The following is a 57,671-nucleotide window of genomic DNA, read 5'->3' as shown; positions in this document are numbered from 1 at the left end:
TATATCGGTTATCATTACTTAATTTTTGATTTTAATGTAACAATCTCATCAATTAATTGGGGGATGACATTTCGTGCCATAGCAATAAAATCTTGATCTTCTGGTTTGATCTTTATAAATTCTATATCATAATCTCTATTTTCATTTTCTCCTGTCATTATAAAACTTGAACCTGAATCAAAATCTCTTCCTTCAATATAGGAAGTCCAAGGAGAAACGGTTGCTTTATTACATATTTCGAGAATATTTTCTAATTCTGATTGTGTCATAACTATTTATTTTAAAGGGTTTTTTATTGTAGGGTTAAATAATTTTTCTGCTTGTTGTGCTGTTATACCAGATAATGTAGAATGAAAAGGATTATTTTTAGTTGGAGAGGATGTAATTTTTCCTCCTAGTGCTTCAATTTGACTAACAGTTGTAGTTCCAATTTTCCCATTAGGTATTCCAACAGATAAATCACTTATACTTAATCCTTTAGTACTATTTACTGAAACACCATTAAGTAATCCCTTTGCATCAACTGTTACACCTGATCCTTATCATATTATATTTTGTTTTATTCATAAAAATTTAATTATTCCTCCAAAACCATATTATTAATTTCTACACTATTAACCTTTATAGGTAATTCATCAATTTTCCATCCATTTACAGGAACTGAGGAAAGATTATTTATAGGATAAATATCTAAAAGAACATTATTTTCAGGTACTATTGAATCAAAAACTAAAAGATATTTTTGTTCCTTTTTTAAATCTAAATTTATTGTGTTAGAATATTTTCTACTATCTACAAAATATTCATAGTCTACACCAATTCCATTTGTGTCTTTATGATGCCAATCACTTGTTACCAATGCTATTGTATATTTTTTTCTTTTTGATACATTTTTAAGACCATTTAATGAACTTAAATACCAATAGCCAATTACAATGACGAGTATGGAAATTAGAATCAAATAGAAATTTTTATCAATTATATTTTTCATGTTTTTATTTGATCTTAAAAATAAATCTTGTAAATCTTCGTTAATTTTTCGTTACTACTTTCCGTAGTTAGGATAAATTTGTCATTTATTTCACCAACATAGGTACTTCCATCTAATATCCCAATCATAACTGCACTTTGTCCCACGTGATGTGCGTCCAGTCCAATTTCAATACCTCTTAACTTATTATAATCCCTTACTTTCCATAAATTACTCTCTATTACCTCATCTGTAGCCTTTCCTTTGGTAGCGATTATAGCTAATATACCAATCCCCATTGCAAGATACTGGTATTCCGGCTCCCAATTGCTTAAAACCTGTGCGCCTACATCAAAGCTATCTACCGGGGCACCAGCACCACTGACCACTTTTATCGGCCATTATGTTTATCCCTGAAAATTTCAACTTTCAGTTAATTTCTAAAAATATAGCGTTGAAAATCAACGCTATATTTTATTACCAACATATCTAGAACATTACCGAATAATTAACCTATTTAGTTTGAAATACTATTTCATCATGTACTAAATTAGATTGATAATCAAAAATTCTATCTTGATTTTCCCATTTGTTTTTCCCTATCAAAAGTCCACCAGCTATTATATGATACTTCTCTTTTTTTGATTTTATTTCAAATATTTTCATATTGTACATCAATAGATCCTGATTAATATCTTTTGACAAATCCTTTACTGCAATTTCTTTTATATCTAATTCGTAAAGATTGGTTGGAATATCAATATAACTTACTGCCCAAAACTCCAAATCAATATTATATGCCTCATCTTCTGAATAATCATCTTGATCAGGATATTTCATTTCACTGCGTAATAGTAATGAAGAGTGGCTTACTACATAAGCCCATATCTTAAATTTCCTGTTTGAATAAAACGTCATAAATTCTAATTATTTAATAAATAGTGAGTAATTAAGCTTTATCCGTAATTTTTCAAAATTTTATCTTCTATATTACGATCAGATAGATCCCAGTACCACCATTTATCAGGATTATTTTTTTCCTCTATAAACCGTCTTTTATATCCAATTTTAAATAAGCTCATCAATAAAACCAATGTCTTTTCTAATTCAAAATCAGGTAAATTAATTAACTTTATTAAATTATGATTTGCAACACCTTTTTTCAATAGAACGCAAGGTGTAAAAGTCGGCCTTAAACCACTGGCTTTTATAGCTGGTTCTATATCTTCATTCTGCGGTTTAGATTGTATTATAAGAGATATTATTCCTTCTAAATAATCTCTTTTGTTTTCTATATTAAAATTTGAAAACAGTATTTTAAAAGGATCAATATTTACAAGATCTTGTCCATACTTATTAATAAAAATTTGATCAATAATTCCTAACATATTTATAAATTTAACGAGGATGAATAGTAAGATATGGCCTTGATAAATCAAGCTTTTTAAAAATATCAATATTTCTTGGAGTGTTATCTATTGTAGATCTAGCGCCAGGGATTGAGTTTTTTATTTTTGACCATTCCTTACTATTTAGATTTTCAATAACATAATCCCAATCAGAATATGCCTTAGCTTTTCCGCTTGCCCTACTCCCAACTACTGTAATTGGTTTATTTATTCTCGTTGCTGCATTTTCAATTCTTAAAAGATCTCCTAAATTTAATTAATCATTGGCATCGACTATTTCAAGAGTACCAGCTCTGTTCATCCCAGAACTTATTTAAAACAGAGCACCAAATTTCAATGCTCTGCTATTTTTTAACTTATTTCATTCAAGAGATAATATTTTTAATATTTCTATTTCTCCAACAGGGGTAATCCCTTCTGTAAAAATTACATTTTCTCCAACCTTAAACCGATCTCCTAAAAATTCTTTATATAAAAAATTAATTTCCACTTCTTCCTTTTCACCTGGCGAAAAATCTTTTTTATCATTTAATAATAAAATTCTTCCAGAAGTTAAACCCTTTCCCAAATCAAATGTAGGTCTATAACCACTTCTAAAAGAACTTTCTCTTACATTTTCATATAAGTACAAGATTGCTCTAATTGTTATCATATAATAATTGTTAATTTATTTTTAATATAATTAAGGTAGTGGACTTTTGAAATAAACTTGAAGGTATTGATATAGATTTAATACCATCGGCTTCAAACCTTATAGCTTGCTGCATAACACTTTTGGGAACATCAACTTTTATAATAGTGTTTCCTGTTCCATCCCATTTCCATCCCATATTTTTTGGATACATTCTTAAGACCATTTAATGAACTTAAATACCAATAGCCAATTACAATGACGAGTATGGAAATTAGAATCAAATGGAAATTCTTATCAATTATATTTTTCATTTTTTTATTTGATTTTGAAAATAAGGCATTGATTTTCAATGCACTATTTTATAATAAATACACTTGAAAAAAATATTTTTTATTTTTCTTCAATTAATTCTAAAAATAAAGCTTGCAAATCTTCGTTAATTTTTTCGTTACTACTTTCCGTAGTTAGGATAAATTCGTCATTTATTTCATCAACATAGGTACTTCCATCTAATATCCCCAATACATGTGATAAAGTATTAATTTCAACAATTCTCAAAAATTTAAAAAAAAACGGTTCTTTCTTCTTTCGAAAAATCGATATACATAGGAAGAATTCCTTTCCATACTGGATCTCGCGCTTCTTTTGTAGTATTCAATAAATTTTCATACAACTCTATGCTTCCTTCGATGACATCTCTTTTGAGAATTTTTACTAATTCTGATGGTTTCATATGTGATATAATTATAGTTACTTTTATTCTATTATTTTTATAAATGAATCTGGATATTTTGTTTTGTTAAGTTGAATTAATTCCTATAATGCACTATGTGGTACGCCTTGTACTCCATAAACACATCTTAATTTAAGATTATTTAATTTAAAAATAAGATCTTTGATTTAAATAAAGCTTAGAAAATGGTTAATACATTTATGAAGGTGATATTTTTAGCCTAGAAGGAGTTTCTAATTTTGCACATGGTTGTAACTGCGCAGGTGCTATGGGAAAAGGAATAGCATTACAATTCAAAACGAAATACCCTAAAATGTATAAAGAATATAAAGCATTATGCCAAGAAGGTTTGTTTTTATTAGGAGATGTTTTTATTTATAAATACGAAACTGGAACTATTTTTAATTTAGGGACTCAAGCTACTTGGAGAACTAAAGCTGACCTTAATTCTATTGAGACTGCTTTGGGAAAAATGTTGTCCTATTCAAATTTAAATAAAATTAATAAAATAGCATTACCTAAAATTTGTGCCGGATTGGGTGGATTAGATTGGCATAATGTAAAAAGAATAATTGAAAATTTATCTGAAAATTATCCACAAATAGATTTATTGATAGTTGAAAATTATAAGAGTAAATAAAGCCCCATTTGGGGCTTTATTGTTATTGGTCATTCCAAGTATCTTCAAACTCTTCCTTTGTAATAAAGTCAGGATCTTGTAAATCAATCTCTTCAATAGATTGGTCATATAACATAGATTCTCCCCGGTGTGGGTTTTCTAATGTTAAAAACACTTTTCCTTTAGAACTAATCTCAATTTGTCTGATTGCTTCTTCATTTTGAAAATGTATATAAAACCATATACTTTCTTCTTTCCAAAATTTTTTTACAAATAATTCTTGCATAAGTTTATAACTAAATCAATTGAATTCATATTTCCAGTTTTTAACTTTATCAGAATAATAATTGCGATTTTCTTTAAAATCGTCATATGACAATTCACTCAAGTATAAGTCTTTAAAAAAGAACTTATAAGCAGAATCATTATTTAGATTGATAGTAAAATAAAAAGGATCTACCCATTGTTCAGTAGTACCATTTTCTCCCCAGATCATAATACCTTCAATAGATATAATATTATCGACTTGGTTAATATTAGTAATAAGGCTATCATCTATCCAAACTTTCTGATCTATTTGAGGTTCTTTTTTAATCATCGTATGTAGTAAACCAGCTAATAAAAAAGAAGTATCTCCTAGTATTTCATTATAATAATTTGAATTTTTAAAATTATTGATATTATTAATATTCTTTAATAATTCTTCTAATAGCATTTTAGCAATTTCATTTGTTGATTTCATATGTTTATTTACCTAAATATTTTTCGATGTATTTTATCAAATTTTGTTCAGCACCTTGTCTCTCTCCATGAGTTAAATCTCGTCCAAGTCTAGAAGTAACTTTTATTCTCTGTTGAGAGCTTATTTAAAGTTCATTAAGTAATATCATTAATTCATCCTTTGAAAAATTCACTAAATCAATAACTCTGGGTAAAGCACCATGAACCTTTTTAGTTGCATCTATAGATGGTAAACCTTTTAAAAGCCCTGGTCCCTTAGTAGACTGACTGTTAGAGTTCCAATAATCCATATACTCATTTACATGGCTACGGATCTCAATTCCCCAGAAAAAGCTGCTTTTTGAAAGCTCAATAGGAGGAATATTAATATGAACACCGCCGTCACCATCTGTTGTAGTTCCTATTGTAATACCAATATTGGAAAGCAGCATGTTGGTATTAGGTTGGCTCCAATTAATACCATTCCCGTCGTAGTCCATTGAAATACCATCAGTACTGGTAAATCCTACACCGGTATTATACCAAGTCGTACCATCCTGAGAATTATTCCAAAAACCTGCGCCCAAGTCCATACTCATTCTTCTATCCGGATCATACATCATCACCGGATTGTTTATTACATAAGAATACGGAGAAGAAGATGATAACGGTTGCTTCTATTTCAAAACTATATTTTCGCTTTTCTTTAAGGCAAATATTCCTTTACTAATTAGTAAAGGAATATTTGTTTATATTTATTCTTTTTTACTAAATAAATGATATTCTCTAAAGAAAACATCAATAGAATTTAAATTTTCATTTTGACTTATTATCTCTATAAAATCAGCCCAAGTAGATTGATTTTCGAAGTTAAATTTATTTTTTAACCACTCATAGAAATTAGATCTAAAATCATTTTTAGAACTCTTATCTTTAAAATATTCATTTACAAAAAACCCTCTTAAAAAGTTTCCAAAAAAAAGACATTTTTTTCACGAAAATACATTTGAGGTCTTTTTTCAATATGAGGCAAAATTTCGTGTATAGTCATAATTTAAACATTTAAATCTTTTATAAATAATTTAATTTGTTTAAACAATTCAGAATACGCTATCTCTGCATCATTTTTTGCAATTATAGAAAAAATATATTCATTCCAAATCAAAGATGTTTTTTCTCCATTGCCGTTCAGCCATTCAGAAAACATTAAATTTAAAGGAAGATTTTCAGTATCATTAATTGCACAAAAATATCCGGATATAAGTGACGATATTGTCATAAAATCCGGTTTACTCACATACATTTTAGGTCTGCTTTCAATATGATTAATAAAATTATTTAAAATTATTTTTGTTTTCATTTTATTTTATTCTATTTGAAAATTAAATCATCGCCGTACTCAAACAATGCTTTATAATCATTAATATGCATACCAGAAGGTCCTGTTATTCTATCAAAAACAACATCACCGACTTTTACAGCTTTATGATAAAACCATCCTGATACTTCCTCGCTTCCATATTTTACAGGTCCTAATTGTAATCCTTTCATCGGATTAGAAACAGTCATAATATCTCCACCTACTACTTTTTGAATAGCTAATGCATCTGCATCACAACTTGCATTTTGCAGAACTTTGACACTTACTTTTTCTAAAAATGGCCAAGCACAATCATTATGCACCAGAATGCCTTTCTCAGAAACATAATAATTATGGTTACCCTCAACTTCAAAGTTATAGACTTTTACTTTCTCATCCAAAAACTTTATAAATTCTACAGGAGAAGTTTTTCCGTCTAAAGTGGTTAGAAGCATTCCTTTGGTTAGGTTTTTGGCTTCTATCCAGCTTCCGCTTACATAGAATGGATGCTCTGGTGTACATGTAATTTCTGTTCCGTTTAAAATAAAAAAAGAGTAGCTCTCGACTACTCTTTTTTACTTATGATTCTATTAATGGAATATCTTTATAGCTATCTACATCGAGATTAAGAATATATTCTATAATTTTATCAATATCTGTCTTAGGACATATTTTTTCTTCGTTCCAAGCCGGCTCTTCTGGATAAAAAGAAAATCTACAGGAGCCATCATTATTAAAAATAATTAGACCGTTGTATTTTACTTTTTTATCCATTATACTCAAGTCTCCGAAATCACAACGAATACTTAGATTATCCTCAGAATAATTCGGATAACTCCCAGCCAAACCAAATGAGAAATAATTATAATTAATTCCTACATCTTTTAATTTAAATAAAAAATAATGATATAATGTATACCTAATATCAGAAGTTACTGATGAAAGGTAGTTCATATAATCAATTGCAGAAGGAATATCATTGAAAGATTTTATCGTATTATTCCTATCAAGATATTTTAGCCCTTTTGTAACAAAATGTTCTTCTGAATCATAAAAAACAGAAACTTCATGATTTGTTGCATTAACAATAACATTTTTATAATAAATTGTTATGTCATCTTTAGTTTGGAAATATTTTCGATAAATATCATAGTCAGGAATACTGAATAAGGCATATTTAAGCTTTTCTATCATCTTATTTAACTTTACTTATTACAACTTTACCATCTCTAATTATCTGAAAACCACCATCAAGAAATACTTCTGTATAATTCTTAGCACCTTCTTTTCCTGCCTGAAAAATCATTTTTGAACCATTAAGACCAGGATATACATTTTTAGCACCTTCTCCGACTAATTTAATTATTCTATCATCTGTTCTTGTTTTATCTAGGATTTTAAATACACTTTCTAAGTGATTTATAGTTGCTTCTTGCGAGGTAAGAGATTTAGTTTCAATATTTGCTGCATATTCCATAAACATTCCAAGTCTTTCTGTCCAACATGTATTATGCACCAAAACCCCTTTCTCAGAAACATAATAATTATGGTTGTCTTTTACTTCAAAGTTATAGACTTTTACTTTCCCGTCCAAAAACTTTATAGATTCTATAGGAGAATTTTTTTGATCTAAAGTGGTAAGAAGCATTCCTTTGGTTAAGTGTTTAGCTTCTATCCAGCTTCCCTGTACATAGAATGGATGTTCTGGTGTACAAGTAATTTCTGTTCCGTTTACGGAGATTTTCACCAATGAAGAAGAAGTATTGTGGGATAATTCAACTACTTTTTTCAATTCTTTTTTGCCCGTTTCCTCATTGTAGCTCCATACAAAATCACCTTCTTTAACGTCTTCAATCTTTTTGTTTCCGTTTTCAGTTGCTACCAAAGTTCCTTCTGTAAAGCAGATCTTGATCAGCCCGTTGGAAATTCTGCCCAGTGGCCCACAGACAATACGGCTTAATCCTGCAGCTCTCCATCCAATAGCTAAAACCTCACCACCTAACATAGATGCAGGTAATTCAAGGAATAGAAAATTCTCAACTGAGGCTACACTCTGTGATGCTTTGGAATTAAGAATATAAGAACCCATATTACTGCTGTTCATATCATAGGTAGCTTGTCCTAAGGCGCCTGTAAACTTGCTATACATCAGAAGGCTGTTAAACCCAAGATTATCAGAATTATTCCAAGTACTGGCTGTTCCTCTTGCGTTGATAATGACTGGCGCTAGGGTATATGTTCCATCACCCATCGTAAATGCTCCATCAAAACCTACGGAAGAACTATAAGCCAGACCACTGCCTCCGTAATTACTTTGTCCGCCTCCGCCATCATAACTTACAAAACCTCCACCATCATTTGCCCAAAAAGAGTTAGTTCCATTTGGAGTATTTTGCCAAAATGAATCAAAGAAGTCCATACTCACCCTGCCATCCGGATCATATTTCATCACCGGATTATTCATAACATAAGCATAAGGAGAAGCAAAGTGATAGCTTTCTGAAAGCTGGTCCATACCATTCCATCTGCCCAATTCCGGCATATATTGTCTCCATCCGTAATCCAGCATACCACTTTCCTGAAGCTCTTTGCCGTTATATTTTTTGCGGTAAGCATTAGTTACCAAAGAAGAAGGACTGTGCCTTAACCCGAAGGGATAATAGTGATTTTCATCAATAATCTCTGCGCTTCCACTGGCATTCCTGGCATAACTTACTCTTATATTTCCAAGATGGTCAATATAGTTATAAACATATCTTTTTTGAATATAATCATAATACCCCTCTTCATTGGACAAAAACTGGAGTCCATCATCCTCGTACTGAAAACCACCCAGATACTCTGTAATTCTCTTGATCTCCATTTGTGTTCTGTTGGCAAAATAGGTGTATTCTGCTTTCAGTTTTGTTCCGTCTGCACTATAGGTGTATTGGGTGTTGTAATTTCTTTTTGCAGAAACACCGTTCTCTTCCTGGATGATATAGGACCTATTATAAATGACAGAAGAAGGAAGGTTAAGATGATTATATTTCATCTGTAATATTCCCTTGTCCTTCTGACTGGTCATATTGCCATTACTATCATAATCTATAGGGTTTCCGGATACAGAAGGATACCCCGCATAGTTTTGTGAACTGTCCGATACATTGCTTAACCTGTTGCCATCATACGTATAAGTAAGGTCATCTATAGCTATTGCAGTACCGGAAGGAGAGTTTGCGGTCCTTTTTAGAGTGGTAATATTTCCGTTTTTGTCATAATCCACAATCTCATTATATTCTTTGAGATAAGGGTTGGTTTCATTCTGGTAAAAACCGGCTCGCAACCTTTCTGCCCCATCATAACTGTAACCATATCTTTTCAATACATTTTCACCTGAAATTTTCCAGTCTACTTCTGAAATACTTCCATTATTTTTGGGTTTTACTTTCAGTCCTGGGTAGTCATTGTTAGGGGTTTCTGCTCCTTCTACCGTATTATACTTTATTTTGTAGGAGAAAAGCTTGCTTCCCATATTATTTATATCGGCAGAGTTGATTCCAGTAAGCCATCCCCTAATGTTATAAGTATAATCTATACTCTGCAGATTATTGCCCACTTTCTTATTAATAACCTGCCCTAAGTCATTATATGAATAATCGGAAAGCAGCTCTTCCAACGCACCATCAACCTGTTGATAGTGTTTAAGTAAATATCCCTGCGGACTGTAAGTATACCTGTCTTTAACCGTTACTTCTGTATTGGCCGTATTTTTTGAATGGTATGTATAAGCCAACTGAGTCTTACCTGTAAAGTCTAATAAAGCCTCAGTTTTTGTAAAGCCACCCAAATGATTTTTACTGTAGGTTCCAATAGGTCTTCCCAATTGATCATACCATACAACTGCCGAAGACCAGCTGTCATTTTCAATATTTTTTACGTAGCTTGCTGTAGGAAAAGTTTTGATGTCCCTTTTAGACGACAAGCCATTTGAAATAATAAGAGAGGGAACTGAACCCAGGACTGGGTGGTTTTGTATCTGATCAGGGCGTTGAGGTGTACCTTCAGGGTATTCATCATAATAATTTACAGACAAAAGCTTTACCCATCCAACACCAGGATAAGTACCATTAGGGTCATAATAGACGTCCATTCCTTCCCTGTTAAAGAAAGCATCTGAAGTTCTAGTTACATTATTAGTTCCGTAAGCTTCTGCAATGCCCTGCTCAGTATTTCTGCTTCCACCTGAATTAATTCCGGTAAATGCAATTCTTCCAAAACTGTCAAATTTCGTGTACAACCATTGTTCATTTTTCTGAAGATTGGCATCCTGTACCGCTACTATCCTGTTTTGCTTATCATACACAAAATATTCCCAGCCTTTTCCAGGCAGCTTCTTTTCTGCAAGCCTGTTGTATTTATCATATAGATACACGTAACATAGGCTGCTCAGCACCGGCTGAATTTCTGCATCCGTAGTGATGACAGCTGCCTTAGGAGGAATTATAAAAGAAAGATTCCCAAAATCATCATATACATAATAAGTATCAAGATTTTCAATAGTCCCGGTTTCTTTAATATTGATTGTTCTCACTAAAATAGTCTGTCCTAATGAATTGGTAAAAGAAAGAGACTCATTTCCGTCTTCATCTTTAACCACTGATTTATATAACGTATTGGCATTGTAATATCCATTGGTTGTATATGTGTCATTGGCTGCAAAACTCAGTCCTGCATCATTGAGCTGTGAAGAAGCGTTCCATGTAATTGTAGCTTTGAATCTTTTCACTTCATTGGCTGAATTGGATAAGAACTCAGCTTTTTGTGTATGACCTCCGCTAAGCTGCCATTCTGTTCCTGGTGCTGCATTTTTCTCAATTCTTCCCAATGGCGAATTTTCGTAAGCTACTTCAGAAAAGGCGTTGGAAACATTGTAGTAAGTATTGACTGAATTTTCTCCCACATTAGGCATATAGGCGCCATTTTGTGAATCAACAGGAAGAGGTAGATAGCTTTTTGATGGCTTTCCCAGATGATCATAGGATACAGGGACTACAACATCTTTTCCTGTTGGAGACCCCTTTACTGAAATGTTCTGAATATTTCTTCCCAATCCATCAAAGTACTGAACCGTCTGCATCTGCTTAGCACCAGTTTGTTCGCTGGTAACCGGCTCTAGATAGGTCCTGCTGTAGGTATAGTTTTCCGTATTGGTCAAACTCTGTGCATAAAACAAAGCTGACATAAGAAAGTATATAAGTATTGATGTTTTTTTCATGATCTCTGTTTTTATGGCTGTTTCATATTGTATTTGTACTCCTTAATAATATTTCCGTTGACATTAACAATGGCTTGTAGCTTATTGTTTCGGTCATACTTATAGATCTCTCTCATGCCATTAGGCGGGGTAACCGTTGTAACTCCGATCAAAGGATCATAAGTATAAGTGGTAATCAGGAATTTTTTTAATGCAGTATTAGTTCTGAAAATATCTAAAGTATTAATAAGATCAGTCTCGGAAGCCTCATCTTTATCAAGATTGGATTTTGATATGATTTCATCTGCAAGACCTGCTATATCAGTTAATGAGGCACCTTCTATCTTAGCAATAGGCATTGTATCGTTATATCCCCATATGATTGTTGTCGTGATGCCCTTTCCTGTACTTTCATCTGATACGGCTGTATACTGACGAATATTATCCTTTGTGTCGTATTGATCATACTTTAATGCTGTTTTTGTACTATTATCATTTGGATTTATAGAGTTCACAGATGTTGGTAGAAGATTGTTATTCTCAAATTTAACCTGTGAGGACGAGATAACTTTTCCATTTTTTTTCTCAACAGTCTGAACGGAATTCGAAATAATATGGGCATTTTCAAGTTGGGTATAGCCAGAAGTTCCCGTTGGATAGGCAAACTGTTTTTCTATGATATCTCCATCTGCTGTTGTTTCTATTGTTTTTTCAGGCTGAAAATTAGAAACATTGATTACAGATTCTCTTTTATTTACAACCAATCCCCCATTTTTCATAAAGTCTTTATTGTCTGTAGAAACTTTTTTTACGTAAGCGGGTTTTGAAGTATATGGACTACTTTTGATATAAAACTGGTATGTATTGTCACTATACTCTCCAAAATCATAAGTAAAATTCTGAGAATTTAACAGCTGGTTCTGCTCATTATAGATTTCTTTTTTTGAGATCAGTCCTCCTTTGGTAATATTATAGTAAGGATAATACCATTTGGGGTATAACTGAGTTCCCCCATTCATATATTTAGGATAATCAGTGGGAATAATGTAAGTTGATCTTATGTATCCATTTTCAGGTTCAGATACTTTTACATTCTTATACATGATATAAGGCTCGTTAGCAATGTCAGTATCTGTTTCGTCATAAAAAACAAAACCGCTAGAACCTGTTCCGTCTTCATTATCATAATTGTACATATATGTTTTTGCAGGAGTGCTTTCATTAATTCCTGTATATGATTTCACACTTTTAAGACGAGGCCCCATAAGAAGTGTTTTTCTAACATTCCGATATGGAGGGGGAGAAGAAACATGCATTTCATTCAGTATATAACTTCCGTAACCTTTTCCTGTTCCCGTTATTTCTATGGTGTAAGTTCCGGGGTAGCCTTTATATGTTTTATCTGTTTCACCTGCTCCAAAAGTACAGCTGGCACCGTTTAGAACTTCTCCATTACTGTTTTTAATTTTAAAGTTGGTATAAAATGGTTCGGAGCCGGGTATAGGATTATTCGGATCTGGGCTCTCTGTTGATGGCTCCATCTCTTCATGATAGCCAATATCAACAAAGTTTAACCTAAAAGTTACCATTTTCCCAAGAGGTCCAGTAACCGTAAAGGTGTAAATGTTAGATTGTGTCGTATCATAAGGTTTAATTTGGGAACTGACACTCTGTAGATCGGGATTTACAAAATTGGTCAATAACAAATCTTTGTATTCAGAAGTATTATGATCTTCAAAATATTCATGATATCCGTAATCATAACTTGTCACACCCCCTGACGGAGTAATAATCTTTTCTAATACGTTAACGAATTTATAGTTGTTATAATAATAGGAATCTTGATAAATAATGGAATAGTACTCACAGAGGTTGTTTCCATAGTCATTAAAAGAAGGAGCAAGTGTAGATTCTTGATTATATATAAAAGAAGTCTGTTCAATTTTTTGTTCATTTTTATTATTCTTTATAATAGAAGCAAGTAACCTTTTTTTATCTTTAACATCATAAGGATGTCCTGACTTTATATAGTTAAAAGTGTAGGTGTTGATAATTTGATCTAGTGAATTTTTCAAGGTAATTTTCTGTAAACTATATAAATCATTTGGAGTTTCCGCCAGACTTTCATCAAACTGGTAATCAAGAATAACCTTGCCCAAATCAGTTTCTATAGTTTTCAGTTTACAATATTGATACAACAGCACTTCTGTTGAAGGAATTTTTTTAGATCTTTTGTCATAAATATAGGATGCAAGTATCCTTCCTTTTGGGCTTGTTATTTTACTTAAAAAGTAAGCTGATTTATATCTGCTTCCGCCGTCTAGACCTCCATAATCTCTTGTTTCAGAGTCGAAATCATTAAAAATAAATTGATAACCTTTGCCGTCTGTAATGGTAAAGTTCTTAATTTTTAAAGTGGCATTATTGCTTTCTTTTTCATATTCGAATTTCAAACTGTTTGGAGACAGATTAATGAGGCTGAATGTATTATTGATCGTATCCCTTTTTATTTGAAACTTCCCTGATGCTCCTGGCAAATTATAGTAGTAATAATCGTCAAAAATATTTTTTTTATAATTTGGTTTATTGATGTCATCATAGGTTTCATCCAAGAGATCAACTACTTTTTTATATATTACACTTCCTCCGAATAAAGTCCATCCTGCTCCTACATCACTTGCTGGATAATAAATATTTTCAACATGCATGGGATTATAACTTAGGCTAAAACCACTTTTAACGTTTTCATCCTGCATTGGGACGTCTATTAACGGGATATTAATGTTAGGAAGGCCAGTTATCTGATTAACAGGGCTGTCTGCATAAGCAGCCATAGAAGCCATAGCAGGTGAAGCTATTGGAGATGAAGTTCCTTCACCTAAACTCTGCTGGCTATATAAATTTGTAACTAAAAATATCAGAAAGAAAAATATGTATTCTATCTTCCAATTAAATGTATTCATGATTTGAGTTTTTATTTCTTAATTAATTTTGCATTTGCCGTTTTATTCGTATCCGTTTTTATCATCACCAGATAAGCCCCCTGAATCAAATTCTGAGTATTGATCTTCGTCACTTTATTCTTCGTCTTCAAGCTCTGAAGCTGTCTTCCACCCATATCATACAGCATAATATCTGCTTCTTTAAATTCAAAGCCTATTTCTACGTAAGCATAGTCTGAAACCGGATTCGGGTAGATCTTGATGTCTTGTTTTTCAATTAATTTATTGATCTGGCTGTCTCCAAGCTTTACAATCTTCCAGTTCTCTTTTCCAAGCTCTTCAGCGCTGGTTCCTGCCAGAATGATAGAACCATCCTTATTTAATTTAATATCTGAAAGTCTTTCTTCTTTCTTCCTGGATTCTCCTTTCACATATTTTCTCCACTCTTCATTTCCGTCCTGATTCAGGTACAGCATCCAGAATGTTTCATCATCTGTTTCTATCCTTCCTTCTGCCTGCGTATAACCGCCTAAAAGAATCCCTTTTGAAGATTTGTCATCTGCTGAATGAAGGACACTCATTCCCATCAGGATATCCCGGTTCTTGAAATTGAAAGATTTCTGCCATATCTCATCACCTCTTTCATTTAAAGAAATAAGCCAAAGGTCTGTTCCTTCTTCAATACCTACCGTTTTGTTTCCTGACCTTTCAGATCTGGATTCTCCACCAATTATATATCCTGCTGATGTTAGGGCTAAAGTTCTGATGTGATCATCACCTTTTCCTCCAAAGTTCTTTTCCCATTCTACTTTTCCGTTTTTGTCAAGCTTGACGATCCAGTAATCTCCCTCTCCGAAATTATCCGTAGACTTAGCGGTTCGGGATACAGGATATGAGGATGCCGAAGACGACTTATCTGTGGAACCCGAAGCGCGGATCTCGGAACTTCTCGAGTAAATTCCCAACAATGCGCCTCCATCTTTCGTAGTAATCATCTTCTCCACTTCGTCCAGACCTTTTCCTCCCAAAACAGTTTCAGATAGGATTTTTCCGTTTTTGTCCAGTCTTGAAACCCAGACATCTTTTGAACCGTACCCTTTAGATGAGTTTTGAACATTTCCGGCGACAAAAAATCCAAGATCCGTAGTTTGAATAACTGACCTGGCTTCCTCATCAGAAGAACCTCCCAATGTTTTCTGCCAAAGCTCATCTCCGAATTCATTAATTCTGATCAGCCAGATATCAGATCCACCTTTTGAATCTTCTTTTTTATCCAGTCCTTTCCCGGAATAAGAAGTTCCGGACAGAAGGAAACCTCCTTCTTGAGTGGCTACAGAAGCTGACAGATAATCGTGATTCTGTCCTGAGAAATATTTTTCCCAAACCTGCTCACCCTGCTGATTGAGTTTAATTAAGTGGAAATCGTAGCCGTTATTTTGCTTACTACCTTCAGTCTGAAGCTTACTCATTTGAATCGAGCTTCCCGAAATAAGATATTGCTGATCAATAGTTGTGGTAATCTGACTTAGAAAATTCTGCGTAGAAGACTTAATCTCTTTTTGCCAGGCAACATCCTGTGCTGACACACCTAAAACTGTACATAAAGTATATGCACCGAAGTAAAGTTTTTTCATTCTATGTTTTCTTTTGAGTAAGTATTAATTTTAATTTTGCGAATTTAACATTTTTTAACATATATCTTGTTTCATATTAAGGTGATTTAATATGAATTTTATCACTCATCTGTGTGTTTTCTTTTTAATTTTTTGACTCTTTTATGCAAATCTACTAGTGCAAAGCGACAAATCATGTCGCATTTGCTTCAATTAGAGAATTAAATACAGAAAAGCAGAGGAAAGTTTTTATACAAAAAAAAAGACACAAAAATTATTTGGAATGCCTTGAGAATTATATAGAAGAAAAAAATAATTTAAACTAAAAATCTACGCGAATGCTTCCCACAAATAGAAAAACTTAATGATGGTTATAGGGTGTCAGAAAATTTTAAAACAAAAATTTCATGTCTAAAGTACCAACCCAAAAAGTCTCACAGAGCGAAGCAGCAACTTTGTTAGGACGTCAGGACTTTCAAAGTTGCGAATGAGCTCCTAACTTCTTCATGTAGTTTATTTTTTCCGCAACTATTCCAGCTTACGCTACTAATAAACACTGATTTAAAGTTGAATATGATTATGTCCTATTGGTAGTATGAGGAATCAATTCTAGAAATATTTAAATTCCTTAAATATAGATTTGTTTTTTTTCAATGCATTAATCTCTCTAATTTCGTAGTGATGTTGCATTTTAACAAGCAGGCCGTAATTTTTAATTCATAATTATTTATAGAGTGAAAATAGTTGCAAATCATTAAGAATGCTTTGACATTTTTTTGATCATAATTAAAAAATTAGCTACGTGAAAATTAAGAAATCTTTACTTTTCAAATTCAATTCTTATTTTAATAAGTTTATTTATTTAAGCTTATTTTTAAGACTTCACTAATTACTGCAAACTCTTTTTCTGCCTGCTTTTCATTTTTAGGAATTTCTTTTCTGAACTCTAAATCCGGAGAAACTGGGATTATATAATCTCCCTGTTCAATATATAAATTTACTTCATAATCATTTGAAACTTTATATACAAAATTAGTTTCATCTACTTTTTCAAAGCCTTTTTGAAAAATATAGTTTTTAAATTCAAAATTTTCCTTTTCCATAACCGTTTTTGTTTATAATCCAAATGTAAGTTAAAAACTTTTACTATAAAACAAGAAATATCTTATTTCATAATCCTCTATTAAGTTTAGTTGTGTAGACATGTTTCTAAGTAATTACATATTTGTACTAATTTTCTGCTTTAAGGATTAAAATAAAGAGATTTTGTATATTTTTTTCATAAACAGTGCTTATATTTATAATTCTAATAACTAAACAAATGTCTTGTATTGGAATGAAAAAACATAACTCATAAAATGCGCATTGTACATTTATCGGATATACATTTATCTAGGGAAAATCTAGACGATTTACAGAATTACTATATTGATGCATTAATTAAGGATCTTAAATCATATCAACCGATTGATCTAATTGTGATATCAGGTGATATGGTTGATAAAGCGGGAGATTCTTTAATTAATGACGGCCATACAGATCCTTATCAAGTTTTTGAAGAAGAGTTTATAGATAAAATCGCTTCGGATCTACCTTTTGATAAAAGAAACGTACTATTCATAGCAGGTAATCATGATATCGAAAGAAAAAAAATTAATAGAATTTTAGAAGCAGGGCTTTTACAATATTCCAAGAGTACAGAAACACTAACAAAGATTTGTAGGGAATTTAGTAAAAACCATACTTTTCTCAATCTTGACAGAATGGAAAGATATTTAGCATTTGAAAAGAGATATCATGCAGAATCAATTGCTAGCGGTAAGTATACATATTCTGAATTTGAGTCTACATTTGTATATGAATATGGAGATATTAAAATTGGAATTGGTTTAATAAATGATTCATGGCGTTGTGGTGAAGGATTAGTTAAAGATCACTTTTTCGATTTAGACCAAATTGATAGATGTTTATTAGAGTTTAAGAAAGCTAAAACGCATTTTAATTTTCTTGTATGTCACCATGATTTAGAACATTTACACAAATCTGAAAGAAGTAAGTTCGAGGACCTTTTATATAATACTGATATCCATTTTATATTAATGGGACATGAACATAGTACACGTATAAACAAATCTGAACGAGTAACAGGCAAAGAAATTGTATATTTTAGAGGAAGGTCAACTTTTGACAAACCAGAAGAAAGAGAATCAGAGTACCAACCAGGATACGGAATAATTGATATAAATATTGATTCAAAAAATATTTCTGGTACCTTCAGAAAATTCATGAAGAAAAGAAGAGAGTTTGATTCAGATCTTGAAGATGGGCACGGTATTGTTATTTATACTTTTTCTGGCGACGAACATACTAATAAATTAAATAAAATAAATAAATCAGACCTAAAGTTTGAATAATCATGAGTAAGAATTATTATGAACAAAGGTATGTCTTAGAAACACCAGACAGTTTTGAAGACTTTTTCTCATATGTAAATGAAAGTGAAAGGAGAATCCTTGTTGATTTTCTTGACGATACTGATAGAATTATTCTTTTGGGCAATCCTGGTATTGGCAAGAGTGAAGAATTATTGCAGCTTGTTGATTTATTATGGGAGAGAAAAGATAATACGGGTTGCTATCCAATTTTTATTAGTATAAAAAGTTTTAGAACCTCTGTAACTATTGAACAATTGATTAATAATTTAGACTTAAATCAATTTCCAAAATTCATATTAATATTTGATGGGCTTGATGAAATTTCAAATATCCAGGATTTCATTTCAGAACTCGATCTTTTTTCACGAAGAATAAAGAACTTAGATTATAAAATTCTTCTAAGTTGTAGAACCAACATCTATGAAAAATATATCACGAGGCTTCCAGATTTTAAGGCAGTTTACTTAGATAGCCTGAATGACAAACAAATTAAAAGCATACTTTTAAATAAATATGGTCTAGAGATTGATTTCGATAACATTCATAAATTACAAATTTATTTAGAGAATCCATTTAATTTAGATCTTTTCGCCGAGTATTACAATGAGAAAAATGACTTTCCTAAAACCCAGCAAGAGATATGGGATTTATTTATTTTGAATGAATTAAAAAAGACAAAAGAAAATTTAAGAAAAAGATATATTATAGATATTTTTCATACAATAAATTGTTTAGAAATAGTATCTATAGCTAATGAATTAATGCAACAGAACTTTATTGAAGAACAAAATTTACTTGATTTATTAGGATATAATGATAAACAATTTTTTGAAGAATTGTCACTTATTCAAAAAAACTCCAATTCTAACACACTCCAATTTCGTCATAAAAATTTCCAAGAGTTTTTTGCCGCAAAATATCTTTCTAAATTGACATTTGAAGAAATTTTGGATTATATTAAAATTCCAAAAATAGATAGAATCAAACCAACTCTTTTTAATACACTGACCTTTCTTTTAAATATCATAGAAAATAGCAAGTATGAATTATTAAAAGATTGGCTTCTTAATAATGAACCTGAACAACTTTTTTATGCGGAAGATAATAGAATTTCTTCAGAACTTAAAAATGAAATCTTTGAAAACTATTTCAAAGAAGTATGTATAGAAAAGGGTTTTTGGCTGGGTATATCGTCAAAAATTCCAATAAGTAGATTAGCAAATTTTGCGCAATTAGACTTCCTAATAGCTCAATATACCAATGAGCAAATTATTGACAGGGCAAGATTGTCAGCGCTCAACATCTTAGCATACAAAAAGATTCCTCAAGAACGTATTAATGAGGTGAAAGACATGTTAATTTCAGAACTATACAAACACAATGATCACTTTAAATCAGAAATATTAAGTACCATCAGAATGCTTAAATTTCACGAAAATGATCATGAATATTTCGAGAAAATTAAAAACGATTTCAAAGGAATCCAGTCTAGAGAAGTTTTACATGAACTTATAGTTATGTGTAGTGATAAAAATGATGTAGACAGTGATTTTACGACAATCTTAGAAATTATAAAGAATTATTTCAACCAAACTAACGATAATGTTCTTAGAGGAACAGGCATGTATGTAGAGAAAATCCTTTTAAATCTTAATGATTTAGAGTCTATCGCTAAATTATTTATGGTTTCGTTAAATCCTTTAAACGATTTTGATTTTGATACTCTAAGAAAAAAAGATGTAGAAGAGAAAATTATTGATAAGATCAAATTGTCGGATAATTCAGATGATTTTGTAATCAAAATAATTGACTTTGTATTAGATAATGAATTATACTACAATGAGGAAAACTTATTAACAAAATTTGTCAATGTAATTAAAAATAGAGAAAGGGTTCTAAAACATATCATTGACATACATGGTTTACAAACCAAGAATTTTTTTCTTATTGCAACTTTAATACAAGAAAGTAGTATTGAATACTTAATTGAAAAATATCAAAACAAAGAATTAAACATAGAAAATAATCGTGATATCTCCTATCTAAGGAATTGGATATTCAGTGACAATAGAGAATTAGCACGTGAATTCGAACAAAAATTCACCGAGATTGGCTACATCTTCGAAATGCAATTGAAAACAGATAATGAAATCGCAATAAGTAAAATTGAAATTGAAAGCCTTATTGAAAATAATGCAAAGATTATTTTTGATAAAGAAAAACTTAAAGTTGCAATTGATGATCTTTTTAACCAAAATAATATTGAATTGTTAAGTTGGGAAAAGTATTCACAAATAAGTACTAAATGGTATAAAGAAACAAACTATCATTGGTTTCGAAATTCTGTACATGACTTAATAGCAAAAGCATTAAGATATAACAGAAAACATGATCTCTCAAGAGATCAAATATATTCCCTGATTGAAAATAACCTATTTATGCTTTCATTCATAAAAGATGCAGTAAAAGGGGACCCCAAAAAAAATGAAGAATTAAAAAATCACCTAAGCATAGTTAATGAACTAGTTAGTAATTTAACTTCAGAAACAAATTTATTAGATATTATAAAATTTAATGAAAATAATACGTATACATTAACTTCCAATTATACAGCTTTAGAAAATATCTATTATTTTGATTTCAATTTTGGAATACAAAACTCAAAAGAATTCTATTTAAAAACCATTCAATTTTCAGACATTCGTAATTGGAGTAATGAAAACATGTTAGATTTTATAAGATTGAGAGTAGATGATGATCAGGCATTTAATAATAAAATAATATACAATATAAAAAATGAAAAACTTCTTTTTTCACCGTTACAAAAACATATTGAACATGCAATTGATTATAGATTATCAGATGTATATTCTAAAATTGGAGAGCTATTATTAAATAATCCGAGTCTACTTTCTAAAAGAGCATTACAAGCTTATTTTGAATTAATTGACAATAATTTAGATTTCTTGAAGAATTGTTGTGCTGATATAAATTCAAATTTGTGTTGGAATGTAATTGATATAATTAAAGAAAAACATTTAGATACTGAATTTATATTATCAATTGCAAGGAAATACTTAACGTCAGAAAAAAGTGATTATTTATCAAAAGCATTAAATATATTATTTTATTGTAATCAAGATGATGCTATTAGAATATATTTTAATAATATTAAAGAAATAGAAAAAAACCTGAACGTTAGAGATGATGGCTTTCCAATTGAAGATGTTCTTTACTATAATAATTTAAATGAAATTCCAATTTTAAAAGACTTTTTTTACTTGATTTATGAAAAAGAGAATCAGGATCCATTTTATCTACATTATGCACGTAGATTTTTTGAAGATATAGTAGCTGTTTTATCTTCTTTTGAAGAAGGATATGATAAAATTCAAAATGTCTTTAAGGAAATCAGAGATTTACTTTCACCAGAACAACTTGTATTCTTCTATGTAAATTCTATTTTAGAAATTTCAAATAATTCAAAGATTAATAATTCAGCAAAAAATATAGACTTTGAAAAAGCAAAGAAGATGTTAAAAGGCTAAATATTTTTATTATTCTTAGTGATAGAAAAATCTGTACAAGGCTTAAAATAACGATGTAAAGTAGAAAAACTCTGTAAATCATTAATAAAATGATTCGATATTTGTTGCTCTGGGTCTACAAACCATTCTTTTTTAAGGATGGTTTTTTTGTTTTTAAATGATACAGAGAATACGGTCCGAAAAAGTTGAAATCATTAGGACAGAAAATGTAAAAGCTGGTCATCTTTGTCGCACAACTTCATATTCCGATCATATAAAAACCCCTCTATAAAAATATATTCATTCTTAGGGAGGGGGTGTTTTCAATTATAAAATTCTACTTCAACAGACTTCCGGCAGGCTGCTGCTGCGTCACACAATGGATCATTCCGCCATTTTCATATAAGTTTCTCACATCGATTCCAATGACTTTTCTGTCAGGATACTGCTCCTGAATCATTTTATTGGCTACTTTATCGTTGGGATCACCATAGTTCGGAACCAAAACCACTTTATTGGCTACATAGAAATTGATATAAGAGCCTTTTTCTTCCAGCTGCTTTCCGTAAGCGGTTTTCACTTTATTTTTTGTAGCCGGCAGGTATACTTTTTTGTACTCTTTTCCATCCACATTGGTTGCTGAGTAAAGGGTATTGATATCTTTATCGGTAAGACCCATTTCAAAAAGACCGTCCTCGTCCATCGTGATCATGGTATTGTGGTTGATGAATTTCATAAAACCGTCGATGTGCATATCGGTCACATCCAGTCCGGTAACCCCATCAAGCCAGATAACCTTGGAAACGCCGTAATACTTTTCAAACATTTCTTCAGCTTCCTGTTGCGTAATTCCTTTCGTTCGGGTAGCTCCTCTTTTCTGACTGATCACAGAACTTTTACAGGCCATCAGAACACCATTTCCATCGGTTTCTACGGATCCGCCTTCATTCACCATTTCTTCGTTCAGATCAATCACTTTAATGCCCAGATCCGCTCCTATTCGCTGAGGGATTTCATCACAGTTTTCGGAATCATATTTTCCTCCCCAGCCATTGAACCCCCAATCTTCGATGAGTACACGTCCGTTATTATCTTTCACGAAAATAGGTCCGTTATCTCTTACCCAGACATCATCGGTAGGATATACTTTGAAATCAACATTTTTTAAAGGGATTTTATTTTTTTCCAGCAGATCGGAAATTCTTTTCTTTTCCGTATCATCATAAGCAATGATGTGAACTTTTTCCCCGGACTGAAGCTCTCTGGTCATGTCGATCCACGTCTGCTCTATTCGTTTCCGGTATTCAGCGCCGTGCTGATGATGGTGTGGCCATTGCAGCCAGGTTCCTTCGTGAGGTGAAGATTCTTCAGGGAAGTGATACGTCTGTGCCATACAAAATGTTACATTAAATAAAAGGGTGAGTGCGAATAATTGATTCATATCATTAAAATTTTTTTCCAATAAATAATCCGAAATTGATATCGGTTTCGAAAGTACTTCCGGTCTGGGAAATATTGCTCCCTATCCCGAACTGCATTTTTTTGCTGTTTTCCAATCCCAAGCGTATGATCTGGCTGCTGGCCTGATGTTCCTGAAAACTGAAATCAGATTCCACCATCAGCATGCTGTAGAAATTAAGCTTTTCATTCAGCTTAGGCGTGTATTCCAGTAAGGTGTAAAGTCCCAATCCTGCTTTTCCGGTATCCAAAGAATAGGTAACAGCTGGAAATAAGTTGATTCCTAAAGTTCTGGTTTCTTTTACAAAAGCCAATCCCAGTGAAGGCATTACATCTTCGTCTGAAATATAAACCCCGGCGGAAGCACCCCAGTTGCTGCCTACATAATAATTAAGGCTCTGATACACTGCCGGACTTACTTTTCGTGTTTCATAATCATAGGAAGCTGTTCCGGAAGCGAAATAATTCCATCTGTTCTTAAAATCTTTATCATAAATTCCCAACACCTCAGCTTCTTTATTTCCGCCATAAGCCTGGATGGAGATCTGAGATTGTGCATAAGATGAAATCAATACAATAAAGAGTAATACATTTTTTTTCATTCTGTCCTGTTTTTCTAAAATTTTACGCGATAAATCCCATCAGTAGGGTTATTTATCTGGGGCAAAATTAGATCATCAAAAAAACAAAACTTGTCCTAAAAGGACATCCTTACAAATGCAGCGGAAAATAAATATGGGTCATCATTTCTCCCTTTTCAGACTGCATATGTTCTTCTATAACATCTGAATTATCCAGCAAAAGTTCTGGTTTAGTGAGCCAAAAGCGGTAAAAGGCCCGGTAGGTTTCTAAAATATTTTCAAAAGATCCGTAATGCGTAAACCGGATGTATTTCCCTCCAAAAATTTCTGTTTGCTGAAATCCTGAAGCTCCCGGCGCAGTATTTAGTATCGCTGCTCCATATCTGCAGTGGGAACGGTTGGTGATCAGCGGCTGATCCCGTATAATTCCGTAAGCAGGAAAAGAATCACCGTTTTCCTGTTCAATGGTAGTCCACAAATCGTCAATCTCCTGATTGTTGTAATCTTTAGCCTTGATGAATAGACAATACACAGAGACAGCATCCTTGTATTTGATCTCATACTGCAGGTCAATAGCATCACTGTCCAGAAACTCTTTAAAAATCTCCTGCTTCTGACTTCTGGCTTCTGCGGGCGAAATATGATATTGTTTTTTAAACGCTTTTGAAAAAGACTGGATATTGAAATAGCCGACTTCCCATGCAATATCAGAAATCTTATCAGCAGTATAGATCAGTTTTTTATAGGATTTTTCCAGCCGGAGTCGTTTTTGAAATCCGGAAATGGTTTCTTTAAAGATCTTAAAAAAAATCCTTTGAAAATTACGGTAAGAATATTGGGAAAGATGCTCTATTTCATCAGCAGTGATCTCCCTGTCGAAGTTTTCTTCGATATGATCAACAATCTTCTGTATTTCATTAAAACTGATCTGCACGGCTACATATTTTACCAATTAATCCGACTTAATTCCAGCTGGGTTTATGATTTAAAGATAAGGCATTTAAACTTAGTTTCTGTTTTATCCGGATACAAAAAAAGGACAGATAAAATCCATCCTTTTATATTATTGTAACAGGTTTGTTCTGTGAATTATTTTGCTTTATATATTTTAAACATTAAAAACAGGAATGCCAGCCATATCGGAATTAAAATCACCTGAATTTCCATACCTGTGATACTCATTAATACCAAAATAGTCAGTAAAAATACGATGCAGATATAGTTCGAAACCGGATAGAAAATAGAAGGGAATGAAGTTTTCACCCCTGCTCTGTCTTGCTCTTTTCTGAATTTCAAATGCGTATAACAGATCATCAGCCAGTTGATAATTAATGTAGAAACTACCAGAGCCATTAAGTATTCAAATGCTTTTTCAGGAACCAGTTTATTGATGATAATACAGATTCCTGCAAAACAGGAAGAGATCAGAATTGCATTGGTAGGAACACTATTTTTATTAAGCTTCTTTAAAAATTTCGGTGCATTTCCTTGCTGAGCCAATCCGAAAAGCATTCTGCTGTTGCTGTAAACACTGCTGTTGTACACGGATAAAGCTGCTGTCAAAACGATCAGATTAAGAATATTGGCAATTAAAACATTGAACTGGATCACCTTTCCGAATATGTTGAATTCAAATCCATTTAAGTTTTGGAAAACCATCACAAACGGGCTTGTCCCTTCTGTAATTTCTCTCCATGGGCTCAATGCAAATAAAATAACCAGAGCTCCTACATAGAAAATCAAAATCCTGTAAATAACCTGATTAGTGGCTTTGGGAATCGTCTTTTCAGGATTTTTAGCTTCTGCAGCAGTAATCCCAATCAATTCCAGCCCTCCGAAAGAGAACATGATCATTGCCATAGCAGCAAAGAGTCCTGAGAATCCGCCTTCTCCTTTATTAAAGAATCCTTTGGGGAAAAATCCGCCGTCGTTCCACAGATTGGAAATACTCGCTTTATCGCCTCCGGTACCGCTCAACAATAAGTAAATTCCGAAAACAATCATCCCGATAATCGCGACCACCTTGATGATGGAGAACCAGAATTCAGTCTCTCCGTAGACTTTCACGGAAGCCAGGTTTAAAGCATTAATGACGATAAAAAAGAATAAACTGGAAACCCAGAGGGGAATTTCGGGCCACCAGAAGTGAATATAATGTCCGATAGCCGTCAGTTCGGCCATACTTACCAGAATGTAAAGAATCCAGTAATTCCAGCCGGAAGCAAAACCGGGAAAATTCCCCCAATATTTATAGGCAAAATGACTAAAACTTCCTGAAACAGGCTCATGAACCACCATTTCGCCAAGCTGACGCATAATAAAGAAGGCGATAATTCCTGCTAAAGCATATCCAAGAATAACGGATGGTCCCGCCAAAACTGCTGCCGGACCGATCCCTAGAAACAGTCCCGTTCCTATGGCTCCTCCGAGGGCAATTAATTGAATATGTCTGTTGGTTAATCCTCTGACAAGAGACCCATCATTGGACTCCGTTTTCTGTTCGCTGCTCATAAAATCAATTATGCCCTAAATATATAAAACTTTAGAGAAATTTGCCTTCTGTGAAGCGGTAAGAACCTTCAAAAGATTCAGTTTTAAAGAATTAAAAAGTAAAAACGAAGTATTTCTTTATAAATATTCCTCCGGAATTGAAATATTATTCTTTTTCATGTACTCTAAAAGCGACTGATACCGGTCTTCAGTCCCGTCATTTCCGCATTTGTGTGAAATGCTGCAGATATCGGAAGGCTTAATTTCCAGAATATCTGAAATCTTCGTGAGGATATCGAGATTGATCTTCACTTTAGAATTTTCAATATCCGAATAGGCCTTTTGGGAAATGCCCATTTCAAAAGCCATATACTCCTGCGTAAAGTCTTTGCTTCTACGGATTTTCCTGATATTTTGGCCACATACTTTCATCGTTTTTGTTTTAGTAGTTTTCGGTATAGTTTAGAAGGATACCTACTAGACTTACACAAAGTTAATAAATACCTTTGGCAAAACATTATACACGTTACATGATATTTATTTTTTCATCCAGATCAAAGTCACTGCCTTCTGATTTCAGAGGATAAATATCACTTCCGTACAACAACAATTGGAATTATGGAGACGCAAAAATTCAATTATGACAATAATATTGTCAGAGCATTCTTGTATGCTACTATCGTATTCGGGCTGGTCGGCTTTCTGCTGGGACTTTCGGCCGCACTAATGCTTTTCTACCCTGAGTTGCCTGAATTTTTATTCGGGACAGATGATACCACGATTCAGAGTCTGAGAAGCGGAAATATCCAGGGACTGATCAACACGCAGGGTGCCATGGGATTCGGAAGGATCAGAATGCTGCATACGAGTGCCGTTATTTTTGCTTTTGTATGTAATTCTTTCTTCTGCGGTGCGTATTACAGCATGCAGAGACTTTTAAAAACAAGAATGTACAGTGATATACTTTCATGGATTCATTTCTGGAGCTGGCAGCTGATGATTGTTGCTGTAGTGATCACATTCTTAATGGGAATCAATACCTCTAAAGAATATGCAGAACACGAATGGCCGATTGACATCCTGATTACCTTCTCATGGGTTATTTTCGGAATCAATATGTTCGGAACCATTGCGAAAAGAAGGGTAAGACATCTGTATGTAGCCATCTGGTTCTATATCGCAACCTGGATTGCTGTGGCGATGCTGCATATCTTTAATAATCTTGAAGTTCCCTTATCATTCACAAGCTGGAAATCCTATTCTGTATATGCCGGTGTAAAAGATGCACTTGTACAGTGGTGGTACGGTCACAATGCCGTAGCATTTGTACTCACAACACCGGTACTGGGTCTGATGTACTATTTCATGCCGAAAGCGGCACAGCGTCCTGTATTCTCCTATAAATTATCCATTATTCACTTTTGGTCGCTGATATTCGTATACCTGTGGGCTGGTCCTCACCACCTTCAGTATACGGCGCTTCCGGCATGGGCTCAGGCCGTAGGTACGGGATTCTCAATTATGCTGATCGCTCCGTCATGGGGAGGAATGCTGAACGGACTTCTTACCTTAAGAGGAGCCTGGGATAAAGTAAGAGAAAATCCTATCCTTAAATTCTTCGTCGTAGCAATTACCTGTTATGGTATGGCTACTTTCGAAGGACCTTTATTAGCTACTAAATCTTTAAATAAAATCGGGCATTACACCGACTGGGTCATTGGGCACGTACATTTGGGTGCGCTTGGATGGAATGGTTTCATGGCCTTCGGGGTAGTGTATTATCTGATTCCGATCATGTGGAGAACCCCATTATGGTCTAAAAAATTAGCCAACTGGCACTTCTGGCTGGGAACATTGGGAATTATCTTTTATGCGGTTCCGATGTATATCTCAGGATTCACCCAAGGATTGATGTGGAAACAGTTCAATCCGGACGGAACCCTATTGTGGAAAAACTGGCTGGATACAGTGACTGCGATCATTCCTTACTTTAAAATGAGATTCTTAGGAGGTCTTCTTTACCTTTCCGGAGCTATTTTAATGGTAATCAATGTGATTAAAACCGTAAGATCAGGTTCATTCCAGAAAAACGTTCCGGCAGAAGCTCCCGCATTGGCAGATATCGGGACTGCAAGAAAAGAAGGTGAAGGCGTACACCTTTGGCTGGAAAGAACACCAAAACTATTATCTATCCTAGCTTTCATTACCGTAGCAATAGGTGGATTAATAGAAATCGTTCCGACCTTATCATTAAAACAAAGTGTTCCGACGATCACGGCTGTAAAACCTTACACACCGCTTGAACTGGAAGGAAGAGATTTATATGTCCGTGAAGGATGTAACTCCTGTCACTCCCAGATGATCCGACCTTTCCGTGATGAAATCGTGAGGTTTGAAGGTAAAAACGGACAGTATTCCAAAGCGGGAGAATTTATTTATGACCGACCGTTCTTATGGGGATCCAAGAGAACCGGACCGGATCTTCACAGAGAAGGTGGCAGAAACCCGGATTCATGGCACTTTAAACATATGTACAACCCGAGAATTACCTCTGCAGGTTCCATTATGCCGCGTTTCCCATGGCTGATCACGAATCAGCTGGACCGTACTCAAATGGTGGCCAAGATGAGGTTAATGAAAAATGTTTTCGATGTTCCTTATTCAAAAGCGGAAATAGATTCTGCCGGACAATGGGCCGACAACCAGTCCAAAGCGATTGTACAGAGAATTTATTCTGAAGCTACCGATGTGAAAGATCAGATGGAAAAAGAAAAAATGGCAAAAGGAGCATCGTATGTTCCGCTTGAACAGAGAGAAATTGTAGCCATGATCGCTTACCTGCAAAGATTGGGTACCGATATTAAAACGACACAGATCCAGACCGCAAGTGCTGAGTAACCTATAAAATTGTACTGCAATGAAAAAGAGAACCCCCATTTCAATATATATCGGAACAACGATAGGCTTAACGATCATGGCGTTTGAAATGTTCGCCGGAGATTCAGGTTATTTTTCCTCGCCGTTTTTCTGGGCGCTTATTCTCATCGCTGTCATTCTTCTCCTGATCATGAACTCGATTGGAGATCTGGTGGAAAATGAGAGTTTCAACAGGCTGACAGATGAGGAAAAGAAAGAATATTTAGCAGAAAAAAATATTCCATATTACCAGAAGCTTTGGAATTCTGCATTCAAGAAACAGTCTGCTACGGAAGAAAAAGACATCCTTATCGATCATGGTTTTGACGGAATCACGGAGCTTGACAATTCATTACCGAAATGGTGGATCGGTCTGTTCTGGTTCGGATGTATATTCTGTGTGGTGTATCTGATGGCTTTTGCCTTCACGGAATACGCTCATCCGGAAGCTGAATATGACAAAGAAGTGAAAACCATGCTGGCTTCCATCGAAGAATACGAAAAAAACGCCCCTCAGATCAATCTGGAAAATGCAAAATACAGTGCGGACCATATCGCTGAAGGTCAGGAATTATTTAAAACCAACTGCGTAACCTGCCATGGTGACGGTGGAAAAGGAGGTATCGGACCAAACCTTACGGATACCCACTGGATCAATATCAAGGAAAAAAGTCTGTTTAAAAATGTCTTCTGGATGCTTGAAAACGGCTCTCCGAATAATCCTACGATGCGTCCCTTTATCAAAGACGGAACTATTACAGGAAGAGATGCTGAGAAGATTGCAGCGTATATCTATCACATCAACCAGGAAACCGCTCCTATCACTCCGGCTCAGGGCGGTGCCACTGCTCAGGGTGAAGAAGTGAAATGGGAAAACGGAAACAATTAGTTTTAATAGTCTGGAAGTTTGAAGCAGGAAGAGGGAAGTTTTTGAGGTTGAAAAGCAGATCTACAGCACAACTTTATTAATTTTTTTTTAGCCAAATCATCAAATTTTAAAACAACTGCACAATATGAACTTCCAGCCTCCCTCTTCCAGCTTCCAACCCTTATTAATAATTAACAAAAATTTATTATCTCCATATATTCCTTGCCCCCTTTGAAACCTATCTAACATTTGAATTTTCATTTTTGCTAAACCTTTTCAACGTTAAAAAATGATATAAAGGGGGCTTTTATTAAAAAAAATCCAAACCTTGGTTGTCTTTATCAACATATTCACTTGACAACTACTCAACTAAATTCCATATCCGGACAGCCAAGGCAGGATTTTTGTACTTGTACTAGGATACCACAACAAAGAACTAATAAAATAGTATTCATATATTTGTTAAAAACCTAGTCACATTTGAAACTAAAAATCAACAAAAAAAAAATTTTAAAGCGTATTGCAATAACTTTTATTTCGATATTGGTTTTTGTTACCCTTCTGATCTTAAGTCTGAGGCTTCCTGCCGTTCAAAATTTCATCAAAGACAAACTCGTCGTCTATCTTGAGAAAAAAATCAAGACCAAAGTAAGTCTGGAAAGGGTTTATATAGGATTCCCAAACAGTCTTGTGATGGAAAACCTTTATCTCAAAGGACAGGATGTAGACACGCTTCTGGCTGTTAAAAAGCTGGATGTAGGTCTGAATATGATGAAGCTTATCAGTTCCACCGCCGATATTACTTCGGTGGATCTTGAGGGAGCACGCGCCAATGTAGTCCGTAAGCCAAACGGGACATTCAATTTCGATTATATCATCAATGCTTTTGCGACCAGCGACAAAGAGGAAAGTCCTTCCAAGCCTTTTATTATTTCTCTTGATAAGATTAATTTAAAGGATATTGGGGTGACCTTCAACGATCAGCAGTCAAGAAATGATATTAAATTATATTTCAAATCATTTGATACCAGGGTTAAAACCTTTGACCTCAATAAAAATACCTATGCCGTTAATGATATCAACCTTGACGGACTGAAATTAAAATTAAAACAGGACCTTATTGAAGAGGTTTCTAAAAAAGTAGAGAAAAAGGTAGATTCACTCAATGACAAAAAGCCGATGAATATAGGCCTTAGAGGAATCAAACTGACCAACTTCGATATAGATTACGGCGATGATAATACCAAAACGTTTGCTAAGGTTCTGTTCAAAGAATTAAGTACGAAAGTCAATAAACTGGATCTCGAAAATAATTCCTACAACATTTCCAATGTTTTTCTTTCCGGAGCTGATATTAATGCCAACCTGTACCTTCCTGCACAAAATGCCAATCCGAAGGACTCAAAAGAACCTGAGGTTTCTAAAGTTTCAGACAAGGATAAAGCGATGAAATTGCTTCTTGGAAAACTGGTCCTAAATGATGTAAAAGTTGTGTACAACAACACTGCGATTGCTCCCACCAAGCAGGGAATGGATTTCAACCACATGAATTTCTCCAAAATGAACGTGGAAGTAAGAAGCTTCAAAATGGAGAATAATACGTTTGCAGGAACCGTGAATTCAGCAGAAATTCAGGAAGGAAGAGGGCTGGATATCCAGAAATTCAATACCGATTTTGTCTATGCTGAAAAACAGGCTTACCTGAAGGATCTTTATCTGCAAACCCCGAAAACGCTGATCCGTGATGAGGTGATTTTAAATTATGAATCCCTTGATCAGCTGACTTCCAATCCGGGTGCTGTAAAAATTTCAGCCAATATCAAAGATTCCAAAATAGGTTTCGCCGATATCCTGAATATTGTTCCTACTTTACGAAATACCGCTCCATTCAATAAATACCCGAACGCTATTCTGAATGTGAATGCCAATGTTCAGGGAATCGTCAATGATTTACTGATTAAAGATCTTAAAGTTTCAGGTCTGGATCAGTTGAGAGTAGCTGCATCAGGAAGAATCAAAAATGCAATGAAACCTGAAAATCTTTACTATGATCTTAGGATTGCAGAATTTTCAGCAGAAGCTAAAACGGTTTACAATCTGGTTCCGAAAAACACCATTCCATCCAATATTTCCCTGCCTTCCCATTTCAGTATCAAAGGAAGTGCAAAAGGAACCACAAAGGTGGTGAAGGCAGACCTGAACCTCTACTCTACCCTTGGAAACGCTGCTATCGTGGCAGATGTGGACATGAGCAGAAAAAACCGCGAACTGTATGATGTAAAAGCTAATCTTCAGGCGATCCAGGTTGGAAAGATTATCAAGAATAAGGATGTCGGAGCCGTTACCGCTCAGATTTCTGCAAAAGGTGAAAGCTTTGACTTCAAAAATGCAAAAGCAGATCTTAAAGGTCATGTAGCATCGGCTGTTTACAAAGGATACCGCTACCAGAATATGGATCTGACGGGTAAAATTAATAAAGGAGTTTACAATATCGTTCTCAACTCGAAAGATCCGAATGCAAATCTGAATTTAATAGCTTCCGGAGTTTACAGTGAAAAAAATCCTACAGTGAAAATCAACGGTGAAGTGATCAAACTTGATGTGAATAAACTTGGATTCTATGAAAAACCCATGATTATCGCAGGAAAGATCGACGGAGATTTTTCAAGCCTTGATCCGGATGCGCTGAACGGGTATTTAAACTTAAAAGATTTTGCATTCTCAGATACCAAAGAAGTTTATCCGGTGCAGGAAGTGAATCTGAAAGCATCTTCTACACAGGATTCCACGCAGATTATTTTCAATTCTCAGATTGCTGATGTTTCATTAAAGGGAAAATATAAACTGACCCAGATTTTCGGTGCTTTAACGCAGACGATCAATCAGTATTATCAGTTCCAGAAACCTGCCAAAGGACAAAAAATTGATCCGGGGCAGTTTTTCACCTTCAATGCCAAGATTAAAAATGATGATCTGATCAGGAAATTTGTTCCGGAGCTGAAAACTTTTGAAACCATCAATTTAGCAGGAAATTATGATGCTGATTCTCAAAAAATTGAAATAGGCGGACAGATTCCGCAATTATTATATGGTGAAAATTCGCTGGAAAATGTAGCGTTAAAAGTAACCAATGAAAATCAGGCGTTACAGTACAGTCTCAATGCAGGTTCTTTAAAAAGTTCCAGCTTCACCCTGAAAAAAATAGCGGTGACCGGAGATGTGGCTGATAATACCATCAATTATAATGTTACGACCAAAGACGACAAAGATGCTACGCAGTTCCTTATTGCAGGAAAGGCCAAATCGCTGAATGATATCACAGAAATATCTCTGAACCCGGATGGTTTAAAACTTAATTATTCGGACTGGAATGTTGCTGAAAACAATAAGATCCAGATCAGCAGCAAAGGGATTTTAGCAGATAATTTCGTTTTATCAAACGGAGGAAGTCAGATCTCACTTCAGTCTGAAACCGAAAGTCCGGCCAGTCCTTTGAATGTTGCCCTTAAAGATTTTAAAATAGAAACCATTACCGAACTGATTAAAAAAGATACGGTTCTGGCCAAAGGAACAATCAACGGAACAGCTCAGCTTCGTGATGTCACGAAAAATATGACTTTCACTTCAGACCTTAACATCACAGATCTGATCGTGTACGGAAATGCAGTTGGAAATCTGGCGGTAAAAGTGAATAATGCTTCACCGAATATTTTAAATGCTGATGTTGCGTTATCCGGCAATGATAACGATGTGAAAATCCTTGGAGATTACAATACTTCTTCAAGCACATTTGATCTGAATATGGCGATCAATAAGCTTCAGATGAAAAGTGTTCAGGGATTCTCCATGAATGCGATAACGAATACGGAAGGCTATATTTCAGGAAATTTAAAGATTACCGGAAATACAGAAAAACCGAATATTTTAGGTAAGGTAAAGTTCAATGATGCAGGCCTGGAAATTGCCAAAACCGGCAGTGATTTCAGAAAACTGAATGATGAAATTGACTTTACGAACCGTGGTATAGAATTTAATAAGTTTAAAATCAACGATAAGGACGGAAATTCCCTTGTCATCAACGGGCAGGTTCTTACGCAGACTTACAGGGATTTCGCATTTAATCTTGATGTGAATGCCAAAGATTTCAAAGTGGTGAATTCAGAAAAATCCAATGACGCGATGATGTATGGAATTCTTGCCATTGATGCAGGACTTCATATCCGTGGAAACCTGGATCTTCCGAAAGTGGACGGCAGACTGGCTGTTTCTGATGATACCGACTTCACTTTTGTCCTTCCGCAATCGAGTCCTTCTGTACAGGAGAGAGACGGAATTGTTGAATTCATTGATCAGGATCAGGTAGTTTTAAACAAAACCGTTAAAGCCGATTCTCTGAAAGCCCAGAGCCGCATCAAAGGAATGGACGTGAGTGTGAATATCGAAGTCAGCAAGGAAGCTAAAATGTCCATTGTAATTGATAAAGCGAACGGAGATTTTGTAAAACTTCAGGGTGAAGCAGAACTGACGGGCGGAATTGATCCTTCAGGAAAAACAACGCTTGTAGGGGTTTATGAAGTAGAAAAAGGTTCGTATGAACTTTCCGTAAGTCTTCTGAAACGTAAATTTGATATCCAGAAAGGAAGTACCATTACGTGGACCGGTGAACCGACTGCCGCGATTATGGACATCACCGCTGTATATAAAACGGAAGCCCCACCTATTGATCTCGTTGAACAACAAGTGAGTGGTGAAGATGCTTCCATACTGAACCAGTTTAAACAGAGAATCCCTTTCAATACTTTACTAAAAATGAAAGGTGAGCTTCTGAAACCACAGATCAGTTTTGACATCACGACAGACGAAAAAAATAATGCAATCTCGTCTACGGTAAAAGACATTGTTGATCAAAAGCTCACACAGCTGAGAACTCAGGAATCTGAAATGAATAAACAGGTTTTTGCGCTTCTTCTACTGAACCGTTTTATTGGGGAAAATCCTTTTGAATCCGGCGCGGGAATGTCTGCTGAAATGATGGCCAGACAAAGTGTGAGTAAAATTCTTTCGCAACAGCTGAACAATCTTGCTTCGGGCTTAATTAAAGGAGTGGATATAGATTTAGGCCTTGATTCTTCCGAAGATTATTCAAGCGGGAAGAAAAATACAAGAACGGATCTGAATGTTGGGGTAAGTAAAAAATTACTGAATGACCGTCTGAAAGTTTCCGTGGGAAGTAATTTTGCCCTGGAAGGTGAAGCACGCCAAAACGAAAGCACAACGAATATTGCAGGAAACGTTACGGTAGATTACAGCCTTTCAAAAGACGGAAGGTATATGCTTAGAGCGTATCGTAAGGATGAATATCAGGTGGCTCTTCAGGGACAGATCATAGAAACGGGAGTAGGTTTTATCATTACTTTAGACTATGATAAATTCCGTGAAATTTTCCAGAAAAAACAAAAAGAGAGACGCAAAAAAGAAAACAAAAATAACCAAGTGGTAGAATTTAAATAATGAAAAGCAGACTTAATCTATATTGTAAATATCTGTTCGCTTCGGGCCTTACCGCAGCTAGTCTTTCCTGCAGCAATACGAAATACCTGAAGCAGGGACAGATGCTGTATACGGGTGGTGAAGTGAAAATAGAAAACGACAGTCTTTCGAAGAAGGAGAAAAAAGAACTAAAGGCTGCTTTGGAGGAGAATTTAGTTCCTAAACCCAATTCCACTTTATTAGGTCTCCGTCCGAAATTATACTTCTACAATATCGCCAAAGAACCTAAAAAAGATAAAGGTTTTAATTACTGGCTAAAATATAAAGTAGGTGAAAAACCTGTATTACTGGGAGATGTAGACCGTGAGTTCAACAGAAAGATTATTGAAAACTATTCTGAAAACAAGGGGTATTTTAATGCAAAAGCGACCTATGATACGGTTTCTAAAAATAAAAAAGCACAGGTTATTTACACCTTAAGACCCGGTGCAAGATATCTGGTGAGCAATGTTAAGTTTCAGCAGGATTCTTCGCTGGTCAATAAGGAAATTCAAAGTTTAGCCAATAAAACGCTTCTTAAAACCGGAAAACCTTTTGATCTTGATGTAATTAAAAATGAAAGAGAAAGGATCGATAATGGCTTAAAAGAAAGAGGGTTCTATTATTTCAGTCCGGACAATATTATTGTTCAGGCGGACAGTACCGTAAGCAAAAATCATCAGGTTGAGCTTAACGTAAAATTAAAAGAAGACACTCCGGATCTGGCGACTGATCAGTTCAGCATTGACAAGGTGATTGTTTTCCCGAATTATAATATTCAGGATGTAAAAAGAGGAAAGTATAATGTTCCTATGAATCCTGACTCACTTTCCAAATATGCTTATGATGACATTTATGTGATTGATCCGCAGCATAAATTTAAACCAAAGATTTTCGACAGAGCTTTGTACTTTAAAAAAGGAGATCTGTATAACCGCTCCAATCATAATCTTACGCTTAACCGCCTGATCAGTCTGGGCGTTTTCAAATTCGTAAAAAATGAATTTATAGTTTCAGATTCATTAAAACATCAGTTTGATGCGTATTATTTACTGACCCCGAGACAAATTCAGTCGCTAAGGCTTGAAGCTTTGGGAAGAACCAATTCTGCCAACTATGCCGGTAGCGAATTGAATTTAAACTGGACGCACAGAAACTTTTTCAGAGGAGCCGAACAGTTTAAAGCAGCTGTTTATGGTGCATTTGATTTCCAGATGGGAGGTCAGGAAAATGCAAAAAACCTGTTTCGTGCAGGATCAACCGTACAGCTTTCCATTCCAAGGATCGTGGCGCCTTTCCGCTTCAATTCTTCAAGTGCATTTGTTCCGAGAACGAATATCAATTTAGGATTTGAATTCCAGAACCGTACCGAGTATTATACGTTGAATACATTCAGTGCATCATTTGGGTATTTATGGAAGGAAAATGTAAGAAAGGAGCATGATCTGAAGGTATTGGATGTGACATTGGTTTCACCTGCCAAGGTTACCGCTCTGTATGACTCTATATCCGCTAACAGTGATGCCATGCAAAGGGTTGTTCAGAAGCAGCTTATTTTTGGCCCTACCTATTCTTATACGTATACGAACACAATGCTGTCCAAACCGACGACCATTTATTATAAAGGAACATTGGATTTGGCAGGAAATATTACAGGTTTGGTAACTGGCGCTAATGTTGAAAAAGGAAAAGAAAAAAAGATTTTCGGAATCCCTTTCAGCCAGTATGCTAAAATGGAAAACGACTTCAGGCTTTATCATAAGTTTACAGAAAAAACTTCTTTAGCCACCCGATTTATTGGCGGGATCGCTTATCCTTACGGGAATTCGGAGAATATTCCTTTCTCCAAGCAGTTCTTTTCAGGAGGTAGTAACAGTATCAGAGCATTCCGGGCGAGAACATTAGGTCCGGGAAGTTTTGACCCGAGAACCATTAAATCCGGTTATTATTTTGACCAGTCCGGAGATATTAAGCTGGAACTTAATGCTGAATACCGTGCCAATCTTTATAAGTTTTTAAATGTGGCGGTCTTCGCAGATGCAGGAAATGTCTGGTTAATTAATGAAGACACCCAAAGACCGGGCGCTAAATTTTCCAAAGAATTTTTAAGTGAAGTTGCAGTCGGAGCCGGAGTTGGTCTAAGACTTGATTTCTCTATCTTAATTTTGAGGCTGGATCTTGCCATGCCACTGCGTGTTCCTTATTATGAAAAAGGAGACCGATGGGCATTTAACCGGATCAACTTCGGAGATTCACAGTGGAGAAAAGATAATTTAGTTTTAAATATAGCCATTGGATATCCTTTCTAATATGATCAACAATATCAAATTTTTCTGGGAGACTTTAAAAGAGACTTTCGACGAATGGAACAATTCTTCCGCATCAAAAGATTCGGCAAGTCTAGCCTATTATGCGATCTTTTCCATCCCGGGGTTATTGATTATTATTATCTGGATCGCCGGAAATTTCTTTGGTGAGGAAGCTATTCGTGGAGAAATCAGTAATCAAATCGGTGGATTAATGGGAGCTGATGTGGCGAAAAGCATCGAAGGAATGATTGCCGGAGCTCTTATTGACAAGCAGAATATTTTCATGAAAACTGTAGGAATCGGATCTTTGGTTTTCGGTTCCACAACTCTGTTTTTCCAACTGCAGCATACTCTAAATACGCTTTGGGATGTGGAAGCTGCTCCTAAAAAAGCTTTAATTAAATTTCTTCTGGACCGCGCGAATTCATTGGGAATGATTCTTATTTTAGGTTTCTTACTGATGATCACAATGATTTTATCTTCAATGATCAGTCTGTTCAACAACTGGATCACCAATTATTTTGGACTTGAAACGTATATGCTTGTAGAGCTCGTGAATTTTGCCATCGGTTTTGGTTTGGTTATGCTCTTGTTTGCATTGATGTTCAAAGTGCTTCCTGATGTAAAAATCAGCTGGAAACCTGTATGGAAAGGCGCTTTACTGACGACCGTTTTATTTACACTGGGTAAATTTTTACTGAGTCTGTATTTCGGTAATTTCAAACCTACTTCTACTTTCGGAGCTGCTGGAACCGTTATTTTAATTATGATGTGGATTAATTATTCCTGTATGCTGATCTTTTTCGGAGCCGAGTTTACGAAAGTGTACAACTATAAAAAAGGCTACAAAGTGGTTCTTTCCAAGCATGCCAAATGGAGTGCGGCGAAGATGTACAGAGATAGTAAAAAGGAGAATGAGCCTGGAGAGCGTTGAGAATTTCGGGGTATGTGTTGTGAGATGCGAGATTCTCTTGTATCAATAGGTGTTTATCATTAATACATTTTACATTTTACATTTTACATTTTACATTTTACATTATAAAAAAAAATAGCCTCCCAAAAATTCAGGAGGCTTTATTTTTACATTCTGTTCACTGTTCCTATTCCCAGTAACTTTAATGATTTTTGTATTGTTTTTGCTGTTATATCGGATAGATTTAAACGGAATTGAGTCACGTTTTTATCTTCCTGATTTAAGATAGGATTACTTTGATAGAAAGAATTGTATGTTTTAACCAAATCATACACATAATTCGCGACCAAAGCAGGACTTAATACTTCTGCAGACTTCGCAACCACTGTTTTGAAATTGGCCAATTGCATGATCAATTCTTTTTCAGACTGGCTTAATTCAATTTCTGCAATTTCTTTTTGCTCAAAATTAGCTTTAGCCAATAAAGATTGGATACGTGCAAAAGTATATTGAATGAAAGGCCCTGTATTTCCATTAAAATCAATACTCTCTTCAGGATTGAACAGCATTTTTTTCTTTGGATCAACTTTTAACATGAAGTATTTTAACGCTCCTATTCCTACACTTTCGTAGTTTATGCTTTTCTCTTCTTCGGTAAAGTTTTCTAATTTACCCAGCTCTTCAGATTTAGCTTTTGCGATATCGTGCATTTCCTGCATCAATTCATCAGCATCCACAACCGTTCCTTCACGGGATTTCATTTTTCCGTTCGGAAGTTCTACCATTCCGTAAGAAAGGTGGAATAGCTGGTCTGCCCATTCATATCCTAGCTTTTTCAGAATTTTAAATAAAACCTGGAAGTGATAATCCTGTTCGTTTCCTACGGTATAAATTAATTTCTGAATATTATTTTGTTTAAAACGCTCTACAGCCGTTCCCAAATCCTGAGTCATATATACAGAAGTTCCGTCTGAACGCAACAATAATTTTTGATCTAAACCTTCATCTGTAAGGTCACACCAAACCGAACCGTCTTCTTTCTGATAAAGAATGCCTTTGTCCAGTCCTTCCTGAATCAGATCTTTTCCTAAAATATACGTATTGCTTTCGTATTGAACCTGGTCGAAATTCACTCCCAGTCTTTGGTACGTTTCGTTGAAACCTTTGTAAACCCATGCGTTCATTTCGTTCCAAAGATTTCTTACCGTCTCATCACCATTCTCCCAATCTAAAAGCATTTTTTGAGCTTCTTTGATTAATGGAGCATCTTTTTTGGCCTGATCTTCTGTTGAACCCTGTGCAACAAGTTCTGCAATTTCTGTTTTGTAGTTTTTATCAAACTCTACATAATAGTTTCCTACGAACTTATCTCCTTTTGTATTCGTTGACTGCGGAGTCTCCCCTTTTCCAAATTTTTCCCAAGCCAACATTGACTTGCAAATATGAATTCCTCTGTCATTGATGATCTGAGACTTGATCACATCATAGCCTGCCTCTTTAAGAATCTGCGCTACGGAAAATCCTAATAAGTTATTTCTAACGTGTCCAAGGTGAAGCGGTTTGTTGGTGTTTGGGGAAGAATATTCCACCATTACTGTAGAATTTTTCTTTTCTATGGTATCAAAATCATTGCTCACAGATCTGAAGTTATCCACAAACAATTGGTTTTTTACCTTAATATTAAGGAAACCTTTTACTACATTGAAGCTTTCGAACAGGTCAGAGTACTCCGTCAAAGCTCCTCCCAATTCAACGCCAATATTTTCAGGATTTTTTTTCAGCTGTTTTACCAATGGAAATGTAACAATGGTAAAGTCGCCTTCAAATTCCGTTTTATTTTCCTGAACTTCCAGATTGATGTCTTTCAATTGAAATACATTTAAAATTACCTCCGAAAGTTTCTTCTCTATGATATCTTTAATATTCATGTGTATCTATTGCTTTTTTAAAGACTATGGGGATAGTCTTTTCTTCTCAAAATTTTAAAGTACAAATATACGGAAATAAAAAAACCGCCCCAAGGCGGTTTATATAAGAATATTATTGTTTAACAAAAACTAAGGTTGCCATGTCATTCCCGGGCGTATCGTCTAAGTCTTTGGAATTATCCGAAATTCTTAACTCAACATTAGTGAATGACTGAACTGTCTTTTTTAATGTTTTAACAGTTCCTGCCTCATTATAAGTTATTGTCAGACTGCTATTGTCATAAGACCATTTACCACCGAAAGAATCAATATGATCACAACTCCCGGCAGAAGAAAGCGCATATCTCTCATAGGTTCCGGAAAAATCAGAGTTTATTGATATTTCCCCCTTTTTATCACAATCATTTAAGAGAATGCTTTTTCCCCTGAATTCATATTTAAAAGGTTTCCAGCTACCATTGATACTTACACTTTCCACAGGTGTATTCTCATTGTCGTCATTACCTGAACATGAGATAACAGTCATAAAAAGACAAATTCCTAAAAAAAATTTCATATTTAAATATTTACTTTGGCTAAGCTACAATTTGTTTAGCCAATAGATTAAAATTTATCCCAGAATAATTTTGTAGTTGCCTTATCACCACCAATTTTACTGGCTGCTGCATTAACGTTAGCTCCATTCAATACATATTCCTGATCTGAATAAGGCATTCTGTATGGTACAGAAGACAGGTTAGATTTTGGAGGATTCACAAGAGTTGGGTTATCCAAACGTCTTGTAAAATTCCAGCAGGCAAGTCCTTTGTTGAACATAGCAATCCAAGCTTGAACCCCGATAGACTGTTTCCAGTTAACTGCATTATAAGGATTGGCAACTAAATAGGTTGCAATAGTCGCATCTGCAACTCCATTTTCTTTCATAGATGAAGTAACTGCAGTAGCATAAAGATCTACAGCTGTACCACCAGCAGCATATCCTCTTGCTGCCGCTTCGGCTTTAAGAAAATTCACTTCTGCATAACTTAATAAGTTTGAAGCTGTTGTTGAAGATCTAAAATAGTCATTTAAGTGAGAAAAATCAGAATATGGATCATTCAATTCACCAAAAACTCCTCCTTTATAGATTCCTCCAACTTTTGTAAACCACTTTTCCATTCGTGGATCTGACAAGCTATTCATGGTATTGATCACTATTTCACTAGGAACAAAATCGTCCCTGTTGGAAGCTACCAAGTTATCAAAAACAGGATTTGAGAATGTGTTTCCATCATACTTAAATTTATAGGCATCATCTTCAGAAGCAATAACTCCTCCTGCGATCGCTGACTCAACCGTTGCTTTTGCCAATGTAGGATCAACATCAGCCAAGTTTATCCCTAATCTTAATTTAATAGAATTAGCAAACTTTATCCATTTCGGCATGCTGCCCGCATATACCAAGTCTCCAGAACCATATCCTTTTGCAGAAGGTTTTACTGCTGCGATCACAGCATCAATTCTTTTAATTAAATCAATATAAATGGTTTTGGCATCATCATATTTTGGTGTTAAAATTTCATTTGGCTTAAAAGCTTCAGAATAAGGAACATCTCCGAAAGTATCTACCAGGTTTTCCCAGATAAAAATCTCCTCGATTTCCAAAGTTGCCATTTTATTCGTACGTACATCTTCAGTTTCCACCTCATTTTTCAGATTCTCTTTTGCCTGTCTGAGATTATTCAGACTGTACACGTACATCCTGTTAAAATGATTTCTTGGCTGGTTTCTCGTTACCAAATCATACTGAGTCTCCTGGGGATATTGCCCTTCTGCCCATTGTTGCGTAAAAAAACGGTAATTGTTAAAATTCACACTTGGGTTATCCATATAATAAGAAGACTGGAATAATGCGGTCGCCAGCAAATTTTCTGATGGTAACACCGATGGATGTTTAGGGTCTTCATTCAGTGAGGTCAGATCACTTTGACATGATACCAAACTTGCCGATATAAGTATACCAGTTAAGGCTGCTTTTAATATATTTTTCATTGTTGATTTTTTAAAATTTGAATGTAACATTTACTCCTATATCTCTTGTCGTTGGCATAGATCCAATTGACCACCCATAAGAATTGATTCCTCCACCAATCATAGCTTCAGGATCAGCATATGGTAGATTTTTGTGAATAATCCATAAGTTTCTACCTACAATAGAAATTTTCGCATCATAGATTTTTGTTCCTGCCAATAAAGATTTAGGAAGCATATACCCAATACTAGCCTCTCTTAATTTGATAAATGATCCATCATAAACAAATTCTTTTGCCGGCTGAGTCTCATATCCGTAATTACTTCCTGTTGTAAATTGTGACAACGCAATATTGTTAGGAGAACCATCTGGCAAAACTCCTGGAAGTATAACATCTTTATCTCTATAGTCTCCGATAGCAGTTTCTTTGTAAAGTCCTGTATCCATACCGTAATACATATCTGTAGAGAAGATATCCCCACCTTTACGCATATCAATTAAGAAACTTAACGAGAAGCCTTTATAACTAAAGCTATTTCTTATACCCCCAATCCAGTCAGGAGTTGTATTACCAATAATTTGGTTTGCCTTAATTTGGTAAATACCTGTTGTAGGGTCAATAACTCTTTGTCCATTCAAATAAACATAGTCTCCACCAATTAGTGTACCCCATGCTTCACCAACTCTTGCATTCAGAGAAACTCCACCCTGGAAGCTATTCAATAAAAGATTGGTAATTCCCGGGTATAAACTCATAACCTCGTTTTTATTTTTAGACCAGTTGGCATCAATATTCCATGTAAAATCTTTTGATTTTATAGGAACCAAGCCTAACTGCACTTCAAATCCGGTATTATCTATTCTTCCTGCATTGATCACTTTACCAGTATATCCTGTTCCAGATGATACAGGAAGCGTAATGATCTGATCAATAGTTTTTGTTTTATAGTAAGCAAAATCAACTGTAATTCTATCTTTTAAGAAATGAGCTTCCGTACCTACCTCAAATTCTTTAGATCTTTGAGGTTTTAAGTTAGGATCAGCTTGATTAAGGATTGAATTATATATACCTACACCTGATAAGATACCTGCAGATCTGTAATTGTTAGTTAACATGTAAGGATCTGCCGTTCCCCCTACTTCAGCATAATTTGCTCTTAATTTCCAGAAATTCATCCAACTTTTAGTATCCAAAATTTCTGACATAATGATAGAGGTCGTTACTGAAGGATAGTTATATACATTATTACCAGCTGGTAATGTTGAACTTTGGTCTACTCTCCAGGTCCCATCTATATAGAATTTTTTAAAGAAATCAAACGAAGCCGTTATGTATCCTGAATTTGTTTGTGTCGTAAATTCATTTTCATCCGATGCCAAAGGTGATTTTTTAGAATTTGACAAAGCATAAATTCCGGGAACTACCAATCCTCCTTCTGTAGAACCGAAAACAGAATTAAAATAATTTCGTCTTATGTTTCCTCCTAAAACTCCTGAAACGTTGATATCATCGGTAATGTCAAATTTATAATTGGCCATTAAATCATAATTTGTCTCCGTTCTTAATACATCACGTCTTGCATACCCGGAAGAGACATCATTTCCTGACTGACCAAAAGCCTGGGCTATAGACCCTACTGCTAATCTGTTTTCAGCAAAAAGATTAGATCTGTCATAAGAAACTTTCCCTGTAACAGAAATATTATCCAGTAGATCGTAGGTTACCTGTGCATAGGAAAAATTTCTGTTTCTTCTATCAGTTGTATAGTTCTGATAAGCCTGGAAGTAAGGGTTATTCCAGTATGCCGGTGCACCATTACCCGCAGATTTTCTGTTCCATGTAACATTCCCATAATTATTGGCAGCACTAGCAAGAGCAGGGTTAACGTTAGTAAAATAAGCTCTTTCCAGCTCAGCCATATCCACGTTAGTTTGCCACCACTGTCTGAAATTACTCATTGTGTTGTCATTATAACCTGTTACGCTACGTCCTTTTGTATCCTGTAAAGTCATTGTAGAATAGAAAGAAGTATGTAATTTAGGAGTCAGATCATAATTAACTTTTAAGGAGAAAGTATTCTTATTGATATGAGAATTAGGCATAAGACCATCCATCATCATATTATCATAGGTAAAACTGATATTTTTTCCTTTTTCTCCTTTTTCTAAAGTTACAGTATTATTATAAGTTGTTGGGTTATTAAAAAATGTAACAGGTCCATTCTTAGCAGCTACCCAAGGTGTTGCCTTACCATAATTGGGAGATGTCGGATCAAAAGAATCCCATTGGTATACTAATAAATTTGGATCAAATTTCGGTCCCCATGATGCATCTGCTCCAAAATTTGCATTATTCAGCCCACCTGGTCCTTGCGTTCCAAATTTTTGAGAATACCCTGCTCCATATCTTGTCTGATACTCTGGAAAGGTTGATTTATCAACAAAACCTACATTTATTGAGGATGATAAAGTAACTCCCCAAGATCCGTCATCTTTTCCTTTTCCATTTTTAGTTGTGATAACAATAACCCCATTCAGCCCTCTTTCCCCATATAAGGCAGATGCTGCCGCCCCTTTCAGAACGTTGATTGATTCGATGTCTTCCTGATTGATATCAGACAGAGCATTTCCATAATCTACATTTTTTTCCTGGGTATACGTATTATTTACCGGTGATCCATCAATAACGATTAATGGATTTCCTCCTCCCAGTGATTTCACACCTCTAATAAGTAAGTTTGCTGAACCACCAAAATTGTTATTCGTTGTAACATTAAGACCAGCTACCTTACCTGATAATTGAGCTCCGATATTTCCGGTATTTGTTGTTCCATCAGAAAGAGCACTTGCCTTAATTTCCTGAGAAGCATATCCCAAAGATTTCTTCTCTCTTTTAATTCCGAGTGCAGTTACTACTACCCCCTCAATTTCTTTTGTTTTGATGGTATCATTCTTTTGCTGGGCGTGAACAACAGCAATAGATGACGACAATACCAAAACAAGCAGACTAGCTGTTAGTTTCTTCATATCAAATTTTAATTTTGTGACTGTACAAATTTGTAAAACTTTCTTAAAATCACAAAGCAAAATCGTAAAAAAATATAAAATATTCAATATTTTTTAATAAATACATTTAAAAATATATTAAAAACTGTTAAAAAGAATGATTTTAACAAAACAACCATATTTTAATAATATTTTTTTTTTGAAAACAATAACCTTTTTTCAATTGGTTTTATCTATATAGTAAATTAAAAAAATAACGAGTAATGTGTTGATTTTAAAATATTTAAGATATAAAAAACAAAAAACAAGTATTTATCGATAAAACAAAAACAATGCAATGCATACTATTTTTGTTCTTTTTTCATTCTTCTTGCTTCTCAAAATACAAAAACATAACGCGAAAGAATAATGATTTGATGAGTACATCAAGGAACCAAAAACTGAATGGTAACTTATGTTGATAATAGAGAATACAAAAACAAAAAAAGTCTGGTGTAGTACCAGACTTTTTTCAAACAATGTAGTTATTTTAATGCTTAGTGTACCATTCGCTATTGGTCCCACCATACTTTCGAAGTGTTCTTATCTTCTTTAGGTAACAAGCTTTCAACACCTTTCAGATAATTGGAGTTATTAAAATTAACTTCCTCAAGCGGATACCTCATTCTTCGCGGAATTACGCCCCCATTCACAGCACTGGGTGCAGGGAGCAATGCAGGATATCCGGTTCTTCTGAATTCTGCCCAGGAATCATAACCATTCATAAATAAAGCAATCCATTTTTCTTCACCTATTACTCTTCCTGCTCCTGCTGTTGCAATATCTGCAACCCTGGCTGTGGCATAAGCTAAAGCATTGGGGGATATTTTATTTCCACCGAAGGGATTGCTACCGGCAGAATAGGAATTAGTATTTAACACATAATGACTATCCAATGTATTATAATTTAAGATAATTCCCTGAGTGAGCATAGTAGCAACAACTTCGGCAGTCCACCCCTTCGACGCAGCTTCCGCTCTGTTTAAATAGGTATATCCTGCCGTCATCAGATTTATCGCTGAACTATTGCTTCGGAATTTCAAGTTTACCGTAGATGTTCCGGATGTACTGTAGCCAGCTGCTGCCAGATCGGTAGAATTATATCCGTAAGGCAATCCTACTGCGCTCATTGTACCGCTACTTGCATATAATGTTAATCGCGTATCAGCAGTATGATTGGATGTTCTATTAAAAATATTGCCAGATCCTTTTAAAGATTCTACCAATTCCCTGGAAATCCTGTAATCTGCAGCTCTAAAGTCAGAGAAGGGATTGGGATACGAATTTGAGGGTGAAATAGTGAACCAGGCTTCATCATCTAGCAACTCTATTACTCCGGCAGAATTGGAAAGAGCAGCTTTAAATTCTGTGGCTGCATATCCGGTAGTAGAAGGAAATTTTTTAGACAACTGTAATGTAGCCTGAAGAAGTATTGAATTGGCTAGCTTTTTCCATTTATTTAAATTTCCATAGTATAGGATATCCCCGGTAGGGGCTGTTGATGTAGTATTCAACATATCCCTTCCGCTTTTCAGATCAGCTATAATTGCTTCATATACAGCTTGCTGCTTGTCATATTTAGGCAGATATAGATCGGATGTTGCTTTTGTTGCTTCAGAAAAAGGAGCATCACCATATGCATCTGTCACTCTTTTCATAATAATTGCTCTGAAAATTTTTGACACGCCAATCATATTTTCGGCACTTCCTTCTTTTAAAATTTCTGGCGACGGGTTGCTGGAATAAGCCGAAATAATTGCATTCAAATTATTAATTTGATTCGCATAAAATCTGCCCCATGCGCCGGGTGTATCCCCATAAGTTTGTTCAGTAGTATAAACTACCTGAGACTGATATTGGGAATATAGAATTGGCATCATTTGATAAACGTTGCTTCTCTCTCCTGCATTCTGTCCAAAGTTCATGATGGCTCCTGATAATAAGGCCTTATACGTAGCCGTGTAAATACCGTACTGATCTTTATTAAAATCATCCGAATAATTTTCATTATTACAGGAGACGACGGCCCCTAACATCCATGAAGAAAGAAATAATTTACTTAATGTATTTAAATATTGTTTTTTCATTTTTTTTGTTTTAAAAATTAATCTTTACGTTAACCCCGAAACCCCTGGTAGAAGGCAATTGCCCATCTTCCCCATAATTTTGTGAAAGTTCTGACGGATCAAACCTATGCTTATTATCTTTTGAAACAGCAATCAACCAGGGATTTCTGGCCGTTACCCCTATAGACATATTTGAGATCCCTGTGTTGGTAAAAATAGATTTTGGAAGCTGGTAATTCAATGCTACTTCTCTTAACTTGATGTAGCTGGCTGAGTGGATGAATGGTTCTGCGATTCTGTTGGCATGGAATTGTGTAAAGTAATCATGAGCCTCCACATACCGGTCAACAGCATTACCATTAACATCTACCCCCACAACGCGAACACCTCCTCCGTCTTTTACGGCATCTCTTACATTATATCCTCTATCATTCATAGCAGCTGTTTCTTCCAGTAAACCTCCTGAGTTCCCCCACTGTTCTGATAATGAGAAAAACTTACCTCCTTTCTGAAAATCAATGGTAAAACTTAAGCTAAGACCTTTATAGGAGAAAGTATTGTAAAAGCCTCCCGTAAATTCAGGCAGAATACTTCCAAACGCTTTATTGGGTTCAAACTCATAAAGACCCTTAGCATTCATTACTGCATTCCCTGAAGCATCTCTTTTAATAGCTGTTCCATACAGTTGCCCCCATTCCATTCCTTCTTTTTGAAGTATCGAAACATAGCTAAATGCATTGGCATCACCATACTGAATAGATTCAAGATTTTCATTCACCTGAAGTATGGTCGATCTATTTTTTGCCCAGTTAACTGATGTAGTCCACGTAAATCCATTTTCAGATTTGAAAACATCTCCACTTAGAGCCAGCTCTATCCCTTTCCTTTTAGAGCTTGCAGAGTTAATCAAAATATCAAGAGCTCCACTGGATGAAGGAAGGGTAACAGGGATAGGTTCGTCTTTTCTAATTTCATCATAGTAGGTTGCTCCTAATGATAATCTGTTTTTTAAGAATTTCAGATCTACTCCAATTTCTTTGTTTTCATTAATAGCCGGTTTCAAACTTTTACTAATGATTCTGGTTGGGTACCATGCTGTCTGATACAGATTATTACCAACCGATAGCGCCTGTCTTCCGTTTCTGAATTCAGGATTGGTAGATGTTGCAGATAAATCGGCAGGAATCTGTGCAATCCCAGCCCTGACTTTTAGGTATGTGAGGATATCATTTTTTGCCCATAAATTATGCAACAGTAAACTCATCCCTAATGAGTAACTCACAAATGAATTGTCACTATTAAGATAAGCAGAATTAATATCATTTCTTACAGAACCCTCAACAAAGTAGGTATCCTTATATCCCACTGATGCAGATGCATACAAAGATTTGTACTGCTGTCTGTAATCATAAGGATCTGCAATGATGGGAATATTTGTATTTTTAAAATCATATACATCAGGAGTCAGCAGGTACTGTGTAGTACCCGTAACATCCATCAGTTGTGAGTTTCCTTCCCAGTTTCTATTGGTTATATTTCCACCTCCGATAAGTAAAATATCAAAATCACTTATTTTTTTCTGATAGCTCAAACGTCCTTCATACTGATCTTCGGTGTATTGTGAATCTCTCACGCCAAAACCATTAAGTAAATTTAAATATCCTCCAGGCGTAGAAGATCCTGTTCCTGAACCATTTTTGGATAATGAATTAGGCATAAAATATCGGTTGACCGACGTATTCTGTGTTCTGGAAAAAGATACCCTTGCAGTAAGATCATCCGTTATTTTATAGGAAGGAGCTACTGATAGCAGAAGTGAATTACGATCTGTGTAGTTTCTAAATTTTTTCATCCACGTGTACGGATTGATCCAGAATGCAGGCTTAGCAGTAAAACCGCTTGTTGAGTAGTCATCTGGCCCCACCAATTCCAATTGGCGTGATATCCCTCCGGTGTCAAAAGATCTTGTAATTCTTTTAATTTTTTCATATCCAAATTCCTACCAAACCACTGATTAAATGAACCAGATGTTTGATTGGAATACCCATCGTCAAAGTCTCCATTTACTCTACCATCAGAAAAGTTAACAGCAGCATCTATGTTAAACCTCTCACTAAACTTGTAGTTTCCGTTAAGATTAAAATAGTTTCGCTTTAAGGAAGTATTGGGTGTGATACCATTTTGGTTAAGATTCGTAAAGGATAATCGTGCAGTAAAAAAATCAGATCCCCCGGATACTGAGACCGAGTTTTTGAAAGTCATTGCTTTATCGTAAAAATCGCGTACATTATTGGGATGAGCTTCATATTTGGCTGTTTTCCCAAAATGCGGACTGTCTTTCCACCAGGCATACCAGGGAATATAGTCTTTCCCATCAATCCTTGGTCCAGGACTCATCAGCATAGTTATTGTCTCCCGCCAAATATCTTTTCCCATCAAATACAGCCCATTCTGCCGGCATGGTGCCAGGATTAAAGACAAAAGTCTTGAATGACGCATCTCCACCATATCCCTGCCCGTACAGATTCTGATACTTCATTGTTCTGGCAACTACATCTACTGTAGCGGTAGAGTTTAATTCAACATTAAGTCTACTCTTGCTCCCCTTTTTTGTCGTCATAATGATCACGCCATATTGAGCACGTACTCCATATAAAGAAGTTGCATTAGGTCCCTTTAGTACATTAATGGATTCTATAATATCCATGTCTATGGTATTGGGATCTATGATAACTCCATCCAGAACATAAATAGGATCCGCATCATTCAAAAGGCTGACCGCTCCTCTGAGTCTTAACTTCCCAGTCTCTCCGAGTTTAGAACCGGCTTGCCCATTCAATTGAACTCCTGCAACTTTTCCAACGATGGAATTTTTAACATCAACATTCTGCGTCAGGTTTAAGTCTTTTGCTTTTACGGTTTGATTAGCATAAGAAAGAGATTTTTCATCTCTTTTAATCCCTAAAGCAGTCACAACAATTACTTCAATTTCCTTGGTATTTGCAGTATCAATTTTGCTTTTTTTCTGCGCATTGACAACCGTTGTAGCCGAAGTCAATACCACAATAAGAATACTTGCTTTGATTTTCTTCATATCAAATAAATTTTGTCAACAAATTTTGAAAAATTTTATCAATAACACAAAGAAATACAAAAATAAACAACAAGTGTGAATCAATTAATTCAAAACACAGAAATATATTCAATAACAATAGCCTGTCAATTGTTTTTTAATAAAAAAAAATAGTAATGAGTTGATTTTTTTCATGAGCATAATTAACTTGGCAAAAACTTATAAAAACAATCACAATAAATCTATTATCATTCATTTTTAGGAAAATAAATCTAAAATAATCTATATTAATAAATGTTATACTTTTTATTCGCTGAATATCTTTACAAAAAACTATAAAACAAAAAAAACCGCCCGAAGGCGGTTTATAAAATATATTAAAGAATGCTTTTTAGTTTCTAGCCCAAAAAGGAGTATATTGATTTTTACTAAATACATCTGTATTAGAAATTGCCGGAACATTAACCGCATTAGCGATATATTCAGATAATGGATAAATCAATCTATTTGGTTTTGGATTTGAAGCAATAGTTGCAGACAATGTTACAGGGTAACCTGTTTTTGTATAATCAAAATAAGACTGCTCAGGGTTTACACCTGTTAAAGCGATCCATTTTTGAGTCATAATAGCCTCCATTTTGTTTGCGTCAGTACCAGCCCAACCTAAACCATTTTTGGTTGAAATAGCCGTTAGGTAAGCAGGCAAGTTTGCAGTAGATCCGAAAAGTGTAAATGAAGCTGTAATAGCTGCTGTAAAATTACCCTGAGCATTAGAGAACAAAGCCGGGTATCTTAAAGCTGCTTCAGCCTGTAAGAATTTAGATTCTGCCACAGACATGATATATCCGCCTCTTGAAGAAACCATTGCTAACAATTCAGGGTTAGATGTTGGAGTAGAAGTACCACCGATCGTGATTCCATAATTAAATCTGGAAAGTGTTCCTCCTGTCGGTACCCCTGCTTCACCAGGCAAGTTTCCTTGTCTGATACCTACAACTTTACCTCCTACCAGGTTAAACATTCTAGCTCTTCTTCCATCAACAATCCCAGTGAATTTCTGATAAACCGGACGTGCATCACCTTCAGAGTTTCCATTCATAACAATCTGAACATTTTCAGAAGCTACGTTATAAGAATAATTCTGAGGTCTTGACATTGCTGTTGTAAGAACGAAGTAGTTTGTAAAAGGATTCTGTTGTGAATCATTTGCTGCACTATATCCAGGGTTTTCCACTACATTTTCATTGATAAATGTAGCGCCTGATAAAGCAGCTAACTTCTGATCTCTGAAAGTAGCCAAGTCTCCACTTGGAATATTAGACATTCTTAACAAATATCTTAATTTAAGAGTGTTGGCAAAAGCTTTCCATTTCTCCATCTCGCCTTTAAAAACGATATCTGCAGCTCCTGGTTTGTCACCAGCGTGAGTATCAATTAATGCGATAGCATCTTCTATATCAGTGATAGAAGCTTTGTAGATATTTTCTCCTTTATCATATTTAGGAGTAAGGTTATTTTGCTGTTGAAAAGCTTCAGAATAAGGCATATCACCATATAAATCCGTTAAGATCTGGATATAATTTGCCTTCATGATCTTAGCAATAGCTTTGTACTGAACATATTTCCCTTCAGGGTCATTATATTTAATAATCTGTTCAAAATTGGCAGCCCCTAAGAAAAGTCCATCCCAAATACCTGTATAAAAAGTATTGGATACATTAGGTTTATAATCATCTATATAAGGAGCTCCAAAAGAAAGTGAATTTCCAGCAAGAGTATTCATCACAACGCTACTGAATGCCATTAAAGATCTTCCTTGCGCTGAATAACATTTTGTAATACCAACCGGCAATAACTCATTAGGAGTCACCCATTCAATAGCAGGCTGATTAGGATTATCATTAATATCAAGATATCTCTCGCAAGATATGGTTGATAAAAGTAATCCAACCGTTAAAATCCCTGTCTTTATTTTAAAATTTTTCATATTTTCTTAAACTTTTAAAACGTTGCTTTTAAATTAATACCAAACGATCTTTGAGAAGGATACTGCCCTGTGTAAGCGATACCTGCACCATTTCCGCTTGAACCAGATGTTTCTGGATCTGAATAGTTTCTGTTTTCTTTAGCGTAGATAAAGAATGGATTTCTAGCATATAATCCAACAGTAAAGCTATTAACAAAAGTACTAGACAACACTGATTTAGGGATATCATATGTTAATGAAATCTCTCTTACTTTAAATGCTGTAGCATCCAATACCATTGGCTCTCCTAAACGCTGTAAAGAAGTAGATGACCAATAAGCAGCAGCAGCAGAATAATTTGCAGCTCCATTAACCGGAGTTGTATTCGCAACATAAGCTCCATTCACCAATTGTACTGAATTCGGTACTACATAACCGTTTTCTCTATCAAAGTTGGTATCATCTGTAAGACCTGAGAATGTTAAAGTACTTTTTGCCATAGATGCAAACTTACCTCCTTTTCTGAAGTCCATAGTTCCAGATAATGTGAAGCTCTTATACTTGAATGATGTATTGAATGTTAAAGTATAATCAGGAGTTATTCTACCCATACTGGTCATCGTAGTATTCTGCAATGGAACACCATCTGCACCTACTATAATTCTTCCCTGATCATCTCTCTTAAATGTCGTTGCTTTAAGCGTCTGTAAATCTGAACCCTTCACAGCAAAAACACCGATACCTACAGTAGCAGAAGGTACAAAAAGAGCAACCTCATCTACACCACCTGGTAAATCAACAACTTTAGTTCTTGATTGAGCATATGATGCTCTGAAATTCCATGTAAAATCCTGTGTCTTGATCGGAGTTACCCCTAAATCAATTTCTACCCCTTTCATTCTTGCTTTACCAAAGTTAGATCTTAAAGAAGCAAGACCTGAAGCATTTGAAGCACCTACATTGGTAATTAGGTTATCCGTATCAGTTTGATAAATTGACCCTTCTAATGTAATTCTATCGTTAAGGAATCCTAACTGTACATTTAAGTCAGTAGTCGTCATAAACTCCGGCTGAACACTTCTAAAAGTCTGAGCAGTGTTAATACCGTACCCAGGTAAGTTAGGGAAAGGATATCCTGATGGTGCAATACCTACGTTGGTAGTAGCATAAACAGGAACCGCAGAAGTATTACCTACTCTTGTGTAACTTGGTGCAATTTTCATATAACTTAATACACCTCCTTTCAATCCTTCAAAAGCTTTTGTAGGAATGAATGAAACCCCGAATGAATAGTACGGATAAGTTTTATTGTGGTTTTGCCCATTAAAGTTAGTAGACAATACAGAACTTTCTTCAAGTCTGAATGTAGAGTTTAAGAATAAATAATCCTTAAATGCTAAATCTAAGTTCGCAAATGCAGCAATGATTCTTGATCTGTAAGTTCCATTATCAAAACCAAGTCCGTCTACAGCGTTTCCACCTACAGAGTCACCTGGTAAAATTGGATTATTTACGTTTCTGATGTCATACCATCCTGCATAGTTAAGACCAGTTCCCCCCATTGCACGAGCAGTCTGATAATTATCCTGGATGTTATTACCAATGTTTAATTTCAAATTAAGATCATTGGTAAGATCATAATTAAAGTTCAACATCAAATCACCATAATAGTTTCTGGTGCTGATTGTTCGGTTCATATAGTAAGAATCGAAGTTAGAATTCGCGTTATAATCTTGTAATGTTCCACCATCTAAAATTGTTCCCGAATTTTCATATACTCTTGTAGAAACAAAACCATTATTGTGACTGTCCTGTCTTGAATTCGTGATACTAAGATTACCGGTATAGCTTAAGTTGATGTGCTTATTGAAATCATACTGTAAAGCTAAAATACCAGAAAGATAATCCCTGTTGGTATCAATTCTGTTGTTCTCTATCTGATAATATGGATTCGTTGTATAAGCAGATAAGAATCCGTCTACTCCTGTATTTCTATACTTTCTGATATCATTCATTGTAGGCATCTGAAGTATATCACTATACAATCCTGCACTAGTCTGATTAGTGATTCTGCTGATATAGTTAAGGGTTCCGTCGATTCTTAATTTATCTAATTTCTTTCCAGCCTTTAGTAAGAAACTGTTTTGTTTTAGCTGATCTCCTTCTACAACAAAGTTATTTTCTAATCTGTTGATTGATAAAGTTGCATATGAATCTGAACCACCTGCAGTAACTGTTAATCCGTTCTGCATAATCACACCATTTTTAAAGAATTTAGAAAAATGATTCTTTACCGGCGCATATTTTTCCATGACAAAAGATCCGTCCGCCTGAGGAAGACCTGAAGGTACCATTTGCCCTCCGATGCCTGGTGCATCATAAGCAGGTCCCCAAGATGTATTCTCCCATGGAACATATGTTGTACCATTATAATCTACATCACCTCCATTAAATACCTGAGAATCCGGATATCCTTTACCGTATCTCGTCTGTACTTTTGGAAACATAAATGCTTGTGACATTTCAATAGAAGATGAAAGTGTAAATTGTATTTTTTCAGATTTACTTCCTCTTTTTGTTGTTACAATAATTACACCGTTAACCCCCTGTTGACCATACAAAGCAGCACCCTGTGAACCTTTGATAACGTTCACGCTTTCTATTACTTCAGGCGCTAATTGTGATAAAACAGCAGCTGTAGAAATCACGTTATCAATAACAACCAATGCCTGGTTATCACCGGAAATAGATTTATTTCCTCTGATTACGATTCTGCTACTAGCACTTACACTGTTATCAGTCTGTATAATCTGTAGACCGGAAACTTTACCTGTTAACGCCTGCACAGCACTTGGTGAAGACGCTTGGTTCAGTTCTTTGGCTCCTACTACTTGTTGAGCATTGGTAATCGCATCGGCTTTCTTTTTGATCCCCAATGCTCCTGTAACAACGATCTCTCCAATATTCTGAGTTTTAATTGTATCACTATCTTTTCTTTGTTGTGCATTTGCAACTAGAAAAGACGAAGATAATACTACAAACAAAACACTTGTTGTTAATTTCTTCATATTTAAATTGATTATTTTTTTTTTATGATTGCAAATATGTGAAACTTTCTTAAAATCACCAAATATTTCGTTAAAAATATTTAATTTAACAAACAACATAACATCAAGAAACACAATACTTAAATATATATCAACAAAAAACCCATATTATTTAAAAACATTCAAAACAACGCAATTAAAAACAATACAGCCATTGCGTCAAATGGAAGCAATATATTCACAAAAACACAAGGATAAATAAAAAAAACACACATTACCGCAAAATGCAATTTTTACTACTTTTACAAGTCATTAATGACAGGACATAAATAATTATATGGATTTATTGCAAAAGTGGACAGACCTTTATATTGAGGCAGGATGTGACGAAGTGGGCAGAGGATGCCTTAGCGGACCTGTAGTGGCCGCAGCAGTTATTCTGGATGAGAGTTTCCAGCAAAATCTTGTCAACGACTCAAAGAAGTTAACATTCAAAACGAGGATGGAACTGGATAGCTATATTAAGGACAATGTAAAACACTACGCCATTGCTGAGCTGCCTCCGGAATTTATAGACGAACACAATATTCTTAATGCAAGCATACATGCTATGCATCGTGCCCTGGATCAATTGACCATAAGACCCGAACTGATTTTAGTAGATGGAAATAAATTTCATCCCTATAATTTTATTCCTCACCAATGCATCATAAAAGGCGACTCAAAAGTTCTCTCTATTGCAGCAGCTTCCATTCTTGCCAAAAATTATCGAGATAAGCTAATGATCGAACTCCACGAAGAGCATCCGGAATATAGCTGGAATACCAACTTCGGGTATGCGACTAAAGCACATCAGCAAGCCCTTATAAAATACGGCCCTACAAAACATCACAGACAATCCTTCAGACTAAAATATGATTAATCAGAAAGTATCCACCGATAACTGCTCAACATAAAAAAAGAGAAGCAAAATTTGCTTCTCTTTTTTTATAAATTATTTGTCTAGTCCTGAAATAGCGATACAAAAAAAAGAATCGTTATGGAAAAACAATTAAAATCGCTTTATATAAAGCGCACTCAGAAAGATTACAGTTTAAGTTTAAAGCTTCAAATTGTAAAAGAAGTCGAATCGGGAGAGTCCACCATCAGTCATTGCCGCCAAAAATATGGGATACAATCCATGCAACTGTTTTGAATTGGCTCAGAAAATATGGTAACTTTGATTGGGATTATCAAAGACCACATACCATGCAAAAAACACCTGAACAACGTA

At 34.9% G+C, this 57,671-nt stretch carries 42 protein-coding genes; 9 read left to right on the top strand and 33 right to left on the bottom strand.

All coding sequences use genetic code 11. The annotated features are described in order from the left end of the window. Positions 1-14 precede the first annotated feature (14 nt). From BM143_RS22965 to BM143_RS24095, 8 genes are all read right to left on the bottom strand, one after another. Positions 15-269: a hypothetical protein gene (locus BM143_RS22965; RefSeq protein WP_090027628.1), complete on the bottom strand. Its 255-nt coding sequence runs from the start codon at positions 267-269 to the stop codon at positions 15-17. A 308-nt stretch (positions 270-577) separates the two neighbouring features. Continuing rightward, the gene (locus BM143_RS22960) at positions 578-991 is read right to left on the bottom strand and encodes a hypothetical protein (protein ID WP_090027626.1); all 414 of its coding nucleotides are present in this window, start codon (positions 989-991) and stop codon (positions 578-580) included. 14 nt (positions 992-1,005) lie between these two features. After that, positions 1,006-1,359, bottom strand: coding sequence for a hypothetical protein (locus BM143_RS22955; RefSeq protein WP_090027624.1), 354 nt, complete (start codon positions 1,357-1,359; stop codon positions 1,006-1,008). A 124-nt stretch (positions 1,360-1,483) separates the two neighbouring features. Beyond that, positions 1,484-1,888 carry a hypothetical protein gene (locus BM143_RS22950; protein WP_090027623.1) on the bottom strand — a complete coding sequence of 135 codons (405 nt, stop codon included), beginning with the start codon at positions 1,886-1,888 and terminating at the stop codon, positions 1,484-1,486. A gap of 38 nt (positions 1,889-1,926) precedes the next feature. After that, positions 1,927-2,358, bottom strand: coding sequence for a DUF5958 family protein (locus BM143_RS22945; protein ID WP_090027621.1), 432 nt, complete (start codon positions 2,356-2,358; stop codon positions 1,927-1,929). Positions 2,359-2,740: 382 nt separating this feature from the next. Further along, positions 2,741-3,031: a hypothetical protein gene (locus tag BM143_RS22940; protein WP_090027620.1), complete on the bottom strand. Its 291-nt coding sequence runs from the start codon at positions 3,029-3,031 to the stop codon at positions 2,741-2,743. Positions 3,032-3,403: 372 nt separating this feature from the next. Then, a complete protein-coding gene (locus BM143_RS24100; RefSeq protein WP_167375336.1) occupies positions 3,404-3,571 on the bottom strand; it encodes a hypothetical protein in 168 nt (55 codons plus the stop codon). 4 nt (positions 3,572-3,575) lie between these two features. After that, positions 3,576-3,746 carry a hypothetical protein gene (locus BM143_RS24095; RefSeq protein WP_167375335.1) on the bottom strand — a complete coding sequence of 57 codons (171 nt, stop codon included), beginning with the start codon at positions 3,744-3,746 and terminating at the stop codon, positions 3,576-3,578. A 196-nt stretch (positions 3,747-3,942) separates the two neighbouring features. Between BM143_RS24095 and BM143_RS22930 the strand changes: the two genes are divergently transcribed. Further along, positions 3,943-4,386: a macro domain-containing protein gene (locus BM143_RS22930; RefSeq protein WP_228430949.1), complete on the top strand. Its 444-nt coding sequence runs from the start codon at positions 3,943-3,945 to the stop codon at positions 4,384-4,386. A gap of 22 nt (positions 4,387-4,408) precedes the next feature. On the opposite strand, the gene BM143_RS22925 is transcribed toward BM143_RS22930, so the two are convergent. The 10 genes from BM143_RS22925 to BM143_RS22880 all read right to left on the bottom strand — a co-directional run bounded on the left by BM143_RS22925 (position 4,409) and on the right by BM143_RS22880 (position 17,339). Beyond that, entirely contained in the window at positions 4,409-4,651 is a 243-nt protein-coding gene (locus tag BM143_RS22925; RefSeq protein ID WP_090027615.1) for a hypothetical protein, read from the bottom strand. A gap of 15 nt (positions 4,652-4,666) precedes the next feature. Beyond that, on the bottom strand, positions 4,667-5,107 hold the full coding sequence (locus BM143_RS22920) for a hypothetical protein (RefSeq protein WP_090027613.1): 441 nt from the start codon (positions 5,105-5,107) through the stop codon (positions 4,667-4,669). A gap of 124 nt (positions 5,108-5,231) precedes the next feature. Further along, positions 5,232-5,708: a hypothetical protein gene (locus BM143_RS22915; RefSeq protein ID WP_139222100.1), complete on the bottom strand. Its 477-nt coding sequence runs from the start codon at positions 5,706-5,708 to the stop codon at positions 5,232-5,234. A gap of 431 nt (positions 5,709-6,139) precedes the next feature. Further along, positions 6,140-6,445: a hypothetical protein gene (locus BM143_RS22910; protein WP_090027610.1), complete on the bottom strand. Its 306-nt coding sequence runs from the start codon at positions 6,443-6,445 to the stop codon at positions 6,140-6,142. A gap of 11 nt (positions 6,446-6,456) precedes the next feature. Then, on the bottom strand, positions 6,457-6,972 hold the full coding sequence (locus BM143_RS22905) for a polymorphic toxin-type HINT domain-containing protein (protein WP_228430947.1): 516 nt from the start codon (positions 6,970-6,972) through the stop codon (positions 6,457-6,459). 52 nt (positions 6,973-7,024) lie between these two features. Next, positions 7,025-7,639, bottom strand: coding sequence for a hypothetical protein (locus BM143_RS22900; RefSeq protein WP_090027606.1), 615 nt, complete (start codon positions 7,637-7,639; stop codon positions 7,025-7,027). Between the two features lies 1 nt (position 7,640). Beyond that, the gene (locus tag BM143_RS22895; protein ID WP_090027605.1) at positions 7,641-11,702 is read right to left on the bottom strand and encodes a DUF6443 domain-containing protein; all 4,062 of its coding nucleotides are present in this window, start codon (positions 11,700-11,702) and stop codon (positions 7,641-7,643) included. Positions 11,703-11,713: 11 nt separating this feature from the next. Then, a complete protein-coding gene (locus BM143_RS22890) occupies positions 11,714-14,644 on the bottom strand; it encodes a hypothetical protein (protein ID WP_090027603.1) in 2,931 nt (976 codons plus the stop codon). Between the two features lie 11 nt (positions 14,645-14,655). After that, on the bottom strand, positions 14,656-16,257 hold the full coding sequence (locus BM143_RS22885; protein WP_090027602.1) for a T9SS type A sorting domain-containing protein: 1,602 nt from the start codon (positions 16,255-16,257) through the stop codon (positions 14,656-14,658). An 833-nt stretch (positions 16,258-17,090) separates the two neighbouring features. Beyond that, positions 17,091-17,339 carry a hypothetical protein gene (locus BM143_RS22880; RefSeq protein WP_090027600.1) on the bottom strand — a complete coding sequence of 83 codons (249 nt, stop codon included), beginning with the start codon at positions 17,337-17,339 and terminating at the stop codon, positions 17,091-17,093. A 255-nt stretch (positions 17,340-17,594) separates the two neighbouring features. Between BM143_RS22880 and BM143_RS22875 the strand changes: the two genes are divergently transcribed. Together BM143_RS22875 and BM143_RS22870 are read left to right on the top strand one after the other, a co-directional pair. Beyond that, positions 17,595-18,650, top strand: a complete 1,056-nt coding sequence (locus BM143_RS22875; protein ID WP_090027599.1) for a metallophosphoesterase family protein — start codon at positions 17,595-17,597, stop codon at positions 18,648-18,650. A gap of 2 nt (positions 18,651-18,652) precedes the next feature. Beyond that, positions 18,653-22,219 carry an NACHT domain-containing protein gene (locus BM143_RS22870; protein ID WP_090027597.1) on the top strand — a complete coding sequence of 1,189 codons (3,567 nt, stop codon included), beginning with the start codon at positions 18,653-18,655 and terminating at the stop codon, positions 22,217-22,219. 316 nt (positions 22,220-22,535) lie between these two features. On the opposite strand, the gene BM143_RS22865 is transcribed toward BM143_RS22870, so the two are convergent. The 5 genes from BM143_RS22865 to BM143_RS22845 form a co-directional block, all read right to left on the bottom strand. Further along, a complete protein-coding gene (locus BM143_RS22865) occupies positions 22,536-23,639 on the bottom strand; it encodes an agmatine deiminase family protein (protein WP_090027709.1) in 1,104 nt (367 codons plus the stop codon). A 4-nt stretch (positions 23,640-23,643) separates the two neighbouring features. After that, on the bottom strand, positions 23,644-24,258 hold the full coding sequence (locus BM143_RS22860; protein WP_090027596.1) for a hypothetical protein: 615 nt from the start codon (positions 24,256-24,258) through the stop codon (positions 23,644-23,646). A 109-nt stretch (positions 24,259-24,367) separates the two neighbouring features. Next, positions 24,368-25,171, bottom strand: a complete 804-nt coding sequence (locus BM143_RS22855) for an AraC family transcriptional regulator (protein ID WP_090027707.1) — start codon at positions 25,169-25,171, stop codon at positions 24,368-24,370. Between the two features lie 155 nt (positions 25,172-25,326). Beyond that, positions 25,327-26,748 (bottom strand): amino acid permease, encoded by a 1,422-nt coding sequence (locus BM143_RS22850; protein ID WP_090027594.1) that lies wholly within the window; start codon positions 26,746-26,748, stop codon positions 25,327-25,329. A gap of 117 nt (positions 26,749-26,865) precedes the next feature. Then, entirely contained in the window at positions 26,866-27,159 is a 294-nt protein-coding gene (locus BM143_RS22845; RefSeq protein ID WP_047452397.1) for a helix-turn-helix domain-containing protein, read from the bottom strand. 186 nt (positions 27,160-27,345) lie between these two features. On the opposite strand from BM143_RS22845, the gene ccoN reads away from it, so the two are divergent. The 5 genes from ccoN (at position 27,346) to BM143_RS22820 (ending at position 39,283) form a co-directional block, all read left to right on the top strand. Then, on the top strand, positions 27,346-29,625 hold the full coding sequence (gene ccoN, locus BM143_RS22840) for a cytochrome-c oxidase, cbb3-type subunit I (protein WP_090027592.1): 2,280 nt from the start codon (positions 27,346-27,348) through the stop codon (positions 29,623-29,625). A 19-nt stretch (positions 29,626-29,644) separates the two neighbouring features. After that, positions 29,645-30,532, top strand: a complete 888-nt coding sequence (locus tag BM143_RS22835; protein ID WP_090027590.1) for a cbb3-type cytochrome c oxidase N-terminal domain-containing protein — start codon at positions 29,645-29,647, stop codon at positions 30,530-30,532. A 459-nt stretch (positions 30,533-30,991) separates the two neighbouring features. Next, positions 30,992-36,022: a translocation/assembly module TamB domain-containing protein gene (locus tag BM143_RS22830; protein WP_090027588.1), complete on the top strand. Its 5,031-nt coding sequence runs from the start codon at positions 30,992-30,994 to the stop codon at positions 36,020-36,022. After that, positions 36,022-38,349, top strand: coding sequence for a translocation and assembly module lipoprotein TamL (tamL, locus tag BM143_RS22825; protein WP_090027586.1), 2,328 nt, complete (start codon positions 36,022-36,024; stop codon positions 38,347-38,349). Before BM143_RS22830 ends, tamL begins: the two co-directional genes overlap by 1 nt. A gap of 1 nt (position 38,350) precedes the next feature. Continuing rightward, entirely contained in the window at positions 38,351-39,283 is a 933-nt protein-coding gene (locus BM143_RS22820; RefSeq protein WP_090027585.1) for a YihY/virulence factor BrkB family protein, read from the top strand. Positions 39,284-39,429: 146 nt separating this feature from the next. On the opposite strand, the gene argS is transcribed toward BM143_RS22820, so the two are convergent. The 10 genes from argS to BM143_RS22770 form a co-directional block, all read right to left on the bottom strand. Then, positions 39,430-41,190, bottom strand: a complete 1,761-nt coding sequence (gene argS, locus BM143_RS22815; RefSeq protein WP_090027583.1) for an arginine--tRNA ligase — start codon at positions 41,188-41,190, stop codon at positions 39,430-39,432. Positions 41,191-41,302: 112 nt separating this feature from the next. After that, entirely contained in the window at positions 41,303-41,746 is a 444-nt protein-coding gene (locus tag BM143_RS22810) for a lipocalin-like domain-containing protein (RefSeq protein ID WP_090027582.1), read from the bottom strand. 47 nt (positions 41,747-41,793) lie between these two features. Then, positions 41,794-43,221 carry a SusD/RagB family nutrient-binding outer membrane lipoprotein gene (locus tag BM143_RS22805; RefSeq protein WP_090027705.1) on the bottom strand — a complete coding sequence of 476 codons (1,428 nt, stop codon included), beginning with the start codon at positions 43,219-43,221 and terminating at the stop codon, positions 41,794-41,796. Between the two features lie 10 nt (positions 43,222-43,231). Then, a complete protein-coding gene (locus tag BM143_RS22800; protein WP_090027580.1) occupies positions 43,232-46,228 on the bottom strand; it encodes a SusC/RagA family TonB-linked outer membrane protein in 2,997 nt (998 codons plus the stop codon). Between the two features lie 530 nt (positions 46,229-46,758). Continuing rightward, positions 46,759-48,333, bottom strand: a complete 1,575-nt coding sequence (locus BM143_RS22795) for a SusD/RagB family nutrient-binding outer membrane lipoprotein (protein WP_090027579.1) — start codon at positions 48,331-48,333, stop codon at positions 46,759-46,761. Between the two features lie 10 nt (positions 48,334-48,343). Beyond that, on the bottom strand, positions 48,344-50,164 hold the full coding sequence (locus tag BM143_RS22790; protein ID WP_090027577.1) for a TonB-dependent receptor: 1,821 nt from the start codon (positions 50,162-50,164) through the stop codon (positions 48,344-48,346). Further along, positions 50,161-50,709 carry a hypothetical protein gene (locus tag BM143_RS22785; RefSeq protein ID WP_090027576.1) on the bottom strand — a complete coding sequence of 183 codons (549 nt, stop codon included), beginning with the start codon at positions 50,707-50,709 and terminating at the stop codon, positions 50,161-50,163. Before BM143_RS22785 ends, BM143_RS22790 begins: the two co-directional genes overlap by 4 nt. Beyond that, on the bottom strand, positions 50,687-51,406 hold the full coding sequence (locus tag BM143_RS22780) for a TonB-dependent receptor plug domain-containing protein (protein WP_090027574.1): 720 nt from the start codon (positions 51,404-51,406) through the stop codon (positions 50,687-50,689). The genes BM143_RS22785 and BM143_RS22780 overlap by 23 nt, the downstream gene beginning before the upstream one ends. A gap of 370 nt (positions 51,407-51,776) precedes the next feature. Next, the gene (locus tag BM143_RS22775) at positions 51,777-53,372 is read right to left on the bottom strand and encodes a SusD/RagB family nutrient-binding outer membrane lipoprotein (RefSeq protein ID WP_090027573.1); all 1,596 of its coding nucleotides are present in this window, start codon (positions 53,370-53,372) and stop codon (positions 51,777-51,779) included. Positions 53,373-53,386: 14 nt separating this feature from the next. Then, a complete protein-coding gene (locus BM143_RS22770; protein WP_090027704.1) occupies positions 53,387-56,419 on the bottom strand; it encodes a SusC/RagA family TonB-linked outer membrane protein in 3,033 nt (1,010 codons plus the stop codon). Between the two features lie 316 nt (positions 56,420-56,735). Between BM143_RS22770 and BM143_RS22765 the strand changes: the two genes are divergently transcribed. Further along, entirely contained in the window at positions 56,736-57,320 is a 585-nt protein-coding gene (locus BM143_RS22765) for a ribonuclease HII (protein ID WP_090027571.1), read from the top strand. Positions 57,321-57,671 lie beyond the last annotated feature (351 nt).

Origin of the sequence: Chryseobacterium oleae, from assembly GCF_900115055.1 — a bacterium.
GTDB lineage: Bacteria > Bacteroidota > Bacteroidia > Flavobacteriales > Weeksellaceae > Chryseobacterium > Chryseobacterium oleae.
The sequence above is the reverse complement of the archived record's forward strand: the minus strand, read 5'-3'. Positions and strand labels throughout refer to the sequence as shown.

Excerpts from the sequence above, each read along its gene's own strand:
- BM143_RS22790 (WP_090027577.1), bottom strand. The coding sequence starts at position 50,164 with ATGAAAAAATTTAGAAACTACACAGATCGTAATTCACTTCTGCTATCA.
- BM143_RS24095 (WP_167375335.1), bottom strand. The coding sequence starts at position 3,746 with ATGAAACCATCAGAATTAGTAAAAATTCTCAAAAGAGATGTCATCGAA.
- BM143_RS22820 (WP_090027585.1), top strand. The coding sequence starts at position 38,351 with ATGATCAACAATATCAAATTTTTCTGGGAGACTTTAAAAGAGACTTTC.
- BM143_RS22960 (WP_090027626.1), bottom strand. The coding sequence starts at position 991 with ATGAAAAATATAATTGATAAAAATTTCTATTTGATTCTAATTTCCATA.
- BM143_RS22805 (WP_090027705.1), bottom strand. The coding sequence starts at position 43,221 with ATGAAAAATATATTAAAAGCAGCCTTAACTGGTATACTTATATCGGCA.
- BM143_RS22950 (WP_090027623.1), bottom strand. The coding sequence starts at position 1,888 with ATGACGTTTTATTCAAACAGGAAATTTAAGATATGGGCTTATGTAGTA.
- BM143_RS22835 (WP_090027590.1), top strand. The coding sequence starts at position 29,645 with ATGAAAAAGAGAACCCCCATTTCAATATATATCGGAACAACGATAGGC.
- BM143_RS22885 (WP_090027602.1), bottom strand. The coding sequence starts at position 16,257 with ATGAAAAAACTTTACTTCGGTGCATATACTTTATGTACAGTTTTAGGT.
- BM143_RS22895 (WP_090027605.1), bottom strand. The coding sequence starts at position 11,702 with ATGAAAAAAACATCAATACTTATATACTTTCTTATGTCAGCTTTGTTT.
- BM143_RS22920 (WP_090027613.1), bottom strand. The coding sequence starts at position 5,107 with ATGAAATCAACAAATGAAATTGCTAAAATGCTATTAGAAGAATTATTA.
- BM143_RS22775 (WP_090027573.1), bottom strand. The coding sequence starts at position 53,372 with ATGAAAAATTTTAAAATAAAGACAGGGATTTTAACGGTTGGATTACTT.
- BM143_RS22915 (WP_139222100.1), bottom strand. The coding sequence starts at position 5,708 with ATGATGTATGATCCGGATAGAAGAATGAGTATGGACTTGGGCGCAGGT.
- BM143_RS22770 (WP_090027704.1), bottom strand. The coding sequence starts at position 56,419 with ATGAAGAAATTAACAACAAGTGTTTTGTTTGTAGTATTATCTTCGTCT.
- BM143_RS22945 (WP_090027621.1), bottom strand. The coding sequence starts at position 2,358 with ATGTTAGGAATTATTGATCAAATTTTTATTAATAAGTATGGACAAGAT.
- BM143_RS22795 (WP_090027579.1), bottom strand. The coding sequence starts at position 48,333 with ATGAAAAAACAATATTTAAATACATTAAGTAAATTATTTCTTTCTTCA.
- argS (WP_090027583.1), bottom strand. The coding sequence starts at position 41,190 with ATGAATATTAAAGATATCATAGAGAAGAAACTTTCGGAGGTAATTTTA.
- BM143_RS22870 (WP_090027597.1), top strand. The coding sequence starts at position 18,653 with ATGAGTAAGAATTATTATGAACAAAGGTATGTCTTAGAAACACCAGAC.
- BM143_RS22910 (WP_090027610.1), bottom strand. The coding sequence starts at position 6,445 with ATGAAAACAAAAATAATTTTAAATAATTTTATTAATCATATTGAAAGC.
- BM143_RS22865 (WP_090027709.1), bottom strand. The coding sequence starts at position 23,639 with ATGAATCAATTATTCGCACTCACCCTTTTATTTAATGTAACATTTTGT.
- BM143_RS22890 (WP_090027603.1), bottom strand. The coding sequence starts at position 14,644 with ATGAATACATTTAATTGGAAGATAGAATACATATTTTTCTTTCTGATA.
- BM143_RS22965 (WP_090027628.1), bottom strand. The coding sequence starts at position 269 with ATGACACAATCAGAATTAGAAAATATTCTCGAAATATGTAATAAAGCA.
- BM143_RS22880 (WP_090027600.1), bottom strand. The coding sequence starts at position 17,339 with ATGGAAAAGGAAAATTTTGAATTTAAAAACTATATTTTTCAAAAAGGC.
- BM143_RS22785 (WP_090027576.1), bottom strand. The coding sequence starts at position 50,709 with ATGAGTCCTGGACCAAGGATTGATGGGAAAGACTATATTCCCTGGTAT.
- BM143_RS22780 (WP_090027574.1), bottom strand. The coding sequence starts at position 51,406 with ATGAAGAAAATCAAAGCAAGTATTCTTATTGTGGTATTGACTTCGGCT.
- BM143_RS22845 (WP_047452397.1), bottom strand. The coding sequence starts at position 27,159 with ATGAAAGTATGTGGCCAAAATATCAGGAAAATCCGTAGAAGCAAAGAC.
- BM143_RS22800 (WP_090027580.1), bottom strand. The coding sequence starts at position 46,228 with ATGAAGAAACTAACAGCTAGTCTGCTTGTTTTGGTATTGTCGTCATCT.
- tamL (WP_090027586.1), top strand. The coding sequence starts at position 36,022 with ATGAAAAGCAGACTTAATCTATATTGTAAATATCTGTTCGCTTCGGGC.
- BM143_RS22810 (WP_090027582.1), bottom strand. The coding sequence starts at position 41,746 with ATGAAATTTTTTTTAGGAATTTGTCTTTTTATGACTGTTATCTCATGT.
- BM143_RS22860 (WP_090027596.1), bottom strand. The coding sequence starts at position 24,258 with ATGAAAAAAAATGTATTACTCTTTATTGTATTGATTTCATCTTATGCA.
- BM143_RS22875 (WP_090027599.1), top strand. The coding sequence starts at position 17,595 with ATGCGCATTGTACATTTATCGGATATACATTTATCTAGGGAAAATCTA.
- BM143_RS22940 (WP_090027620.1), bottom strand. The coding sequence starts at position 3,031 with ATGATAACAATTAGAGCAATCTTGTACTTATATGAAAATGTAAGAGAA.
- BM143_RS22850 (WP_090027594.1), bottom strand. The coding sequence starts at position 26,748 with ATGAGCAGCGAACAGAAAACGGAGTCCAATGATGGGTCTCTTGTCAGA.
- BM143_RS22900 (WP_090027606.1), bottom strand. The coding sequence starts at position 7,639 with ATGATAGAAAAGCTTAAATATGCCTTATTCAGTATTCCTGACTATGAT.
- ccoN (WP_090027592.1), top strand. The coding sequence starts at position 27,346 with ATGGAGACGCAAAAATTCAATTATGACAATAATATTGTCAGAGCATTC.
- BM143_RS22925 (WP_090027615.1), bottom strand. The coding sequence starts at position 4,651 with ATGCAAGAATTATTTGTAAAAAAATTTTGGAAAGAAGAAAGTATATGG.
- BM143_RS22765 (WP_090027571.1), top strand. The coding sequence starts at position 56,736 with ATGGATTTATTGCAAAAGTGGACAGACCTTTATATTGAGGCAGGATGT.